The 56,014-nt window shown below is 63.0% G+C and carries 55 protein-coding genes, 1 tRNA gene and 1 pseudogene (1 of these 57 running past the window's edge); 33 read left to right on the top strand and 24 right to left on the bottom strand.

The genetic code is table 11. From position 1 onward, the window contains the following. A protein-coding gene (ligM, locus tag M0654_RS01095) for a vanillate/3-O-methylgallate O-demethylase (RefSeq protein ID WP_248681457.1) crosses the window boundary here: on the bottom strand, window positions 1-271 show its start. It extends 1,136 nt beyond the left edge of the window; 271 of the gene's 1,407 nt are visible here — the first part of the coding sequence; its start codon is at window positions 269-271; the stop codon falls past the left edge of the window. 311 nt (window positions 272-582) lie between these two features. Between ligM and M0654_RS01090 the strand changes: the two genes are divergently transcribed. Genes M0654_RS01090 through M0654_RS01065 form a run of 6 tightly spaced genes read left to right on the top strand, consistent with a single transcriptional unit; the run spans window position 583 to window position 6,708 of the window. Beyond that, entirely contained in the window at window positions 583-2,193 is a 1,611-nt protein-coding gene (locus M0654_RS01090; RefSeq protein ID WP_248681456.1) for an ABC transporter substrate-binding protein, read from the top strand. Window positions 2,194-2,237: 44 nt separating this feature from the next. Further along, window positions 2,238-3,227: an ABC transporter permease gene (locus tag M0654_RS01085; protein WP_248681455.1), complete on the top strand. Its 990-nt coding sequence runs from the start codon at window positions 2,238-2,240 to the stop codon at window positions 3,225-3,227. Beyond that, window positions 3,224-4,054, top strand: coding sequence for an ABC transporter permease (locus tag M0654_RS01080; RefSeq protein WP_248681454.1), 831 nt, complete (start codon window positions 3,224-3,226; stop codon window positions 4,052-4,054). Before M0654_RS01085 ends, M0654_RS01080 begins: the two co-directional genes overlap by 4 nt. Continuing rightward, window positions 4,051-4,833 carry an ABC transporter ATP-binding protein gene (locus M0654_RS01075; RefSeq protein ID WP_248681453.1) on the top strand — a complete coding sequence of 261 codons (783 nt, stop codon included), beginning with the start codon at window positions 4,051-4,053 and terminating at the stop codon, window positions 4,831-4,833. The genes M0654_RS01080 and M0654_RS01075 overlap by 4 nt, the downstream gene beginning before the upstream one ends. After that, complete coding sequence (locus M0654_RS01070) at window positions 4,830-5,627, top strand: ABC transporter ATP-binding protein (protein ID WP_248681452.1); 798 nt, start codon at window positions 4,830-4,832, stop codon at window positions 5,625-5,627. The genes M0654_RS01075 and M0654_RS01070 overlap by 4 nt, the downstream gene beginning before the upstream one ends. Then, window positions 5,617-6,708 (top strand): pyridoxal-phosphate-dependent aminotransferase family protein, encoded by a 1,092-nt coding sequence (locus M0654_RS01065; RefSeq protein ID WP_248681451.1) that lies wholly within the window; start codon window positions 5,617-5,619, stop codon window positions 6,706-6,708. Before M0654_RS01070 ends, M0654_RS01065 begins: the two co-directional genes overlap by 11 nt. Here M0654_RS01065 and M0654_RS01060 read toward each other — a convergent pair. The 7 genes from M0654_RS01060 to araD1 form a co-directional block, all read right to left on the bottom strand. Then, complete coding sequence (locus M0654_RS01060) at window positions 6,691-8,268, bottom strand: VOC family protein (protein WP_248681450.1); 1,578 nt, start codon at window positions 8,266-8,268, stop codon at window positions 6,691-6,693. The genes M0654_RS01065 and M0654_RS01060 overlap by 18 nt on opposite strands. Window positions 8,269-8,480: 212 nt before the next feature. After that, a complete protein-coding gene (gene mmsB / locus M0654_RS01055; protein ID WP_248681449.1) occupies window positions 8,481-9,671 on the bottom strand; it encodes a multiple monosaccharide ABC transporter permease in 1,191 nt (396 codons plus the stop codon). Then, window positions 9,668-11,242, bottom strand: a complete 1,575-nt coding sequence (gene mmsA / locus M0654_RS01050) for a multiple monosaccharide ABC transporter ATP-binding protein (protein WP_248681448.1) — start codon at window positions 11,240-11,242, stop codon at window positions 9,668-9,670. The genes mmsB and mmsA overlap by 4 nt, the downstream gene beginning before the upstream one ends. A gap of 58 nt (window positions 11,243-11,300) precedes the next feature. Further along, the gene (gene chvE / locus M0654_RS01045) at window positions 11,301-12,359 is read right to left on the bottom strand and encodes a multiple monosaccharide ABC transporter substrate-binding protein (protein WP_390919432.1); all 1,059 of its coding nucleotides are present in this window, start codon (window positions 12,357-12,359) and stop codon (window positions 11,301-11,303) included. A gap of 92 nt (window positions 12,360-12,451) precedes the next feature. Further along, on the bottom strand, window positions 12,452-14,296 hold the full coding sequence (locus M0654_RS01040; protein WP_118850022.1) for an IlvD/Edd family dehydratase: 1,845 nt from the start codon (window positions 14,294-14,296) through the stop codon (window positions 12,452-12,454). Window positions 14,297-14,298: 2 nt separating this feature from the next. Next, window positions 14,299-15,225, bottom strand: a complete 927-nt coding sequence (locus M0654_RS01035) for a Gfo/Idh/MocA family protein (RefSeq protein WP_248681447.1) — start codon at window positions 15,223-15,225, stop codon at window positions 14,299-14,301. A 9-nt stretch (window positions 15,226-15,234) separates the two neighbouring features. Continuing rightward, entirely contained in the window at window positions 15,235-16,227 is a 993-nt protein-coding gene (gene araD1, locus M0654_RS01030; RefSeq protein ID WP_248681446.1) for an AraD1 family protein, read from the bottom strand. Window positions 16,228-16,560: 333 nt separating this feature from the next. On the opposite strand from araD1, the gene ytfQ reads away from it, so the two are divergent. The 5 genes from ytfQ to M0654_RS01005 all read left to right on the top strand — a co-directional run bounded on the left by ytfQ (window position 16,561) and on the right by M0654_RS01005 (window position 22,004). Further along, window positions 16,561-17,520, top strand: a complete 960-nt coding sequence (ytfQ, locus tag M0654_RS01025; RefSeq protein WP_118850025.1) for a galactofuranose ABC transporter, galactofuranose-binding protein YtfQ — start codon at window positions 16,561-16,563, stop codon at window positions 17,518-17,520. Between the two features lie 185 nt (window positions 17,521-17,705). Continuing rightward, a complete protein-coding gene (locus M0654_RS01020) occupies window positions 17,706-19,232 on the top strand; it encodes a sugar ABC transporter ATP-binding protein (protein WP_248681445.1) in 1,527 nt (508 codons plus the stop codon). Then, entirely contained in the window at window positions 19,232-20,278 is a 1,047-nt protein-coding gene (locus M0654_RS01015; RefSeq protein WP_199925110.1) for an ABC transporter permease, read from the top strand. The genes M0654_RS01020 and M0654_RS01015 overlap by 1 nt, the downstream gene beginning before the upstream one ends. Continuing rightward, entirely contained in the window at window positions 20,275-21,261 is a 987-nt protein-coding gene (gene yjfF / locus M0654_RS01010; protein ID WP_248681444.1) for a galactofuranose ABC transporter, permease protein YjfF, read from the top strand. The genes M0654_RS01015 and yjfF overlap by 4 nt, the downstream gene beginning before the upstream one ends. Next, a complete protein-coding gene (locus M0654_RS01005) occupies window positions 21,261-22,004 on the top strand; it encodes a FadR/GntR family transcriptional regulator (protein ID WP_248681443.1) in 744 nt (247 codons plus the stop codon). Before yjfF ends, M0654_RS01005 begins: the two co-directional genes overlap by 1 nt. Before the next feature lie 3 nt (window positions 22,005-22,007). Here the strand turns inward: M0654_RS01005 and M0654_RS22850 are convergent, their stop codons facing one another. From M0654_RS22850 to M0654_RS00990, 4 genes and pseudogenes are all read right to left on the bottom strand, one after another. Further along, window positions 22,008-22,241, bottom strand: a complete 234-nt coding sequence (locus tag M0654_RS22850; RefSeq protein WP_313791065.1) for a M20/M25/M40 family metallo-hydrolase — start codon at window positions 22,239-22,241, stop codon at window positions 22,008-22,010. A gap of 146 nt (window positions 22,242-22,387) precedes the next feature. Beyond that, window positions 22,388-23,155, bottom strand: a pseudogene (locus M0654_RS01000) (M20/M25/M40 family metallo-hydrolase); the annotation flags it as partial. A gap of 47 nt (window positions 23,156-23,202) precedes the next feature. Next, complete coding sequence (locus M0654_RS00995) at window positions 23,203-23,799, bottom strand: DUF922 domain-containing Zn-dependent protease (protein ID WP_248681442.1); 597 nt, start codon at window positions 23,797-23,799, stop codon at window positions 23,203-23,205. 102 nt (window positions 23,800-23,901) lie between these two features. Then, window positions 23,902-24,699, bottom strand: a complete 798-nt coding sequence (locus M0654_RS00990; RefSeq protein WP_248681619.1) for an NAD-dependent epimerase/dehydratase family protein — start codon at window positions 24,697-24,699, stop codon at window positions 23,902-23,904. Between the two features lie 192 nt (window positions 24,700-24,891). On the opposite strand from M0654_RS00990, the gene M0654_RS00985 reads away from it, so the two are divergent. The 8 genes from M0654_RS00985 (at window position 24,892) to M0654_RS00950 (ending at window position 33,071) form a co-directional block, all read left to right on the top strand. Continuing rightward, window positions 24,892-25,644: a FadR/GntR family transcriptional regulator gene (locus M0654_RS00985; RefSeq protein WP_248681441.1), complete on the top strand. Its 753-nt coding sequence runs from the start codon at window positions 24,892-24,894 to the stop codon at window positions 25,642-25,644. A gap of 74 nt (window positions 25,645-25,718) precedes the next feature. Continuing rightward, window positions 25,719-26,624: a 5-dehydro-4-deoxyglucarate dehydratase gene (gene kdgD, locus M0654_RS00980; protein ID WP_248681618.1), complete on the top strand. Its 906-nt coding sequence runs from the start codon at window positions 25,719-25,721 to the stop codon at window positions 26,622-26,624. Between the two features lie 6 nt (window positions 26,625-26,630). Further along, on the top strand, window positions 26,631-27,767 hold the full coding sequence (locus tag M0654_RS00975; RefSeq protein ID WP_248681440.1) for a mandelate racemase/muconate lactonizing enzyme family protein: 1,137 nt from the start codon (window positions 26,631-26,633) through the stop codon (window positions 27,765-27,767). After that, on the top strand, window positions 27,767-28,648 hold the full coding sequence (locus M0654_RS00970; RefSeq protein WP_248681439.1) for an amidohydrolase family protein: 882 nt from the start codon (window positions 27,767-27,769) through the stop codon (window positions 28,646-28,648). Before M0654_RS00975 ends, M0654_RS00970 begins: the two co-directional genes overlap by 1 nt. A gap of 55 nt (window positions 28,649-28,703) precedes the next feature. Then, on the top strand, window positions 28,704-29,675 hold the full coding sequence (locus M0654_RS00965) for a TRAP transporter substrate-binding protein (protein WP_282571483.1): 972 nt from the start codon (window positions 28,704-28,706) through the stop codon (window positions 29,673-29,675). An 88-nt stretch (window positions 29,676-29,763) separates the two neighbouring features. Further along, window positions 29,764-30,285 carry a TRAP transporter small permease gene (locus M0654_RS00960; RefSeq protein WP_118850036.1) on the top strand — a complete coding sequence of 174 codons (522 nt, stop codon included), beginning with the start codon at window positions 29,764-29,766 and terminating at the stop codon, window positions 30,283-30,285. After that, complete coding sequence (locus M0654_RS00955) at window positions 30,285-31,565, top strand: TRAP transporter large permease (protein WP_248681438.1); 1,281 nt, start codon at window positions 30,285-30,287, stop codon at window positions 31,563-31,565. Before M0654_RS00960 ends, M0654_RS00955 begins: the two co-directional genes overlap by 1 nt. 72 nt (window positions 31,566-31,637) lie before the next feature. After that, on the top strand, window positions 31,638-33,071 hold the full coding sequence (locus M0654_RS00950) for an aldehyde dehydrogenase family protein (protein WP_248681437.1): 1,434 nt from the start codon (window positions 31,638-31,640) through the stop codon (window positions 33,069-33,071). A 68-nt stretch (window positions 33,072-33,139) separates the two neighbouring features. On the opposite strand, the gene msrA is transcribed toward M0654_RS00950, so the two are convergent. Further along, complete coding sequence (gene msrA, locus M0654_RS00945) at window positions 33,140-33,664, bottom strand: peptide-methionine (S)-S-oxide reductase MsrA (protein ID WP_248681436.1); 525 nt, start codon at window positions 33,662-33,664, stop codon at window positions 33,140-33,142. A 158-nt stretch (window positions 33,665-33,822) separates the two neighbouring features. On the opposite strand from msrA, the gene M0654_RS00940 reads away from it, so the two are divergent. From M0654_RS00940 to M0654_RS00930, 3 genes are all read left to right on the top strand, one after another. Beyond that, window positions 33,823-34,755: a 2-dehydro-3-deoxygalactonokinase gene (locus M0654_RS00940; protein ID WP_248681435.1), complete on the top strand. Its 933-nt coding sequence runs from the start codon at window positions 33,823-33,825 to the stop codon at window positions 34,753-34,755. A gap of 18 nt (window positions 34,756-34,773) precedes the next feature. Further along, window positions 34,774-35,400: a 2-dehydro-3-deoxy-6-phosphogalactonate aldolase gene (locus M0654_RS00935; protein ID WP_248681434.1), complete on the top strand. Its 627-nt coding sequence runs from the start codon at window positions 34,774-34,776 to the stop codon at window positions 35,398-35,400. 74 nt (window positions 35,401-35,474) lie between these two features. Continuing rightward, window positions 35,475-36,125, top strand: coding sequence for a class I SAM-dependent methyltransferase (locus M0654_RS00930; RefSeq protein ID WP_248681433.1), 651 nt, complete (start codon window positions 35,475-35,477; stop codon window positions 36,123-36,125). Between the two features lie 9 nt (window positions 36,126-36,134). Here the strand turns inward: M0654_RS00930 and M0654_RS00925 are convergent, their stop codons facing one another. Further along, window positions 36,135-36,986, bottom strand: coding sequence for a MurR/RpiR family transcriptional regulator (locus tag M0654_RS00925; protein WP_248681432.1), 852 nt, complete (start codon window positions 36,984-36,986; stop codon window positions 36,135-36,137). A 194-nt stretch (window positions 36,987-37,180) separates the two neighbouring features. On the opposite strand from M0654_RS00925, the gene murA reads away from it, so the two are divergent. From murA to M0654_RS00875, 10 genes are all read left to right on the top strand, one after another. Further along, window positions 37,181-38,437 carry a UDP-N-acetylglucosamine 1-carboxyvinyltransferase gene (gene murA / locus M0654_RS00920; RefSeq protein WP_248681431.1) on the top strand — a complete coding sequence of 419 codons (1,257 nt, stop codon included), beginning with the start codon at window positions 37,181-37,183 and terminating at the stop codon, window positions 38,435-38,437. Further along, window positions 38,434-39,351: an N-acetylglucosamine kinase gene (locus M0654_RS00915; RefSeq protein WP_248681430.1), complete on the top strand. Its 918-nt coding sequence runs from the start codon at window positions 38,434-38,436 to the stop codon at window positions 39,349-39,351. Before murA ends, M0654_RS00915 begins: the two co-directional genes overlap by 4 nt. A 111-nt stretch (window positions 39,352-39,462) precedes the next feature. Next, complete coding sequence (murQ, locus tag M0654_RS00910) at window positions 39,463-40,386, top strand: N-acetylmuramic acid 6-phosphate etherase (RefSeq protein ID WP_248681429.1); 924 nt, start codon at window positions 39,463-39,465, stop codon at window positions 40,384-40,386. Window positions 40,387-40,434: 48 nt separating this feature from the next. After that, window positions 40,435-41,955, top strand: coding sequence for an ABC transporter substrate-binding protein (locus tag M0654_RS00905; protein WP_248681428.1), 1,521 nt, complete (start codon window positions 40,435-40,437; stop codon window positions 41,953-41,955). Window positions 41,956-41,992: 37 nt separating this feature from the next. Then, the gene (locus tag M0654_RS00900; protein ID WP_248681427.1) at window positions 41,993-42,955 is read left to right on the top strand and encodes an ABC transporter permease; all 963 of its coding nucleotides are present in this window, start codon (window positions 41,993-41,995) and stop codon (window positions 42,953-42,955) included. Beyond that, window positions 42,955-43,788 (top strand): ABC transporter permease, encoded by an 834-nt coding sequence (locus tag M0654_RS00895; RefSeq protein WP_118850048.1) that lies wholly within the window; start codon window positions 42,955-42,957, stop codon window positions 43,786-43,788. Before M0654_RS00900 ends, M0654_RS00895 begins: the two co-directional genes overlap by 1 nt. Then, window positions 43,785-45,521, top strand: coding sequence for an ABC transporter ATP-binding protein (locus M0654_RS00890; RefSeq protein ID WP_248681426.1), 1,737 nt, complete (start codon window positions 43,785-43,787; stop codon window positions 45,519-45,521). The genes M0654_RS00895 and M0654_RS00890 overlap by 4 nt, the downstream gene beginning before the upstream one ends. A gap of 3 nt (window positions 45,522-45,524) precedes the next feature. After that, window positions 45,525-46,556, top strand: a complete 1,032-nt coding sequence (locus M0654_RS00885; protein ID WP_248681425.1) for a serine hydrolase domain-containing protein — start codon at window positions 45,525-45,527, stop codon at window positions 46,554-46,556. 10 nt (window positions 46,557-46,566) lie between these two features. Next, window positions 46,567-47,682, top strand: coding sequence for an anhydro-N-acetylmuramic acid kinase (locus M0654_RS00880; RefSeq protein WP_248681424.1), 1,116 nt, complete (start codon window positions 46,567-46,569; stop codon window positions 47,680-47,682). Between the two features lie 41 nt (window positions 47,683-47,723). Further along, window positions 47,724-48,644 carry a DMT family transporter gene (locus M0654_RS00875; RefSeq protein ID WP_248681423.1) on the top strand — a complete coding sequence of 307 codons (921 nt, stop codon included), beginning with the start codon at window positions 47,724-47,726 and terminating at the stop codon, window positions 48,642-48,644. 5 nt (window positions 48,645-48,649) lie between these two features. On the opposite strand, the gene M0654_RS00870 is transcribed toward M0654_RS00875, so the two are convergent. From M0654_RS00870 to M0654_RS00840, 7 genes are all read right to left on the bottom strand, one after another. Continuing rightward, entirely contained in the window at window positions 48,650-49,390 is a 741-nt protein-coding gene (locus M0654_RS00870; RefSeq protein ID WP_248681422.1) for an ABC transporter permease, read from the bottom strand. Next, window positions 49,387-50,325 carry an ABC transporter ATP-binding protein gene (locus tag M0654_RS00865; protein ID WP_248681421.1) on the bottom strand — a complete coding sequence of 313 codons (939 nt, stop codon included), beginning with the start codon at window positions 50,323-50,325 and terminating at the stop codon, window positions 49,387-49,389. The genes M0654_RS00870 and M0654_RS00865 overlap by 4 nt, the downstream gene beginning before the upstream one ends. Then, window positions 50,322-51,488 (bottom strand): ABC transporter permease, encoded by a 1,167-nt coding sequence (locus M0654_RS00860; RefSeq protein WP_248681420.1) that lies wholly within the window; start codon window positions 51,486-51,488, stop codon window positions 50,322-50,324. Before M0654_RS00860 ends, M0654_RS00865 begins: the two co-directional genes overlap by 4 nt. 90 nt (window positions 51,489-51,578) lie before the next feature. Further along, window positions 51,579-52,493, bottom strand: coding sequence for a glycine betaine ABC transporter substrate-binding protein OsmF (osmF, locus tag M0654_RS00855; protein ID WP_248681419.1), 915 nt, complete (start codon window positions 52,491-52,493; stop codon window positions 51,579-51,581). Between the two features lie 262 nt (window positions 52,494-52,755). Continuing rightward, window positions 52,756-53,034: a hypothetical protein gene (locus tag M0654_RS00850; RefSeq protein ID WP_248681418.1), complete on the bottom strand. Its 279-nt coding sequence runs from the start codon at window positions 53,032-53,034 to the stop codon at window positions 52,756-52,758. Window positions 53,035-53,114: 80 nt separating this feature from the next. Further along, window positions 53,115-53,267, bottom strand: coding sequence for a hypothetical protein (locus M0654_RS00845; protein WP_199925111.1), 153 nt, complete (start codon window positions 53,265-53,267; stop codon window positions 53,115-53,117). Window positions 53,268-53,577: 310 nt separating this feature from the next. Further along, window positions 53,578-53,653 (bottom strand) — tRNA-Ile (locus M0654_RS00840). A gap of 224 nt (window positions 53,654-53,877) precedes the next feature. Between M0654_RS00840 and M0654_RS00835 the strand changes: the two genes are divergently transcribed. Continuing rightward, on the top strand, window positions 53,878-54,624 hold the full coding sequence (locus M0654_RS00835; protein WP_248681417.1) for an SIMPL domain-containing protein: 747 nt from the start codon (window positions 53,878-53,880) through the stop codon (window positions 54,622-54,624). A gap of 115 nt (window positions 54,625-54,739) precedes the next feature. On the opposite strand, the gene M0654_RS00830 is transcribed toward M0654_RS00835, so the two are convergent. The 3 genes from M0654_RS00830 to M0654_RS00820 form a co-directional block, all read right to left on the bottom strand. After that, window positions 54,740-55,069 carry a hypothetical protein gene (locus M0654_RS00830; protein WP_248681416.1) on the bottom strand — a complete coding sequence of 110 codons (330 nt, stop codon included), beginning with the start codon at window positions 55,067-55,069 and terminating at the stop codon, window positions 54,740-54,742. A gap of 127 nt (window positions 55,070-55,196) precedes the next feature. Beyond that, window positions 55,197-55,619 (bottom strand): secondary thiamine-phosphate synthase enzyme YjbQ, encoded by a 423-nt coding sequence (locus M0654_RS00825; RefSeq protein WP_248681415.1) that lies wholly within the window; start codon window positions 55,617-55,619, stop codon window positions 55,197-55,199. Between the two features lie 32 nt (window positions 55,620-55,651). Then, on the bottom strand, window positions 55,652-56,005 hold the full coding sequence (locus tag M0654_RS00820; protein ID WP_248681414.1) for a DUF1428 domain-containing protein: 354 nt from the start codon (window positions 56,003-56,005) through the stop codon (window positions 55,652-55,654). Between the last annotated feature and the right edge of the window lie 9 nt (window positions 56,006-56,014).

Genomic DNA, 56,014 nt, shown 5'->3' with positions numbered 1-56,014 from the left:
GCTTGGCGCGGTTGGTGTCGAAATTGGCGAAGCTGTTGATCGCCAGGCCTTCCAGGAATTTTTCGGCGTCCGGACCCTCGACGATCAGTTCGTCCATGTGGTGCGACTGGTCGAAGAGTACGGCCGAATGGCGCCATGCCTGCTGCTCGGAGCGCCAGTTGGAAAATTCCGGCGCCACCACCGGGTAGATATACATGCCGATGCGCGAGTTGCGCAGCATCTCGACGGTGTTGCCCCTCTCCTTCAGGATCTGGGTCAGATTCTTAGCCATTGGTGGTTCCTCCCAAGCCGACGATGAGCCTGGCGCTTCCTCCAGCCAGGCATTAACCGGCAGCATCCATGCATACATGACGAACGTCAAGAGCGAAGAATACTGCTGCAAACGCCGCTGGAGCATGTTTATGTGTACACATTGCAATCGATCGCGGTGCCGGAGTGCAGTTCAGCGATTTCAACCGGAAGGCCGGCTGAGGTGAAAAATGTTCCCAAAGCTGCTGTTGTGAAATTTCCTGCCTGTGCGACACCGTGTTTCGCTGTCAGTATCGCGTCACGAACGAGATCAGACAGGATCAGGAGAGACCCATGACGATCGCCACCCTTTCCCGACGCACGCTTTTGCAGGCGGGCTCTGCCCTGCTGGCTTCGACCGCGCTGCCGACCTTCGCCTTCGCCCAGGATGCAGCGAGCGGTGGCCGGCTGGTGGTCGCGGCCGATTCGGAGCCGAAGAACCTCAATCCCGCGATCGTAGCCTCGAACGGCGTGTTCTTCGTGGCGAGCAAGGTGATCGAACCGCTCGCCGAAGCCTCGTTCGAGGGCAAGGATGGTCTTGCGCCTCGGCTGGCCACCTCCTGGGAAGGATCGGAGGACGGCAAGTCGGTGACCTTCAAGCTGCGCGAGGGCGTGACGTGGCATGACGGCAAGCCGTTTACCTCCGCCGATGTCGCCTTCTCGGCGCTCAACATCTGGAAGCCGTTGCAGAACCTCGGCCGCCTGGTTTTCGCCAGCCTCGAAGCCGTCGATACGCCGGATGACGCGACGGCGATCTTCCGCTTCTCCAAGCCGACCCCGCTGCAGCTGATCCGCAACGCATTGCCGGTCGTCTCCAGCGTCGTACCGAAGCACCTTTACGAAGGCACGGACATTGCCACCAACCCGGCGAATGTGAAGCTGGTCGGCACCGGGCCGTTCAAGTTTGCCGAGTACAAGCCCGGCGAATATTACCGCCTGACGAAGAACGAGAACTACTGGAACAAGGGCGAGCCGAAGCTCGACGAGGTGATCTTCCGCGTGCTGCCGGACCGCGCCGGTGCGGGCGCCGCGCTGGAGGCAGAAGAGATCCAACTCGCGGCCTTTTCCGCCGTGCCGCTGACCGACCTCGACCGTATTTCCAAGGTGCCGGGCATCAAGGTGATCTCCAAGGGCTACGAGGCGCTGACGTACCAGCTTGTGGTGGAGATCAACCACCGACGCAAGGAACTGGCCGACCTGAAGGTTCGCCAGGCGATCGCCCACGCAATCGACAGGAAGTTCGTTGTCGACACGATCTTCCTCGGCTACGCCGCGGCATCCACAGGGCCGGTGCCGAAGAATGCGCCGGAGTTTTATGACGCAAGCGTGCCGACCTACGACTTCGATGTCGACAAGGCCAACGCGCTGCTCGACGAGGCGGGCTACAAGAAGGACGCGAACGGCACGCGCTTCCCGCTGAAGCTGCGGCCGGCCCCCTACTTCAACGAAACGAAGCAATTCGGCGCCTATCTGCGCCAGGCGCTGGCGGCGGTCGGCATTGATGCGCAACTGGTGAATGCGGATTCGGCCGCGCACCAGAAGGCAGTCTATACCGACCATGACTTCGACCTCGCGGTTGCGCCGCCGGTGTTCCGTGGCGATCCGGCGATTTCGACGACCATCCTCGTGAAATCCGGAACGCCGGCCGGCGTGCCCTTCTCCAACCAGGGCGGTTATGCCAATCCGCAGCTGGACGAGATCATCGCCAAGGCGGCGGAAACCGTCGATACCGCCGCGCGCACCGAGCTTTACAAGGAGTTCCAGAAGCTCGTCGCGACGGACCTGCCACTGATCAATGTCACCGAATGGGGCTTCATCACGGTGGCGCGTGACACGGTTGAGAACGTCTCCAACAATCCACGCTGGGCGGTGTCGAACTGGGCGGATACGGCGCTGCAATCGTGATAGCCTGCGGGACCGAGACCTGAGTCCTTGAGGCTTTCCGCAGCGTGAACCGTGCCATTCGATTGATCAGACGACGTGCGATCAGCAGCATTCCGGTGCTGCTGATCGTCGTGATCCTGACGTTCGGGCTGCTGGAAAGTGCTTCGGGCGATGCCGTTGATGCCTATCTGCTGTCGATCGGCGGCGGGGATGCGACGGTGGCGCAGGCGCTGCGGCAGGCTTTTGGCCTCGACCAGTCGATGATGGCGCGGCTCTGGGTCTATGTCTCGTCGCTCGCGACATTCGATCTCGGCTGGTCGATCGCCTTCGACCGGCCGGTGCTCGACCTGATTTTGGAGCGGCTGCCGAACACGCTACTTTTGATGGGCAGCGCCACGGCGCTTTCCTTTGGGCTTGGATCCGCGCTTGGGATCGTCGCGGGCGCAAAGCCGGAAAGTGCAGTGGATCGAACACTTTCCACCGTTTCCCTAATTCTTTACGCGATCCCGAGCTTCTGGCTGGGGCTCGTGCTTTCGATCGTCTTTGCCGTGCAGCTTCGCTGGCTCCCGACGTCAGGCATCGAGACCATCGCCTCCGGCAAGGAGGGACTTGCCCGCGCGCTCGACATCGCCCGCCATCTCGTCCTGCCGGTCGGCGCGCTGGCGCTCATCTACATGGCGCTGTTCCTGCGCGTCATGCGCTCCGGCATGGCGGAAGCCTGGCAGCTGGATTTCGTGCTTTTTGCCAGATCCAAGGGCCTGTCGCGCTCGCGCATCGTGCTGCGCCATGTGGCGCGAAACGCGCTGCTGCCACTCGTCACCATGCTCGGCCTGCAGTCCGCCGCGATGCTCGGCGGCAGCGTGGTGATCGAGAGCATCTTTGCGATCCCGGGCTTCGGGCGCCTCGCACAGGAGGCGGTCGGCGGTCGCGACGCGCCGCTGCTGATGGGTATCATCGTCGTCAGCGCCGTGCTGGTGATCTGCGTCAACCTCATCGTTGATCTCGTTTATGCCGCGCTCGACCCGCGCGTTGGCGCTTCGGAGAGCGCCGGATGAGGCTTGTCCGTAACCTCATCGGCACGCCCGAAGGCGCGATCGGGCTCGGCATCCTGGTTCTGCTGGCGCTGGTCGCAATCTTCGCGCCGGTGCTGTCGCCGGGGGATCCGTTGCGGATTGCCGCGCGGCCGCTGCTGGCCCCATTCACCGATCCATCCTTTCCGCTCGGCACCGATCGCCTCGGTCGCGATGTGCTGGCCGGTATCATCCATGGCACGCGCACCTCGCTTGCGGTCGGGATTGCGGCTGCGCTGGCGGCGATTGCAATTGGCCTCTGCGTGGGCTTAACGGCCGGTTTTGCCGGCGGGCTGGTGGATGAAGCGCTGATGCGGGTGGTCGATGCCTTCCAGATCGTGCCGAGTTTCCTGTTGGCGCTCGCCTTCGTCAGCGTCATCGGCGCCTCCGTACCGGTGGTGGTGATTGCGATTGCGCTCGGCGCCTGGGCCGATCCGGCGCGACTGACGCGGGCGCAAGTGCTGTCGATCCGCGAGCGGGACTATGTGGCCTCGGCGCGCGTCATCGGCATGCACCCGGTCGAGATCGCGCTGCGGGAAATCCTGCCCAATGCCCTGCCGCCGGTGCTGGCGCTTTCGGCGATCATTGTCGCGGCAGCGATCCTCACCGAAGCTGCCCTCTCCTTCCTCGGGCTCGGCGACCCGAACGTGGTGACCTGGGGCTCGATGATCGCCGAAGGGCGCAATGTGCTGCGCTCCTCGCCGTCGCTCTCCGTCTTCCCCGGCATTGCGCTGGTGGTGACGGTCGTCGCCGTCTATCTCTTCAGCGAAGGGCTGACGAAGACGATTGGCCGCGGGAGGCTTGTTGCATGAGCACGCTTTGCGAAATCCGCGACCTCAGCGTCACCTATGACGACCAGCCGAACCCTGCGCTGGGACATGTCACCCTCGATATCGCGGCCGGTCGGCGGCTGGCGATCATCGGTGAAAGCGGCTCCGGCAAAAGCACACTGGCCCGGACACTGGCCGGGCTTCTCCCGCCCCGCACCCGCGTGACCGGCGAGATACAATGGACAGGCGGAACGCCGCCCTGTCCCGGTCGCGATCTGGGCTTGGTTTTCCAGGACCCGTCCTCCAGCCTCAATCCGGTGCTGACGATCGGCGAACAGGTAGCGGAGGGTGCGAGGCAGCACGTCGGACTTGGCTGGAAGCAGGCCTTGGCGCGGGCGCAGGAGATGCTGGAGCGGGTCCGCATTGCGCAGGCGGACCAGGTGTTGCGGGCATATCCGCACCAACTGTCCGGCGGGCAGCGCCAGCGGGTGGTGATCGCGGCCGCGCTTGCCGCCAAACCGACAATCCTGCTTGCCGACGAAGCCACGAGCGCGCTCGATGTGGTGGTGCAGGCGGAGATCGTCGCCCTGCTCGACGACCTGGTGCGCGACGCGCAAATGACGCTCATCTTCATCACCCATGACATCGCGCTGGCCTCAGGTTTTGCGGACCGGCTGGCGATCTTCAAGGATGGACGGCTGATGGAGGCCGGACCAACGGCAAGCGTGCTTGCCGCGCCTGCGCAGGGCTACACAAGAACGCTTCTTCAGAGCCATCTCGATCTCACCTCGCCACCGCTGGTCGAAGAGGCCGCGACGTGACGCTGCTGGAGATCAACAACCTGTCGAAGCATTTCCGGTCCGGCGGCCGCGATGTCACGGCACTGGATGGTGTCTCGCTCACCCTGGATTCGGGACAGACGCTAGGGCTCGCCGGCGCGTCTGGCAGCGGCAAGTCGACGCTTGCCCGCATCGTGATGCGGCTGTTGCCGCCGGATGGCGGCTCTATCCGGTTTGCGGGTGAGGATTGGCTGGCGTTATCCGGCAAAGACCTTCGCCGCCGCCGTGCCAAAATCCAGATGGTGTTCCAGGACGTGCTCGGCGCCTTCAATCCGCGCGCGACGGTCGCATCGGTGCTCGATGATCCCCTCCGGATCCACGAGATCGTTCCAAAGAGCGACCGCCCGCGAAAGATCGCCGAACTGCTCGATCGGGTCGGCTTGCAGGGGAGCCTGGCGGATCGCTCAATCCGGGATGTATCGGGTGGTCAGCGGCAGCGGATCGCGATCGCACGCGCCATCGCCACCGATCCGGCGCTGATTGTGCTCGATGAGGCAGTCTCGGCGCTCGATGTCTCGATCCGTGGCAAGGTGCTCGAACTTCTGGTGGAGTTGCAGCGCGAACGCGATATCGCATATCTCTTCGTGTCGCACGACCTTGCCGTGCTTCGTGCCGTTTCCCACCGGATCACCGTGATGGACGGTGGGCGGCTGGTTGAGACGGGTCCGGCGCGGCAGGTGATCGACAACCCGCAATCGACCGCGGCAAGGGCGCTGGTTTCCGCCGTACCTCGACTGAGAATACAAACACCCCAAGGACATTCGCATGAGCCCTGAGCTTTGGCACCCCCTGCACGACACGCCCGCCTTTCCGCCTGCACGGTTCGGGGCCGTCGCGGATAGGATCGCGAGGATCCTCAACACCCGCAACGACGTGTTGCTGATCCAGGCTGAAGCCGTGGTGGCGCTGGAGGCGGTCGCCGCGAGCCTCAGCCGGCCGGGGATGAAGGTGATCAATGTCGTGACGAGCCTCTATGGCGGCTGGTTCGGCAACTGGATGCGACGTACCGGCGCCGAGGTGGTCGACGTGACCGCCGAGCCTGCCAGGCCGATCACCGTGGAAGCCGTCGAGGCGGCGCTGAATGCCAATCCGGATACCAAGGTGCTGGCGCTGGTGCATGCGGAATCGGCGAGCGGTATCCGCAACCCGCTGGAGGAGATCGTCACGCTGGCTCGCGCCCGCGGCGTCGTGACGGTGGTGGACGCCGTTGCCTCCGTTGGAGGTCACTCGCTCGACGTGGACCAGCTCGGCATCGACATTGCCGTGATCGGCCCGCAGAAGGCGCTCGCCGGGCCAGCCGGCCTTTCCGCCCTCTCGGTCAGCTCGGCCGCATGGAAACTGATTTCTGAAGAAGGCGCCCTAAGGGATTCCATTCTCTCGCTTATCGACCAGAAGGCCTGGCTCGACACTGGTCGTGGCGCGCTCGCCGGCACCACGGCACCACTGGAGTTCTTCGCACTCGAAGCAGCGCTCGATCGCGTCGAAGCTGAAGGCGTGTCGCAGATGATTTCCCGGCATGTGCGCGCGGCGCGGGCAACCCGAGCAGCGCTTGCCGCCATGGGTGCCGAGCTCTGGGTGGAACTGACGAAATGCTCCAACCTCGTGACCGCGGTAAAGCTGCCAGAAGGCGTGCGGGCGGAAGCCCTGCTTGGCGTGGCGCCGCGGGTGATGGAGTTGTCTGCCGGTGTCGGGCCCGGTGCCGAACAACTGATCCGGCTGAACCATACAGGTCGGCGTGCCCGCTTTGACAGCGTGCTCGGCAATGTCACGGCCTTCGGAATGGGGCTGCGACGCTCCGGCGTGAAGGCCGATATTGCCGCAGCCGTGGATGCCGTGGCGCTACACTTCGGCGACTGATGCGAGGCCTTTCTCGACCAGCCAGGCGCGGGTGATGTCTTCGTCCTCCGGCCCGATGCCATGGTTGGCGTCGAGCTTGCGGGTGGTGAGATCCGCACCGGCGTCCCGCAGCCGTTCCTCCAGTTCCGGCGCCAGCGCCGCGTAGAAATCATCGGTGGCGGTGAGCGAAAGGACGGCGACGCCGGAGAGATCGACCGAAGGCCTGTCTTCCAGCACGTTCATGGACCGGAGCAGCACGGCCTTGCGGATGAGCTTTGGGTAAAGCTGCATCACGGCGCCGATCATGTTGCCGCCATTGGAATAACCGACGAAGGCAAGACGCTCCGGATCGACTCCATAGGCCGGACCGAGCTCCTCCACGAAGGCGACAAAGGCTTCCGCTTCGGACATGATCTCCTTCTGGTCGAAGGTGGTCTGGGTGAAGCGACGGAAGAAGCGCGGATAACCTTCATCCGTAGCGCGCCCGCGGATGCCGATCAGCATGGCATTCGGTGCGGCCTTGCGGCCGAAGGGCAGCATCGCCGTTTCGTTGGCACCCGTCCCGTGCAGCAGGACAAGCGTCGAGCCATCCCAGTTTTCCGGCATGTGGATGCGATGCACGAAAGGCAGGTCGCGGTAGGTCACCCGCTCCTCGCCCGGCAGGCCGAACTGCGGCAGCATCACGCGCAGCGCGTCGTGGTCGGCCTTGAAGTGTTTCGGGATGAACAACTGCGTGCCAAGCGTCTCGATCGTCTCGTCGGTCGCAAAACCCGGTCCGTCGCTGGCAAGCTCGATGAGCGTGCCGCCCGGCTCGCGCACATAGAGTGAATAGAAATACTGCCGGTCGTGCATGTTCATCTCGCCGGCATTGTCTGCAACAAGCGCTCGATGTACCGCCTCGACCTGCGCCCGGTCAGGTGCGCGAAGGGCGACATGGTCGATGGTGCCGGTGCCCGGTGCAGCGGTCCAGAAGCCGCTCGCATTGCGGACGTCGATGATGTCGCCGGCATCGGAGACGAGCCGCTGGATCGACCCTTCGGCGGCGCTTGCCTTCAGGCCCATGTGCCGCGTGAGGAAATCAGCGGTCTCTTCCGGCTTCTCCGACAGGATGGTCGCGCCCCGCAGGCGGCGGATGGCATCTGCTTCCGCAATACCGCCGTCCGGCCACCAGACCCACGGGCTGTCGTCGTCCTCGACGCCGACAAGCTTGACGATGATACCGTCCGGATCCGTCAGCCGCAGCACCGGTTCGCCAAACTCCTGTGCCGGCCCGGTGAGCTTGATGTTGAACTGCAGCGCCCGCGTCAGCCAGAATCCGACGGCGTCAGGCGCGATCGCAAAGCTGATCTCGCTCGGCGCGCCATGTCCGACGCGCCCGAGCGACCCATCTTCCCAGGCGAGGAAGGTGACAAGCGATCCGGGCGAGGCAGCGCCGTCGCCGTAGAAGAGATGAAGCTGCTGCGCATCTTCGAACCCGGCGGTGCGCTTGACGAGCCGCAGGCCGAGAAAGCCAACGTAGAAATCCACGTTGGCCTGGATCTTCCGGGTGATGGCGGTGATGTGATGGATGCCGCTGGTCATGGGGCCCTGCCTCAACGTGGAACTCAGCCATCCATGTGAAAGAAAAGCCGGCGGCGCGCAACCGCGACACAGCGTCAACAAAATCGGCATTGCGCTCGGATGGCTGCCCGGACGCCCCAAGACAGCCGACAGCCCTCCTTATCACGTGGCCAAAGAAAAAGCCCGGAGGTGAACACATCCGGGCTTTCTCTGTTCGAGAGGCTGGCGGCGTATCAGCGGCGCTGGTTGTAGACGTCCACGCAGACGGCACCCAGAAGCACGAGCCCCTTGATGACCTGCTGGTAATCGATGCCGATGCCGAGGATCGACATGCCGTTGTTCATCACGCCCATGAGGAAGGCGCCGATGACGGCACCGGTGACCTTGCCAACGCCGCCGTAAGCGGAGGCGCCGCCGATGAAGCAGGCCGCGATGACATCAAGCTCAAAGCCGGCGCCGGCTTTGGGCGTGGCGCTGTTGAGGCGTGCCGCAACCACCAGGCCGCCGAGTGCGGCCAGGAAGCCCATGTTGACGAAGGTGAAGAACACCAGCCGGTTCGCCTTGATGCCGGAGAGTTCGGCAGCGCGGATATTGCCGCCGACGGCATAGATCTGGCGACCGACGACGGTGCGGGTCGTGAGGAAGCCATAGGCCGCGATCAGGGCTGCCATGATGATCAGCACGTTCGGCAGGCCGCGATGCGAGGAGATCAGGTAGGCGATGTAACCGACGGCGGCGAGAACGACGAGGTTCTTGGCAACGAAAAAACCGAAGGGTTCGGTCTCGACGCCGTGCGACACCCGGCGCTTGCGGCTTGCGAAGTTCTGGATGATCAGGATCACCGCCAGGACGAGGCCGATCAGGAAGGACGTGATGTAGAGCCCGCCCGACGACGAGATCAGCTCAAGCACATAACCGGACGACAGCTTCTGGAAGATCGGCGGGAATGGCCCGATTGCCTGGCTGCCGAGGATCGCGATCATCAAGCCGCGGAAGACGAGCATGCCCGCGAGCGTGACGATGAAGGACGGTATCTTGAAATAGGCGACAAAATAGCCCTGGATGCCGCCGATCACCGCGCCAACGGCAAGGCAGATGACGATGGCGACCGCGAGGTTGATGCCATAGCTGACCATCAGCAGGCCGGCGAGGCCGCCGATGAAGCCGGCCACCGATCCGACCGACAGGTCGATATGGCCGGTGACGATCACCATCAGCATGCCGAGCGCCATGATGACGATGTAGGAGTTCTGCAGCACGATATTCGTGACGTTCAGCGGCTTCAGAAGAACGCCGTCCGTGGCGATCTGGAAGAACACCACGATCACGGCCAACGAGATCAGCATGCCGAAATCGCGCAGGTTGTCCTTCAGAAAACCAGTCGCCTTGGGCGGCGCTGTGATTGCTTCCTGGGGCGTGCTCATTGGTCTCTCCCTTTGCGCCGCATGATGGCGCGCATGATATTTTCTTGCGTGGCTTCCTCGCCGGCGACTTCACCGACGAATGCACCTTCGTGCATCACCACGATACGGTCGCAGATGCCGATCAGCTCCGGCATTTCCGACGAGATGACGATCACCGCCTTGCCGGCATTGGCCAGTTCGTTGATGATCGAGTAAATTTCGTACTTTGCGCCGACGTCGATACCGCGCGTCGGCTCATCGAGGATCAGCACCTCCGGGTTGGTGAACAACCACTTCGACAATACCACCTTCTGCTGGTTGCCGCCCGAGAGCTTGCCGGTTTCCTGATAGACATTGTGGCTGCGGATGCGCATGCGCCCGCGGAACTCCTGCGCCACCTTCATCTCGGCGATGTCGTCGATGACGCCGCGCGAGGAGACGCCGCCAAGATGCGCGAGCGACACGTTCTTGCGGATATCTTCCGGCAGGATCAGCCCGAGTTGCTTGCGGTCTTCGGTGACATAGGCAAGGCCGGCCTTGATCGCCTTGTGGACGTCCGAGAGGTCGAGCTCCTTGCCATGCAACTTGGCGACACCGGTAACATGGCGGCCCCAGGACTTGCCGAACAGGCTCATGGCGAATTCGGTGCGCCCTGCGCCCATCAGGCCGGATATGCCGACGATCTCGCCCGCCCTCACCTTCATCGAGACATTCTTGACGACCTGGCGGTCCGAATGCTGCGGGTGGTAGGCCGACCAGTTCTCCACTTCGAAGATGACGTCGCCGATCTTCGGCTCGCGCTTCGGGTAACGGCTTTCAAGATCGCGGTCGACCATGCGCCGGACAATCTCGTCCTCGTCCACCGGGCCTGCATGGCAGTCCATCGTGCCGACGGTGCGCCCGTCGCGCAGCACGGTGATCTGGTCGGCGACCTCGGTGATCTCGTTCAGCTTGTGGCTGATCATGATCGAGGTGATGCCGTTGCGGCGGAACTCCTTGAGAAGCTCGAGCAACGCTGCGCTATCCGTTTCGTTAAGCGATGCGGTCGGCTCGTCGAGGATTAGCAGGCGCACGTCCTTTGACAGCGCCTTGGCGATCTCGACCAACTGCTGCTTGCCGACGCCGATATTGGTGATCAGCGTGTCGGGCTGCTCGGTCAAGCCGACCTTGGCGAGCAGTTCCTGCGTGCGCTTGTGCCGTTCGCTGCGGTCGATGATGCCGCGTCGCGCCGGGGGATTGGTCAGGAAGATGTTTTCCGCGATCGACATCAGCGGAATGAGGGCAAGTTCCTGGTGGATGATGATGACGCCGAGCTTTTCGGAATCATTGATGTCGCGGAAATGGCGCTCCTGCCCGTCGAACAGGATGGAGCCCTCGTAGGTGCCGTGCGGGTAAACGCCCGAAAGAACCTTCATCAACGTCGACTTGCCAGCGCCGTTTTCGCCGACGAGCGCGTGGATCTCGCCTTCCTTGACGGTAAAGCTGACATCAGAAAGCGCCTTAACGGCGCCGAAACTCTTGGATATGCCCCGCATTTCGAGGATGGGCGGCTTTTCCGCCAGTGGCTGCGGGTGCGGGACTGGATCGGCCATGATCACTCCGAATGATAAAGATCCGCGCGGCGCATGAGGCCGCGCGGATTCAGATGACTTACTTGAGCTGGTCTTCCTTGTAGTAACCGCTGCCGACCAGAACTTCGTTCACGTTGTCCTTTTCGACCACAACCGGCTTCAGCAGGTAGGACGGGACGACCTTCTTGCCGTTGTCATAGGTCTTGGTGTCGTTGACGGTCGGCTCCTTGCCGCTCATCACGGCGTCAACCATGTCGACAGTGACCTTGGCAAGTTCGCGGGTGTCCTTGAAGATCGTCGAATACTGCTCGCCGGCAATGATCGACTTGACCGACGGGATTTCCGCGTCCTGGCCGGTCACGACAGGCATCGGCATGTCGCCGCTGCCGTAGCCAACGCCCTTGAGCGACGACAGGATACCGATCGAGATGCCGTCGTAAGGCGAAAGCACGCCGTGCAGCTTCTTGTCGGAATAGGTCGAAGACAGAATGGCGTCCATACGGGACTGGGCGGTTGCCGGATCCCAGCGAAGGGTCGCGACCTTGTCCATGCCAACCTGGCCGGAGCCAACCTTCAGCGTGCCCTTGTCGATCAGCGGCTGGAGAACGCTCATCGCGCCATTGTAGAAGAAGAAGGCGTTGTTGTCGTCCGGCGAACCACCGAAGAGTTCGATGTTGAACGGACCGGCTTCGGTGTCGGCCTTGAGGCCCTTCACGAGCGAGGTCGCCTGCTGCACGCCAACCTGGAAGTTGTCGAAGGTGGCGTAGTAGTCGACGTTCGGCGTGTCGCGGATCAGGCGGTCGTAAGCGATGACCTTGATCTGCTGGTCAGCAGCCTGCTGCAGGACGTCCGACAGGGTCGTGCCGTCGATCGAGGCGATCACGAGCACCTTGGCGCCCTTGGTGATCATGTTTTCGATCTGCGCGAGCTGGTTCGGGATATCGTCTTCAGCGTACTGAAGATCGGTCCTGTAGCCACGCTCCTTCAGGACGTTGACCATGTTGTCGCCGTCGGCGATCCAGCGGGCAGACGACTTGGTCGGCATGGCAACGCCGACGAGGCCCTTGTCCTGGGCGCCGGCGGGTGCCGCAATCGACAGCCCGGCCATGATGGCGGCGGTTGCAAGATATTTGAACATGCGCATGGAATGCTCCTCCTTAGAGGCGGCTCCCTTCGAGCCGCCATAGTTCACGTGCTGCAACCGACCCCCTGTCGGCTGCAGGATCCGTATTAGTGGTTGTCGCGCGGAAGGCCGGCAGTCTGGGCGATCCGCTGATACTTCACCGCCGGTTCCAGCACCGCGCCGGTTTCCATCTGGCCGACGATGCCGCGCTGGATTTCCTGCCACGGTGTCTGGTGCTTCGGATACTGGTAGCCGCCGTTGGCCTCGAGCGCCTTGCGGCGTTCGGCAATTTCCTCATCCGAGATCAGGATATTGGCTTCGCCGCGACCGAGGTCGATGCGGACGCGGTCGCCGGTCCTCAGGATGGCAAGACCACCGCCGGCAGCCGCTTCCGGCGAAGCGTTGAGGATCGACGGGCTTCCCGACGTGCCGGACTGGCGGCCGTCGCCGATGCAGGCAAGCGAGGAAATGCCGCGCTTCAGGAGGTAGTCCGGTGCGCGCATGTTCACCACTTCGGCAGCACCCGGATAACCGATCGGTCCGGCACCGCGCATGAAGAGAATGGTGTGCTCGTCGATTTCCAGCGACGGGTCATCGATGCGGTGGTGGTAATCCTCCGGACCATCGAACACCACGGCCTTGCCTTCGAAGGCTTCCGGATCGTTCGGGTTCGACAGGTAACGCTCGCGAAATTCCGGCGAGATGACGCTGGTCTTCATGATCGCCGACGAGAAGAGGTTGCCGCGCAGGACGCGGAAGCCGGCGGCAGGCTTCAGTGGCTCCTCGTAACGACGGATGACCTTCTCGTCCTCAATGATGGCGCCGCGGCAGTTTTCGCCGATCGTCTTGCCGTTCACCGTCATGGCGTCTTCGTTGATGAGGCCATGGTTCATCAGCTGGTTGACGACGGCCGGAACACCACCAGCGTGGTAATAGTCCTCGCCGAGATATTCGCCGGCCGGCTGCAGGTTGACGAGCAGCGGCACGTCTTCGCCATAGGTCTGCCAGTCATCGACGCTGAGTTCGACTCCGATGTGGCGGGCAAGCGCGTTGAGGTGGATCGGAGCGTTGGTCGAACCGCCGATCGCCGAGTTGACGCGGATGGCGTTGATGAAGGCTTCCTTGGTCAGGATGTCGGAAGGCTTCAGGTCTTCCTTGACCATCTCGACGATGCGAAGGCCCGTAAGGTAGGCAACTTCCTGGCGGTCGCGGTACGGCGCCGGGATGGCGGCCGAACCCGGAAGCTGCATGCCGAGGGCTTCGGCAAGCGAGTTCATCGTGGTTGCTGTGCCCATGGTGTTGCAGTAGCCGGTCGAAGGCGCGGACGATGCAACGAGCTTGACGAAGCCGGCGTAGTCGATTTCGCCCTTTGCCAGCAGTTCGCGGGCCTTCCAGACGATCGTGCCCGAACCGGTGCGCTCGCCGCGGAACCAGCCGTTCAGCATCGGGCCGACCGACAGGGCAATCGACGGGATGTTGACGGTCGCGGCCGCCATCAGACAAGCGGGCGTGGTCTTGTCGCAACCGATCGTCAGCACCACGCCATCGAGCGGGTAACCGTAAAGAACTTCCACGAGGCCGAGATAGGCGAGGTTGCGGTCAAGGCCCGCCGTCGGGCGCTTGCCGGTTTCCTGGATCGGGTGCACCGGGAATTCGATCGCGATGCCGCCCGCTTCGCGGATACCTTCGCGCAGGCGGTTGGCCAGCTCGAGGTGGTGGCGGTTGCACGGCGAAAGATCCGAGCCGGTCTGGGCGATACCGATGATCGGACGGTCGGACTGAAGCTCTGCCTGGCTGAGGCCGAAGTTCATGTAGCGCTCAAGGTAAAGCGCCGTCATGTCCACGTTGTCGGGGTTGTCGAACCAGGCCCGCGAGCGGAGCTTGCGCATTTCCTGACGCCGGTGGTCGGTTTCTGCGATTTCGTTGGAGGGTGCGTTTTCAGAATTGCTCATGATCAGTCCTCGAATTCTTCCGTCTGGATGCGCCGGCCCAGCATAAAGGCGTCTGCCACATGCACCAGTGGCGAAAAATCAGTGTCGCTGGTGCCGGAGCGGACAAGGCTGACGAAGTCGCGATAAAGGTTGCGGTATTCGCGATCCTCTTCGACGATCTGCGGCTCGCCATCAACGATCAACCGGCTGCCGCCATGGGTGAGGACGACAGGGCCCTCTTCCGTCTCGACCCGGATGTCCCAGGTCTGCGGGCCCGTCTGGCGCCAGTCGAACTCTGCCGATACCGGCGTGCCGCTCACCATCTCGAATGCGAGCGATGCGGCGATCGGGGCCGCGCGGTTTGCCGGGAAGGTCAGGTCCGAGCGAACAAGATGGAATGGCTCGGGAAGGATGCGGGTGACGATGGACAGCGCGTTGATGCCGGGATCGAAGACGCCGAGCCCGCCCGGCTCCCAGATCCAGGCCTGGCCCGGATGCCAGTGGCGGACATCTTCCTTCCACTCGACGGAAACGCTTTTGATCTTCCGCCTGACAAGCAGTGCGCGTGCCGGCTCGACGGCGGCGGCAGCGCGCGAATGCCAGGTGGAAAACAGGGTGAGGCCCTTCGCCTTGGCCAGAGCTTCGAGTGCATAGACCTCGGAGAGGCTGGCGCCCGGCGGCTTTTCCAGCATCACATGCTTGCCGGCATCGAGCGCCGCGTTCGCCTGGGCAAAACGACCCTGCGGCGGGGTGCACAGCGACACCGCATCGATCCCGACGTCCGACGCGAGAAGGTCGGCGATGTCGTGGAAACAGTGCACGCCCTCAAGCTGCGCGTTGCGGCTTGCGACGGCAACGAGGTTCACGCCATCGGTTGCTTCGATGGCGCCGAGATGCTGATCCCGGGCGATCTTTCCAAGACCGACGATGGCAAGACGGATAGGAGCCATATCAGTCTCTCAGAGCGGCTTGACCGTGACCGGCACGTCGGCCGCGACCGCAAGCCGGTTGACCAGCGGAAGCTTGAACGGAGCCGCCGAGATCTCGAACACGTCGCCCGGCTCGGTCTTGATGCCTTCCGAGAAGGACAAGGTTGCCGTGCCGAAGAAATGCACATGCAGGTCGCCCGGCTGGCGGAAGATGTCATATTTGAAGTTGTGATGTTCCAGGTTGGCGATGGTGTGCGACATGTTCGCCTCGCCAGACAGGAACGGCTTTTCGAAGATGGCCTTGTCGCCGCGCAGCACGCGCGACCTACCTTCGACATGATCCGGCAGGTCGCCGACAAGGAGTTCCGGACCAAGGGCAGCCTGGCGCAGCTTGGAATGCGCGAGCCAGAGATAATTGCCCTTCTCGGTCACATGGTCGGAAAACTCGTTGGCAAGGCAGAAGCCGAGGCGGAACGGCGTGCCGTCCGGTCCGATCATATAGATGCCGGCAAGTTCCGGCTCCTCGCCACCATCCAGCGCGAATGCCGGGGAAACCAGATCCTCGCCCGTGGCGCGCAGCTGCGAGCCGTTGCCCTTGTAGAACCATTCCGGCTGCACGCCCGCCTGGCCCGGCTGCGGCTTGCCGCCCTCGACACCCATCAGGAACATGCGCATGGAATCAGTCGGCTTTTCTTCCGCCTGGGCTGCCTTGTGCATCTTGTCGCGGCCATCGGCAGAACCAAGATGCGTCAGGCCGGTGCCGGCGACGATGAAATGTGCAGGATCTGGATGCGTGATCGGCAGGGCAATCTTGTTGCTTGCAGCCGCCTGATCGAGGTCGACCACCGCACCGAGGCCCAGGCTGTCGATCTGCTGCGAAAGCGTGCGCGAGGCAGCAATTGCCTGCGTGGCGAGATCATACGTGGAAGACGCGCCATTGACGACACGCGCCTGCCCTTCCCCATCCCAAGCCACAACCTTGATGGCTCCGGCATCGTCCCGAACCTGAAGAATACGCAACATCGATCAACCACCTAACGCTTGTCCGATAATGCGATGCCGCATCGCGAGGGCATTCGCATCTCCCCCACCGGAACGTGGGTGTCCCGATGCATTCGAAAAATACGACTATTGGAAGCGTGCGAGGCTTGTCAAGCGCGCTTCCCCGCCGGTTAACCAACGCGCTAAATTATCCAGCGCAGATTTTAGCGCGATAAATCAGCATCTTGTGAAGGATAAAATTGCACTCCTGAAAATCAGGTTGTGCAGATTCTTCATTTTCCCGCTTGAAAAAGTAATATTATATGTGAATGCTCTATTCGTCAGTTCGCTTTCTCATCACTGGGAGGATTTCAGATGAAAAGAGCACTCGCGACGGCTGCGGCCGTCCTTACGCTATCACTAGCGTCCACCGTTTCCGCCGCATCGTTGACCGTCGGCTTCTCGCAGATCGGCTCCGAATCCGGCTGGCGCGCGGCAGAAACCACCGTCACCAAGCAGGAAGCTGAAAAGCGCGGCGTGAACCTCAAGTTCGCCGATGCACAGCAGAAGCAGGAAAACCAGATCAAGGCGATCCGCGGGTTCATTGCCCAGGGCGTTGACGCGATCTTCATCGCACCGGTCGTTGCTACCGGCTGGGACGCCGTTCTTAAGGAAGCCAAGGAAGAAAACATCCCGGTTATCCTGCTCGACCGCGAAATCGACGCGCCGAAGGACCTCTACCTGACGGCGGTCACCTCCGACACGGTCTACGAAGGCAAGGTTGCCGGCGAATGGCTGGTGAACGAAGTGGCCGGCAAGGACTGCAAGGTGGTCGAACTTCAGGGCACCACCGGTTCGTCACCGGCGATCAACCGCAAGAAGGGCTTTGAAGAAGCGATTGCCGGCAAGGACAACATCAAGATCGTTCGTTCGCAAACCGGTGACTTCACCCGCACCAAGGGCAAGGAAGTCATGGAAAGCTTCATCAAGGCCGAAGGCGGCGGCAAGGACATCTGCGCTGTCTACGCTCATAACGACGACATGGCTGTCGGCGCCATCCAGGCCATCAAGGAAGCCGGCCTGAAGCCGGGCTCCGACATCAAGGTGCTGTCGATCGACGCTGTTCCGGATATCTTCCAGGCCATGGCGAAGGGCGAGGCCAACGCAACTGTCGAGCTGACCCCGAACATGGCAGGCCCGGCCTTTGACGCTCTTGAAGCCTACCTGAAGGACAAGAAGGAGCCGCCGAAGTGGATCCAGACCGAGTCGAAGCTCTACACAGCTGCCGACGACCCGATGAAGGTCTACGAAGCCAAGAAGAACCTCGGCTACTGACCGTCAGGCACTCTGGCCGACGTCTCGTCGGTGCAGTTGCTCTCAAGGACCGGAGCGGCGCCCGCCGCTGCTCCGGCCCAGCGTATCGATGACCCGCAAGCCTGGGACCGGTACGTCACACGAACAGCAAGAGCGCATCATTTCGCGTAGCAATGCGCGGCGCCATGGTCTGCGGGTCACATATAATGACGGATACCAATACGCTTCTGGAAGCACGCGGAATCGGCAAATCCTTCCTTGGGATTACCGCGCTGGATGGAGTGGACTTCACGCTGGAAGCCGGCGAGATCCATGCCCTGCTTGGCGAAAACGGCGCCGGGAAATCAACGCTGATCAAGATCCTGACGGGCGTCTACACGCGTGACCGCGGAACCATGCGCATGCATGGCCAGGAGGTGACGCCGGCGAATGTGGGCGAAGCGCAGGCGCTCGGCATCGGGACCGTCTACCAGGAAGTAAACCTGCTCGAAAACCTGACGGTTGCCGAAAACCTGTTCCTCGGCCGCCAGCCGCGGCGCTTCGGCCTGATCGATCGGCGCGAGATGCGCCGCCGCTCCAAGGCGCTGCTCGAGCGCTACGGTCTCGACATCGACGTCGACGCGCTGCTTTCTTCTTATTCCGTCGCGGTCCGACAGATCGTGGCGATCGCCCGTGCCGTTGATCTTTCCGGCAAGGTGCTGGTTCTCGATGAACCGACGGCCAGCCTCGATGCGCATGAAGTCGAGATGTTGTTCTCGGTACTGCGCAAGCTGCGCGAGGATGGGCTCGGCATCATCATCATCACCCACTTCCTCAACCAGGTTTATGCCGTGGCCGACCGCGTGACGGTGCTGCGCAACGGCCGCCTCGTCGGCACCAAGAAGCTTTCCGACCTGCCGCGCCTTGAACTCATCTCCATGATGCTCGGCCGCGAACTGCAGCACATTACCCGCGACCACCAGGCCGAAGATGCAACCGTCGCTTCGACGGCGGAAGCGCCGATCCAGTTCCTGGGTTACGGCAAGCGCGGCAGCGTCGCGCCATTCGATCTCCAGGTGAGGCCGGGTGAAGTGGTTGGCGTTGCCGGGCTTCTCGGCTCGGGGCGTTCGGAAACGGCCTTCCTGTTGTTCGGGATCGATCGCGCCGACAGCGGGACGGCAATGGTCGACGGCAAGGAGGTCACGCTCTCCTCCCCGGAAGCAGCGATCGCAAACGGCTTCGGCTTCTGCCCGGAGGAACGCAAGACCGACGGCATCATCGGTGACTTCTCGGTGGCAGACAACATCGCGCTCGCGCTCCAGGCGCGGCAGGGCTGGGCAAAACCCATCACATCCGCCGAGAAGACGGCGCTTGCCGACAGCTTCATCAAGTCCCTGGACATCCGCCCGGCGGACCCGGAGCGGCCGATCAAGTTCCTGTCCGGCGGCAACCAGCAGAAGGCGATCCTCGCCCGTTGGCTGGCGACAGACCCGCGCCTGCTGATCCTCGATGAGCCGACCCGCGGCATCGATATCGGGGCGCATGCCGAAATCCTGAAGATGATCGAGAAACTTTGTGCCGAGGGCATGTCGCTGGTGGTCATTTCATCGGAACTCGAGGAACTCACTGCCGTCGCGCATCGCGTCATTGTCCTGTCCGACCGCAAGCATGTTGCGGAACTGGCCGGCAGTGAAATGACGGCCGACAACATCATGCAGGCAATTGCCTCCTCGGCCAGAACGGAGGCCGCGTGATGAACCGCGTTTCCCGTCGTCTGAAGCGGCTTGCACCGCAGATCATCGCGCTGGCGATCATCCTCGCGCTGATCACGGTCATCACCCCGGGCTTCCTCACGGTGTCGGTCCAGAACGGCCGGCTTTACGGCAGCCTCATTGACATCCTTGTGCGTGCAGCGCCCGTCGCACTCCTGACGATCGGCATGACGCTGGTGATCGCCACGCGCGGCATCGACTTGTCGATCGGCGCGGTGATTGCCATCTGCGGCGCGGTCGCGGCAACGCTGATTACCCAGGATTATCCGCTGCCGGTGGTGATCGTCGTCTCGCTTGCGGTCGGCCTCGCCTGCGGACTGTGGAACGGCGTGCTGGTCGCGCTCCTCGACATCCAGCCGATCATCGCGACTCTGATTCTCATGGTGGCAGGGCGTGGCATCGCCCAGCTCGTGACCGAGGGGGCGATCCTCACCTTCAACAATGATTCCTTTTCGGCACTCGGGTCCGGCTCGCTTGGCGGCATTCCCATCCCGGTGCTGATCTGGATTGCAGCCGCGATCCTGATCGGGCTTCTGGTGCGCCGCTCGGCACTCGGTTTCCTGATCGAGGCGACCGGCATCAACCGCCGCGCGGCCACGCTTGCCGGGGTGAAGGCACGTTTCCTCCTTTTCTTCGTCTATGCCGTCTCCGGCCTCTGTGCGGCAATCGCTGGCCTGATCGTCACCGCCGACATCCGCGGCGCGGACGCCAACAATGCCGGCCTCTGGCTGGAACTGGACGCCATTCTCGCCGTCGTCATCGGCGGCACCTCGCTCAACGGCGGGCGCTTCTCGATCGCGGCATCGCTGATCGGCGCGCTGATCATCCAGTCGATCAACACCGGCATCCTCGTTTCGGGCTTCCCGCCGGAATTCAACCTGATCATCAAGGCCGTCATCATCGTGATCGTTCTGACGCTGCAGTCTTCGGCCGTCATATCGCTGCTGAACTTCGTGAAGCCCGCCAAACGCGGCCCGGAAACCCGCAATGTGAAGCCCCTTGATGAGGCAGAAGGGACCGCACGATGATCCACGCGCGCAACCTCCCGTTCGTGACGACGCTCGGCATCTTCGTGATCGCCTATGCGCTCTGCGTCGCGCAGTTCCCGAACATGCTGTCGACCCGGGTGATCGGCAACCTGTTGACCGACAACGCATTCCTTGGCATCGCGGCGGTCGGCATGACCTTCGTCATCCTGTCCGGCGGCATCGACCTATCGATCGGCTCGGTGATTGCCTTCACCAGCGTCTTCGTCGCCGTCATGGTCGGGTCGCTCGGCGTCCACCCGCTGGTTGCCTTCGCGGCGGTGCTCGTCATTTCCACGATCTTCGGCAGCCTGATGGGCGCGATGATCCGCTACCTGGACATTCCGCCCTTCGTGGTGACGCTCGCGGGCATGTTCCTGGCGCGCGGCGCGGCCTATCTTATTTCAACCGAGTCCGTGCCGATCTCGCATGAGATCATCGACACGATCCAGGGCTTCTATTTCCGCTTCCCCGGCGGCGGGCGGTTGACGGCGCTTGCCATGCTGATGCTGGCGGTGTTCATCGCCGGTTCGTTCATCGCGGGGCGCACGCGCTTCGGCGCCAATGTCTATGCCATCGGCGGAAACCAGCAGTCCGCGGAACTGATGGGCGTGCCGGTCGGCTCGACCACGATCGGCATCTATGCGCTCTCCGGCTTCCTCTCCGGTCTCGCAGGCATCGCCTATACGCTCTACACCTCCTCCGGTTATTCGCTGGCGACGGTCGGCGTGGAGCTTGATGCGATTGCCGCCGTGGTGATCGGCGGGACCCTGCTGACCGGCGGTGTCGGCCTTGTCGCCGGCACCTTTGTCGGGATCCTGATCCAGGGCCTGATCCAGACCTACATCGTCTTCGATGGCTCGCTTTCTTCCTGGTGGACCAAAATTGTCATCGGCATCCTGCTTTTTGTGTTCATCGTGTTGCAGCGCGGAATCATCTGGTATTCAAACAGGAAATTGGCGGAGAGCCGGCTTAAGGAAGTGTGATGGGTCTTCTGGAAACGACGATCAGCGGGCGAACGCGCCGCAGCAACCACGCGCATGTGGTGGCGGAGCTCGGTCGCGGCATCGTTTCCGGCAAGATCGCGGAAGGATCGCTGCTGCCTGGCGATTCGGAGCTTTCCGCCCGCTTCGGGGTCTCACGCACGGTGCTCCGCGAAGCCATGAAGACACTCGCGGCCAAGCGGCTGGTGGAAGCGAAGGCCAAGGTCGGCACCCGGGTGCTCGACAAGGCGAGCTGGAATTTCTTTGATTCGGACGTGCTCGGCTGGCGGTTCGAGTCCGGCCTCGACTACGAGTTCATCGAACATCTGGCGGAAATGCGCATGGCGCTGGAGCCGGCAGCGGCGGCAGCAGCGGCGGTGCGCGCATCGAGCGATGATATCGTTGCGCTTTACGCCATTGCCGCGAAGTTCGACGACCTGTCGCATACGCCAGAAACGATCGCGCAGGTGGACCTCGACTTCCACCTCGCCATTGCCCGCATGTCCGGCAACCCGTTCATGCGCTCGGCAAGCGCGTTGATCGAGGCAGCGCTTGCCATCTCCTTCCAGCTGTCGTCGCCGGCGGCCTCGCCGGAAAAGATCGACGAGGTGGCCGCCAACCACCTGCGGATCACGCATGCGATTGCCTCGCGGGACCCGCAAAAGGCGATCGCCGCGATGCGCCACGTCATCGAGGTCGGCAAGGGCCGCATCCTCAGCACCTTCGACGTGACGCTGCCGGCCTGAGCCTTACCGCGGCTCGAGCGTCATCATCAGGTTGGCGAGCAAGGCCGTGCGTGGCGCAACGCTGCTGACAAAAATATGCTCGTGGAAGGTATGCGGCCCTGCCCCGTCGGCACCAAGACCATCCAGCGTCGGCACGCCCATGGCCGCCGTGAAGTTACCGTCGGAGCCGCCACCGGTCGCCATGCCTTCGAGCGTGATGCCGAGGCCGCTCGCGATCTCGGCCGCCTGGTCGAACAGGCGCTTCCCTCGACCGTCTGTGCAAACGGAGGGCGGTTCATCTTTCCGGCAATCTCGAAACTGATGTCAGGATCGACCGGCTTCATCGATTCGATCTTCGCCGTCACCTCGCGGGCGCTCTCGTCGTCGGGAACACGAACATCCACCTGCATGCGGCACTCCGCCGGCACGGTGTTGCGACCGGTGCCGCCATGGATCGTGCCGACGGTCACGGTAATGCCGCGCCCGGTGTCGTTCAGCGCTTCAAGTTCCAGCACCAGCCGGGCCGCCGCACGAACCGCACTGCGACCATCCTGCGGCCGTGCGCCCGCGTGGGCGGCGCGACCTTGTACCGTGATGTCGTACATGGCCACACCCTTGCGCGCGACGACGACCTTGCCGCCATCGCGGGCGGGCTCCACGACCAGGGCGTAACCTGCGGTCTTGGCTGCCTCTTCCATGAAGGCGCGCGATGAAAGGCTGCCCATCTCCTCGTCCGGCACGAACAGAAGGTCGATCGGCATCCTGGATCCGCGTTGCACGGCAAGCGTCATCGCCTCGAGCGCCATCAGCGCTCCGGATTTCATGTCATAGATGCCCGGGCCATAGAGGCTGTCACCTTCCTGGCGCAGCGGAAGTTCGTTATCGATGACGCCGACGGCATGCACCGTGTCGAGATGCGCAAGCACCAGCACCGTTTTTTCGTTGCTGCCGGCCGGACGCGGCGAACGCACCGCCAGGATATCACCATAGCCAAGTGTGCCGGGCAAACGCTCAACCTCCAGACCGGATGCCCTGGCGCGTACTTCGACGTGATCAGCCAACCGGTTGACGGCTGCCGCATCCCGCGTCGGGGTCTCGATCTCCACCCAGGCCTTCAACTCCTCGATCAGGGCTTCGGCATCGATGTCTTCTGCGGAAACGGCAAGCGTCATGAAAAGTCCTCGGTTTCAAAATTTGTAATGGGTGGGCACGGTCGATGTCACCGGCCGTTGACAAGCGCCAGGATGAGTTGGTGGACATTGCCGCCGTCGCTCATCTCGACGCGGTCGAAATCTGAACTCTTCTGGCGTTGCGCGCGCGAAATCTCCCCGAGCTTCGCCTGCAGTGCCGCCCGCACCTTGGTGCATTTCGGGTCATTCGGCGCGCTCAGGCCAATGCTGACACGCTCGATCTCCTTGACCATGTCCTTGATCATCACGCCATGCACGGCCTCGTGGCGGCGCACGCCGGTGATGAACGCATCCCACTTGCGCTTCAGGTCCTGGGAGAGTGGCGAGGACGGTTTGGGCAGGGTGTAGGTGATGATGAGCCTGGGGCGCGCGGTTGTCAGCGTGCAGGAGCCGTCCGGCTGCGGCACGTATTTCCGTGTCCAGGTGAGCTTGAAGTTGGTGAGCGCAATCGTGCGCACTTCCTGCCCGATCTTCGGGCCGCGCTCGCCGATCGAGGCATAGAGCTCGACGCCGGAGGTGCCGGAGATGGCGTAGGTCTTCCATTCCTCGACCGGCTGCCATGGCTCCTGCGCCATCGCCGCCTCGGCAAGGAGAAAAGCCACAGCCGTCAGCCAGAAAGACCTCATCCAGTCACGCGGCTCCCTCGATATCCTTTGGATGAGAACTAGAGGCAGTCACCGATCGATGCAATAGGATGAAGCTGCGGGCAAATCTTTCGGGCTGCGGCCTCAGTCCTCGGGAAAGATCGGATCTTTCACGAACTTGCCGCCCTGGTAGACGGCCATCGCCGAGGTGGGCGCTGGCCGCTCCTGCGTTGCATCAAGCTCGGCCCGAAACCGCTCAGCGTTGTCCTTCGGGCGCCATCCGAGATAGGAGGCGTGAGAGTTATCCCACCACTTGCTGTCATTGTCGGAAATGCCCCAGATGATCGGGCAGCCAAGCATCGGCGCGCGGAAGACGCAGCCGACCAGCGACACGAAGTCGTCATAGGACATCCAGCCTGACAGCATCCGGTGGTTCAGCGGCTTTTCGAAGCAACTGCCGATACGAACGATCGCGGTTTCCTGCCCGAACTTGTCGAAATACATGCTCGCCAGCGCTTCACCGAAGCATTTTGAGACGCCGTAAAGGCCGTCGGGCTTCATCGGCGCCTTGACGTCGATATGCTGGTCCTGCCGGTAGAAGCCGACAACGTGGTTGGAGCTTGCAAAGATTATGCGCGGATGCCCGTGGGCGCGCGCTGCCTCATAGAGGTTGAAGAGCCCCAGAAGGTTTGCGTTGAGGATCTTGGAGAACTTGTCCTCCACCGAGACGCCGCCAAGATGGAGGATGCCGTCGCAGCCTTCGACGAGCTTCATGACCGCCTCGGCGTCACCGAGATCGCAGGTGACGACTTCCTCGTTCGGCCCGGCAGCACCGAGGTCCGCGATGTCGGACAGCCGAAGGATCTCCGCCTGCCCCGACAAGCGGGCGCGCATCGCGCTTCCCAGGCCGCCGGCCGCACCTGTGATCAGAAGTCTCTTCAACACGTCATCCTCCCAAAGCGGCCAAGCGACCGCTCGCTGCCATTCACGCCAACTTGTTCGAGACAAGCACTACCACTTATCATACATCTTGACTTGCACTGGTCAACAAGCCACCGCACCGTTAAACAAGCTGGAATACCTGGCATACGAGTTGCCGCCCCAAGAGCAACCCCTGTCGGCAAGGAGGGCACTGTGAGCGTAGATGTGAAGGTCGATACCGGCAGGGGATCGAGGACACTGGTGTCTCGGCTGGCCGATTCGCTGCGCGAGGCCATCAAGGCGGGAGAGTTTGCTCCAGGCTCGCGGCTGCCAAGCGAAGCGCAACTGACCGAGGCGCACGGGGTGAGCCGCACCGTGGTTCGCGAAGCAATCGCAGCCCTGCGCGCCGACCGCCTTGTCGAGGCGCGGCAAGGCGCTGGCGTCTTCGTGCTGGATATGCCTGCAGAGCCGCAGCCGGCGCCATTGTCCTTGCAGGACATAGACCTGGCGCGGGTTTCATCGATGATCGAGTTGCTCGAACTGCGCACGGCCGTGGAGGTCGAGGCGGCAGGGCTCGCCGCGGTGCGCCGGTCGCCGGCCCAGGAAGAAGTCATCCTCGAAAAGCATTACGCGGTGCGCGCCTGCCTTGAGGCCTCCAAGCCCACCAGCGAGGCTGACTTTGCGCTGCACCTGGCGATTGCCGAGGCCACCAACAACCCGCGCTTTCGCGAGTTTCTGACGATGATCGGCCGCAGCGTGATCCCGCGTGCCGCCCTTCGTCCAGACGAGTCCGAAAAGGACCAGGCGGCCTATATCAAGCTTCTGGACGAAGAGCATAACGCCATCGTGGTTGCCATCTCGGATGGCAATGAGGAAGCCGCCCGCGAGGCAATGCGCAGCCACCTGCGCGGAAGCCAGCTTCGCTACCGCACGCTGCTGCGGACGGTCCGTGAATCTGTAAGATGAGCTGTTGACACAGATCGGCCACACCTGTACGACAACTCAAGTCTGGAGGAGACGCTTACAGAGGAATTCATATGATGACGCCAGAAGAGATCAAGGCGGCACTTGGTGCCGGCCTTCTGTCCTTTCCCGTGACGCATTTTGATGCGGAAGGTCAGTTCCAGCCGGAAAGCTACCAGCGCCACATCGAATGGCTGTCAGGCTTTGAAGCGCCCGTTCTGTTTGCCGCGGGCGGCACCGGCGAGTTCTTCTCGCTCTCCCCTGACGAAATTCCCGGCATCGTCAAATCTGCCAAGGAAGCATCCGGCAAGACCGCGATCGTCTCTGGCTGCGGTTTCGGCTCGCATGTCGGCGTCCAGCTTGCCAAGGATGTCGAGAAGGCCGGTGCCGACGGCATCCTGCTTCTGCCCCACTACCTGATCGATGCGCCGCAGGAAGGCCTTTACCAGCACGTCAAGCGCATCTGCCAGTCGGTCGGCATCGGGGTCATGGTTTATAACCGCGACAACTCCGTGCTGCAGGTCGATACCCTGAAGCGCCTTTGCGACGAATGCCCGAACCTCATCGGCTTCAAGGACGGCACCGGCGATATCGGCCTCGTGCGCCAGATCACCGCGACGATGGGCGATCGCCTGATGTATCTCGGCGGCATGCCGACCGCGGAGCTTTTCGCCGAAGCGTATCTCGGCGCCGGCTTCACCACCTACTCATCAGCCGTCTTCAACTTCGTGCCGGGGCTTGCGGTCGAGTTCTACAAGGCGCTGCGCGCCGGCAACCGCACCCGCTGCGAAGAAATCCTGCGCGACTTCTTCTATCCGTTCATGGCGATCCGCAACCGCCGCAAGGGTTATGCCGTCGCCGCCATCAAGGCCGGCGTTCGCCTGCAGGGCTTTGATGCCGGCAAGGTTCGCCCGCCGCTGGACGATCTGACGGCAGAAGAAGAGCAGATGCTTTCCAAGCTCATTGGCAGCCACAAGCGGTAACACCCGATGAAGATCGTCGCCGTTCGCACCCACCTTCTCGAGCACAAGCTCGACGTTGCCTTCGAAAGCGCCTCGATGCGCTTCGATCGCCGGGCGCATGTCCTCGTCGAGATCGAATGTGATGACGGCACGACCGGCTGGGGTGAGTGCCTTGGCCCGGCAAGGCCGAACGCGGCAGTCGTCGCGACCTATGCGAACTGGCTGATCGGTGCCGATCCGCTGGAAAACGAAAAGCTCTGGGCGGTGCTCTACAACGCACTGCGCGACCAGGGCCAGCGCGGGCTTGCCGTGACGGCCCTGTCCGGCATCGACATCGCGCTCTGGGACATCAAGGGCAAGCACTTCGGCGTTCCCGTCTCCACCCTACTCGGTGGCCGGTTCCGCGAGAGCGTGCGGGCCTACGCGACGGGCAGCTTCAAGCGCGATGGCGTCGACCGCGTCGAAGACAATGCAGCCGATGTTGCCCGCTACCGCGCGGAGGGCTTCCACGCCACCAAGATCAAGATCGGCTTCGGCGTTGATGAGGACCTGCGGGTGATCCGCGCTGTGCGCGATGCGGCCGGCCCTGACATGCGTCTGATGATTGACGCCAACCACGGATATGATGTCGTGGAAGCGATCCGGCTGGGCAATGCCGCCGCTGAATACGGCATCGACTGGTTCGAAGAGCCGGTGGTGCCGGAGCAACTGGCTGCTTATCGGGAAGTACGCGCAAAACAGCCGATCCCGGTTGCCGGTGGCGAAACCTGGCACAGCCGCTGGGGCATGCGCGAGCCGATCGAAACCCGTGCGGTCGATATCCTGCAGCCTGACCTCGCCGGCGTTGGCGGCTTTACTGAAGCCAAGCGTGTCGCCGACCTTACCGCGCTCCATGGCATTCGGGTTGTACCGCATGTCTGGGGTACGGCCGTTCATATCGCCGCAGCGCTACAGTTCATGGCTGCGATGATCCCGAGCCCGGTCCGCGTCAATCCGATCGAGCCGATCCTGGAATTCGACCGCACCAACAATCCGTTCCGTCAGGCGGTGATCAAAACGCCGATCGAACACGAGCGCGGCGTGGTTCAGATCCCGAACGGCCCCGGCCTTGGGATCGAGATCAACCGCGATGCGCTCGCCGAATATCGCATGGGAGACATCTGATGCTCGTCCGCCCCCTTTCCGGCAATCCTCCCAAGACAAAGCTGCCCAAGGGCGCGGTCGACACTCAGATGCATGCTTACCTGCCGGGATATCCTTCCCTGCCCGGCGGCCCCGGCCTTCCCGCGGGCGACCTGCCTACCCCGGCTCAATATCGCGAACTGATGCGCTGGCTCGGCATCGACCGCGTGATCGTCACGCAGGGCAATGCGCAACAGCGCGACAATTCCAACCTCAACGCCTGCCTTGCCGAATTCGGCCCGATTGCCCGCGGCGTATGCGTCATCGACTCCGCCACCTCGGACGAGGAACTGGATAGGCTTGCGGCAGCCGGCAATGTCGGCGCCCGCATCATGGACTTGCCCGGTGGCGCGGTGGACCTGTCCGAGCTTGAGGCGGTCGACGCCAAGGCCGCGTCTCGCAACTGGGTGGTGGCGGTCCAGTTCGACGGCAGCAACATCCTGGACCACGAACCCCGCTTGAAGGCCATGAAATCGCGGTGGGTCTTCGACCATCACGGCAAGTTCTTCGCAGGCGTCACGCCAGACAGCCCGCAGGTCGATGCCGTGAAGCGCCTGATCGATGGCGGCAAGTGCTGGTTCAAGTTTGCCGGGGTCTATGAATCATCCAAGGCCGGCGGACCGGATTATGCCGACGTCGCAGCTATCGCCCGCGAAATCGCCCGCTATGCCCCCGAACGCATCGTCTGGGGCACGAACTGGCCCCACAACCTAGCTCGCGAACAGAGAGATTATCCGGATGACGTGGCGCTGACGGACACGGTGCTTGGATGGTTCCCGGACGAGGCGGGCCGCGATCTGGCGCTCGTGAAAAACCCCGAAGAGCTTTACGGCCTGCCCGCCTGGGCAGACGGCAGAGACTGAATTTCCAGACGACCGGGGCGTGGAGGCCCTGACGTTAATCCAAGAGGAGGACATCATGAAACTGACCAAAATGCTCGGCCTGGCATTCGGCATCGCGCTTGGCGCGACGGCTGCCCATGCCCAGGTGACACTACGCTCCGCCGACATCCACCCGGATGGCTATCCGACCGTCGATGCCGTCAAATATATGGGCGAGTTGCTCGAAAAGAGCACCGACGGCCGCATCAAGATCCAGGTCATGAACAACGCTGTTCTTGGCCAGGAAAAGGACACGATCGAACAAACCCGCTTCGGCGTCATCGACATGAACCGCGTCAACGCCGCGCCGTTCAACAACCTCGTGCCGGAAACGACCGTTCTCGGCCTGCCCTTCCTGTTCCGCTCGACGGAGCACATGCACAAGGTCGTCGACGGTCCGATCGGCGAGAATATCCTCAAGGCCTTCGAGCCGCACGGCCTGATCGGCCTTGCCTATTATGACTCGGGCGCGCGCTCCTTCTACACCACGAAGAAGCCGATCGAGAAGCTCGCCGACCTCAAGGGCATGAAGATCCGCGTCCAGCAGTCCGACCTGTGGATCGCCATGATGCAGGCCTTTGGCGCCAACCCGACGCCGATGCCGATGGGCGAAGTCTATTCCTCGCTCGAGACCGGCGTGGTCGACGGCGCCGAAAACAACTGGCCGTCCTACGAGTCTGCCCGTCACTACGAAGTGGCCAAGAACTACACCCTGACGCAGCACTCGCTGAACCCGGAAATCCTGGTCATGTCCAAGATCTCCTGGGACAAGCTGACGCCGGAGGACCAGAAGGCCGTGCGCGAAGCCGCCAAGGAATCCGTCAAGAAGATGCGTGAACTCTGGACGGCTCGCGAAAAGAGCTCGGAAGAGAAGGTTCGCGCCGGCGGCGCCAAGGTCATCGAAGTGGACAAGGAAGAATTCTCGGCCGCGATGAAGCCTGTCTACGACAAGTTCGTGACCGACCCGAAGCAGAAGGCCCTGCTCGAGCAGATCCAGGCCGTCAAGTAATCCGCAAGCAATGTCCGGCCCTCTCCGCGAGGGCCGGTTTTACTTCCGGCGCAGGACACGCGCGCGCCGGATCGTGGAGGACAGGTTCGTGAGAAACTTCATGTTGGCCATCAGGCCGATCTTGGGCGGGCTCAGCCGCCTGATGCTTTATATTGCCGGGATCGGCATGATCGGGATGACGCTCATCGTCGGTTGGCAGGTGTTCGGCCGTTACGTGCTGAACGACTCGCCCAGCTGGTCCGAGCCGCTGTCGCTTTACCTCATGTCCTGGTTCATCATGCTCGGCGCCGCCGTCGGCGTGCGCGAAAGCGTGCACCTGGGGCTCGACATCGTCCGCCACGTGGTGCCGCCCGTCATCCAGAAGGCGATGGACATCACCAGCCTCGTCCTGATCGTGCTCTTCGGGCTCGCCATGACCTATTACTCGACGCTGCTCGCCCAGGGCACCTGGTCCGCGACCATTCCGGTTCTCGGCTGGCCGGGCGGCACCGACTTCTTCCCGATGATCTTCGGCGGCACGATGATCGCCGTCTTCGCCCTGGAGCGCCTAGCCGACATCATCATCGGTGTCGACGTGGCGGCCGACGTCCTCGTGCAGGAGGCTGCATAATGGCTTATGCCATCCTTTTTGGTTCATTCACGGCGCTGATGATCATCGGCATGCCGATTGCCTTCTGCCTCGGCATCGCGTCCTTCGCGACCGTGCTTTACATCGGCCTGCCGCCGATCGTGATCTTCCAGCAGCTGAACTCCGGCATGAACGTCTTCGCCATGATGGCGATCCCGTTCTTCATCTTCGCGGGCGACCTGATGGTGCGCGGTGGCATTGCCACGCGGCTGATCCGCTTTGCGGCCGGCCTTGTTGGACACCTGCGCGGTGGCCTCGGTCAGGTCAACGTCGTTGCCTCCACCCTGTTCGGTGGCATCTCGGGCTCCGCCGTTGCGGATGCCTCCGCTGTCGGCGGCCTGATGATCCCGCAGATGGCGGCGCGTGGGTATGACCGGGACTACGCAGTCAACGTGACCGCCAATGCCGCGATCATCGCGCTGATGATCCCGCCGTCGCACAACATGATCCTTTATTCGATCGCAGCGGGCGGCAATGTTTCGGTGGCCGACCTCTTCACCGCCGGCATCCTGCCCGGGATCCTGCTTGCCGGCGCCCTGATGCTCACCGCCTGGTGGGTTGCGGTAAAGCGCGGTTATCCGGCCGATGCCTTCCCGGGCATTGCGCGCGTCGGCTACTATTTCCTGGCCTCGCTGCCCGGCATCCTCCTCATCGCCATCATCTTCGGTGGCGTTCGTTCGGGCGTGTTCACGGCAACGGAAAGCTCCTGCATTGCCGTGCTCTACGCCTTCCTCGTCGCGATGCTGGTCTATCGCGAATTGAACTGGGAAGGTTTTGTCGAAGCCGTGATGGGTGCGGTGCGCACCACCGCGATGGTGCTGCTGGTCATCGGCACCGCCGCCTCCTTCGGCTGGCTCATGGCCTTCCTCCAGGTTCAGACCCTGATCATTTCGGCGATCAGTGCGATCTCCGACAACCCGATCATCGTGCTCTTGATGATCAACGTCATCCTGCTGGTGCTCGGCACCTTCATGGACATGGCGCCGATGGTCATCATCGCAACGCCGATCCTGCTGCCGGTCGTCAAGGCCTTCGGCATCGACCCGGTCCACTTCGGCGTGGTGATGATCCTGAACGCCGGCATCGGGTTGAATACGCCGCCGGTCGGCACCGTTCTTTTCGTCAGTTGCGCGGTGGGCGGCATCTCGATCCGCGAGGCGATGCGAACGATCTGGCCGTTCTTTGGCGCCAGCGTCGCCGTGCTGCTGCTCGTGACATACATTCCCGCGCTATCTCTGTGGCTGCCAAGCCTTTTCAAATAGCCAGCAGACGCTTAACAGTTTTCCTCCGGTCCCGCTCTCCAAGGCGGGACCTTCCACATAAGGGAGAGGCCCATGACCATCTATCAGAACCTCATTGCCGGCGAATGGGTCGGCACGGACGCGTCCAAGAACATCAGCCCCTCGGACACGAATGATGTCGTGGGCATGTATGCGCAGGGCAGCGCCGAAGACGCAAAGCAGGCGATTGCCGCGGCCAAGGCCGCCTTCCCGGCATGGTCGCGTTCCGGCATTCTCGAGCGCCACGCGATCCTGAAGAAGACCTCCGACGAGATCCTTGCCCGCAAGGACGAGCTTGGCGCGCTTCTCGCGCGTGAGGAAGGAAAGATCCTTCCCGAAGCCACCGGCGAAGTTATTCGTGCCGCGCAGATTTTCGATTTCTTTGCAGGCGAGACACTGCGCCTTACCGGCGAAGTCGTTCCCTCGGCCCGCCCGAACATCGGCGTCGAGATCACCCGCGAACCGCTCGGCGTCATCGGCATCATCACGCCGTGGAACTTCCCGATCGCCATCCCGGCCTGGAAGATCGCGCCGGCGCTGGCCTACGGCAACACCGTTGTCTTCAAGCCCGCGGACCTCGTTCCGGGTTGCGCCTGGGCGATCGTTGACATCATGCACCGCGCCGGTCTGCCGAAGGGCGTTCTGAACCTCGTGATGGGCCGCGGCTCGGTCGTCGGCCAGGCCATGCTCGACAGCCCGGATCTCGCCGGCATCACCTTCACCGGCTCCACCGGTACGGGCAAGCGCGTGGCGCTCGCTTCCATCGAGCACAATCGCAAGTTCCAGCTTGAAATGGGCGGCAAGAACCCGATGGTCGTCCTGGATGACGCCGACCTCAACGTCGCCGTCGAAGCGGCCGCCAATTCCGGCTTCTTCTCCACCGGCCAGCGCTGCACGGCCTCCTCGCGCATCATCGTGACGGAAGGCATCCACGACAAATTCGTCGCGGCTCTGACCGAGAAGCTGAAGACCCTCAACGTCGACAACGCCATGAAGGCCGGTACCCATATCGGCCCGGTGGTGGACGAAAAGCAGCTGAAGACGGATACGGACTATATCGAGATCGGCAAGCAGGAAGGCGCGAAGCTCGCCTTCGGCGGCGACCTCGTGAAGCGCGAGACGCCCGGCTTCTACTTGGCACCGACGCTGTTTACGGAAGCCACCAACCAGATGCGGATCTCTCGCGAGGAAATCTTCGGGCCGGTCGCATCGGTCATCCGCGTGAAGGATTACGAGGAGGCGCTCGCTGTTGCCAATGACACGCCGTTCGGCCTTTCGGCCGGCATCGCCACGACGAGCCTGAAATACGCCACCCACTTCAAGCGCAATTCGGAAGCGGGCATGGTGATGGTCAACCTGCCGACCGCCGGCGTCGACTTCCACGTGCCGTTCGGTGGCCGCAAGGCTTCGTCGTTCGGTCCGCGCGAGCAGGGCAAGTACGCCGCCGAATTCTTCACGGTCGTAAAGACGGCTTATACGCTGGCCTAATTGGAAAAGCACGCATGAAAAAGGCCCTGCCGTTTGCCGCGGCAGGGCCTTTTTTGTCCAATGATTGATTACTCGGCAGCTGCCACACTTGAGCGCTTGGGCAACTTCCAGTTCGGCCGTGGGAAATGGCAGGTATAGCCGTTCGGGTAACGAACCAGGTAATCCTGGTGCTCCGGCTCCGCCTCCCAGAAATCACCGACCGGCTCGACTTCCGTCACCACCTTGCCGGGAAACAGGCCGGACGCATCGACATCGGCGATGGTTTCTTCGGCGATGCGCTTTTGCTCCTCGTTCTCGTAGTAGATCGCGGAGCGGTAGCTCATGCCGATATCATTGCCCTGGCGGTTCTTGGTGCTCGGGTCGTGGATCTGGAAAAAGAACTCCAGGATATCGCGGTAGCTGGTCTTGGTGCTATCGAAGATGATCTCGATCGCTTCCGCATGCGTTCCGTGGTTGCGATAGGTCGCATTTGGCACGTCACCGCCGCTATAGCCCACGCGGGTGGAGATGACGCCGGGCAGGCGTCGGATCAGGTCTTGCATGCCCCAGAAGCAGCCGCCGGCCAGAACGGCCCGTTCGGTAGACGTCGTCATGCTTTCCTCCTTGGAATTGGTTTCCCGCCTAAAATGGCGATCCGGGCGCCGATATTCAATGTCGAATACCTGGAGGCGACGGCGCCGCGCGTTCGGCCCCTCGACAGAGGAATGCCGCACAGGTTATCGAGGGGCGCAGACGCTGCGGAGGATTCCTTATGACGCCGAAACCGACCTCGATCATTCTCGATTGGGGCACAAGCTCGCTGCGTGCCATGCTCGTTTCCGGGAGCGGCGAGACGATCGACACCAAGGAGACGAGCAGCGGCGGCATCCAGTTCGTCAAGGACGGTGCGTTCGAAGCAGCACTGATGGAGGCGGTGGGCGCCTGGTTCACCGCTCATGGCCCCCTGCCCGTCATCGCCAGCGGCATGATCACCAGCCGCAACGGCTGGCTTGAAGTTCCTTATGTCGATACGCCCGGCGGCGTGGAAGAACTGGCGCGCGGCACTCGAACGCAGACGCTCGCGAACGGCGCGGTCGTCACTTTCCTGCCGGGCATGCGCAACCCGGCCGCCAAACCGTTCCCGGATGTGATGCGCGGCGAGGAAACCCAGATCGTCGGCTTTGGCCTGGAGACGGATCGGACGCTCGTTCTGCCCGGGACGCACAGCAAATGGGCGCGCATCAAGAATGGCCGCATTGAGGGCTTCCAGACTTATGCGACCGGCGAAGTTTTTGCGCTGCTGACAAAACATTCATTCATCGCCAAGGCGGAGGAGCCTGCCCCTGGCTCGGAGCCGAACTGGGCGGCCTTCGATCGTGGCGCCGAGTTTGCCGCCAGCAATGAGGCTGCCGCAGATGCCTTCCTGTCGGCGATCTTCAGCGCCCGCACCGGCGTGCTCGACGGCAAGCTGAAGCCGCAGGACATCATGGATTATGTTTCCGGGCTCGTCATCGGCTCCGAGTTCCGCCAGGCTCGTGCCGCGGGCTGTTTCACGGATGGGGATGCCATCGGCATTGTCGGAAACAACATCCTGAACAGCCGCTACAGCCGCATCGCCCCGCTCTTCCGCCTGAGCGTCGACATCGGCCCCGTAGATGCGGCAAAACGCGGCATCATGCTGATCGCGGCCGAAGCCGCACGATAGTTGATCAAGGAGTTCGACATGAACCTGGAACAGGCCCTAGCCTCCTGCAATCTCGTCGCCATATTGCGCGGCATCCGCCCGGATGAGGTGGAAGCGGTGGGTGAGGTTCTCATTGAAGCCGGCTGGCGCATCATCGAGGTGCCGCTCAACTCGCCGGAACCGCTCAAAAGCATCGAGACACTGGTGAAGCGGTTCGGCGATCAGGCACTGATCGGAGCCGGTACCGTGCTCTCGCCAGCGCAGGTTGCCGATGTTGCGGCGACCGGCGCCAAGGTGATCATTTCGCCGAACGCCAATCCGGACGTCATCATGGCCTCACGACAGGCGGACATGGTGAGCCTGCCGGGGGTCGCAACACCGACGGAGGCCTTTGCGGCCATCGAGGCCGGTGCAACCGGCATCAAGGCATTCCCCGCCGAGGCGATCCCGCCACACGTGATCAAGGCGTGGAAGGCGGTCCTGCCGAAGGACATTCCGGTTCTCGCCGTCGGTGGCGTGACGCCGGACAACATGGCAGACTTCGTGAAGGCGGGCGCGGCCGGATTCGGCATCGGTTCGTCGCTCTACAAGCCGGGCGCTGACGTCGCATCCGTAAGAGCGCAGGCCATCCGGTTCATCGAGGCAATGAAGGCGGCGCGGGGTTAATCGCCGCTATCGCGGCGAACGGGAACCAAATCCGGCGTCCGTGGGTTGCCGCAGCACCATCACAAGGGGCAGTCATGGCAAAGATCAACCACAGCATCGAACATCAGCAGAAGGTCTACCAGAAGTGGGCGCCGATCTACGACCGCGTCTACCGGGGTTTCCTCGGCGATGCGCATCGCACGGTTGCCAAGCTCGCCGCGGACGCCGGTGACGATATCCTGGAAGTGGGCGTCGGAACAGGTCTCATCCTGCCGCACTATCCCGCCCGCTGCCGCGTGACCGGCGTGGATCTCTCCGAACACATGATCTCCAAGGCCCGCGAAAAGGTGGAGCGACAGGGGCTGGATCACGTCAAGGCGCTGCATGTGATGAACGCGCACCACCTCGACTTCGCGGACCGTTCGTTCACCGCCGTATGCCTGCCGTTCGTCATCACGCTGATCCCGGATCCGGAACGGGCGCTCGACGAATGTGCCCGCGTGCTCAAGCCCGGCGGCGAGATCATCATCGCCAGCAAGCTCGGGCATGGCCGCGGTCTGCAGGGTGCAATCGAGGAAGTCGTGGCGCCGCTTGCGCACCGCGTCGGCTGGAGCTCCGCCTTCCGTATTTCGCGAATTGCCGACTGGGCCGCCCGTCGTGGTGATTTCGAGGTGGCCGAAATCCGCCCGGTGTTTCCGAACGGATTCTTCAAGGTGATGCGGCTCAAGCACCGGCTGTCGGCCTGAGGCGGCTAGCTACCTTGTCTTGAGCACCGAGACCGCCTGCTCGCTTTTTTGAACATATTCGTTCGCATCGCTTTGCCGCTGCACAAGCAGGATGAACAGCAGGTCGGTCAGCATCAATTGCGCATCACGGGCGGTGATCGCGGAGGACCGAACGCGTTCCTCATCGGCGACCGTATGAAGCCGGATATCCGCGACCTGCGCCAGCGGGCCACCGCTCAAGCCGCTCACCGCAATCACGGTCGCGCCACGATCGCGCGCCAGTTCGGCGATCCGCAAGGTCTCGATGCTGCTGCCTGAATAGGAAAGCGCAAACAACACGTCGCCGCTGCGCAGGGTCGAAACATTGGCCATCTGCACGTGGCTGTCGCTGTCATGCAGGACGTTGCGGCCGAGTTTCATCAGCTTATAGGAAAAGTCGCGAGCCACGAGCGACGAGGCGCCGACGCCGGCCATGTGGATCCGGCGCGCTTCATCGAGCGCCGTCAGCGCTCGGCCGATGTCCTGCTCGCTATTGACGGAGAGCGTCTGCTGCATGGCAAGCATCTTGCTGCCGATCAGCTTCTGCAAGATGGTCAGATAGCTGTCACCCACCTCGATGCTGCCGTGGATCATGCCCGGCGCAGTATGGCGTTCCTGCGCCTTGGCTTCGCTGACCGCGAGCTTCAGCTCCTGATAACCGGCAAAACCGAGCTTCTGGCTGAACTTCACGACGCTGGACTGGCTGCGCCCGGTCTCCGCGGCAAGCCCGCCCGACGAGAGCCGCAGCATCTGGTCCGGGTTGTCGAGGATGAACTGGCCGATCTCGCGATCAGCCGGGGCCATTATCTCAAGCTGTGCGTTGATCTTCTTCAGGACTGACATGCGTTCATCCGCAACTGGCGCTGGTCGATCGACTTACGGACCTGCACCCTAGCACCCAGCCAGCGTGAGGTCATGGGATATTATACCGGAGACCGCGCCTTGGAATAAAATATTCCGCGTGATTGACAGCCGCACCATTCGGTTTAGGGTTCGCCAGAACAGCGACGGCGCGCTCTTCTGGGACGGATTTCTTCATGGATAGACTTCGAATTGTAGGCGGGCAGCGGCTTCAGGGCGCCGTCACCATTTCGGGAGCCAAGAACGCTGCCCTGCCCCAGATCGCGGCCGCGCTCTTAAGCCCCTACCCGCTCGAACTGACCAACCTGCCGCAGGTGAGCGACGTCGAGAACATGCTGAATGTTGTGGCGCTGCATGGAGCCGAAGTCTCCCGCGCCGCGCACTCCACGACGATCGACGCCAGGGCGATCCTTTCCAAGGAAACCTCGTACGACACCGTGCGCCGGATGCGCGCGACCGTGCTTGTGCTTGCGCCACTGCTTGCGCGCTTTGGAGAAGCACGCGTGTCGCTTCCCGGCGGCTGCGCGATCGGCGCACGCCCGGTCGACATGCATATCAAGGCGCTTGCTGCGCTCGGCGCGGAGATCGACATCGAGAATGGCCTGATCGTCGCCTCGACCAAGGGTGGTTTGACGGGTGCGCGTGTCGTCCTGCCCTCCCCCTCCGTTGGTGCAACGGAAACCGCCATGATGGCCGCGACCACGGCCAAGGGTGAGACCGAAATCCTGAATGCCGCCCGCGAACCGGAAGTCGCGGATCTGGCCGCCTGTCTGACCGCCATGGGCGCAAGGATCGAGGGCGCCGGCACGCACCGCATCCTGGTGGAAGGTTCCACCACATGGCAGCCGGCCAAGCATCACGGCATCCCCGACCGCATCGAAGCCGGAACCTATGCGGTGGCGGCGGCGATCACCGGCGGCATGCTAGAACTCACCAATGCGCGGCTTGAGAACATGGCGTCTGTCGTGCAGGCGCTGGAAGCGATGGGCGTCAGCGTCTGGCCGAGCGACCGCGGTCTTGTTGTTTCCCGCGACGGGCCACTCAAAGGCGCCGACCTAACCACCGAGCCCTATCCCGGCTTCCCGACGGATCTGCAGGCGCAATTCATGGCGCTTGCTGCCTGCGCCGAAGGCGCGTCGCTGATCCGCGAAACTGTCTTCGAAAGCCGGTTCATGCATGTGCCGGAACTGATGCGGCTTGGTGTGAACATCTCGCTTCAAGGTACGACGGCTTTGGTTCGCGGCGGGGCAAAGCTCAAGGGCGCGCAGGTCATGGCAACCGACCTTCGGGCCTCGGTGTCGCTCGTGCTGGCGGGGCTGGTGTCGGAGGGCGAGACGATCGTCAACCGCCTCTACCATCTCGATCGCGGTTATGAGCAGCTCGACCGCAAGCTGAAGCTTTGCGGCGCAGACATCGAGCGGCTGAGCGCATGAGCAAGGGCAGCCAGCGCTACTTTCTCGGCGTCGACGGCGGGGGCACCGGTTGCCGAGCGCGCATCGAAGATGAAACAGGAAACGTCCTCGGCCAAGGCCTCTCCGGCCCTGCCACCACCCGGCTTGGCATCGAGGAAGCCTGGGCGTCCATCGCCCGCGCCTTCAATGCAGCGATCGAGGAGGCCGAGCTTTCAGATGAAGATCTTGGTCGCGTCCATGTCGGGATCGGACTTGCCGGCATCGGCCGGATCGGCGCGCTGGAGGCGCTTTCCACCATCCCGACACCATTTGCCAGCGTCGACTTCGTCAGCGATGGAATGGGGGCGTGCCTCGGCGCACATTCCGGCCGCGATGGCGCAATCGTCATTGCCGGGACCGGCTCGATCGGACTTGGATTTGCCGAAGGCCGTAACCTCCGCATCGGCGGTTACGGATTTCCGATATCGGATGAAGGAAGCGGCGCCGATCTGGGCCTGAAAGCGATCCAGATGGCGCTACGCGCCAATGACGGGCGGATCGAAAAGACCGCGCTGTTGTCAGAGGTGATGCAGCGTTTCCACGGCGACCCGATGGAGGCTGTCGCCTGGATGGACCGCTCTTCCGCGACGGACTACGCCGCCCTTGCCCCGATGGTGATGCGCCACGCGGACCAGGGCGATGCCGCGGGCCGCCGCATTGTCCAGTCGGCTGCCGAGCACATCGATACGCTGGTGCGCACGCTGTTCGACCAGGGCGCGCCGCGGGTGACGCTTCTTGGCGGCTTGGCGAGCCCCCTGCAGGCCTGGCTTTCGCCGGATGTGCGACGCCGCCTGAAGCCAGCCGACGGCGATGCCGTATCCGGCGCCATCATCCTCGCCCGCCGGTCCGCAGGCGAAGACGCAAGCCGAGCGCCACCGCCTGTTGACGCGGAATAATCTATTCCTTTCTTCGTTGACAGAAGGAATGGATGAACCTAATCCTTGCCTCAAGGTGGAGGGAGCAGTGCTGGCTGGTCGTTGTCCACGTGACGGAGCGAAGGTGGACCCATGAGCGATGCAAGGCTGATTTCCGAGCTGGAAAACCTGGTCTCCGAGAATCGCAACCCACGCTCGATGGATATCGACCTTCTGCCGACGATCGACGTCCTGCGCCGCATCAACGACGAGGACCAGACGGTCGCCACCGCCGTACAGCGTGTCATCCCAGATATTGCCGAAGCGGTTGATGAAACGGTCAAGGCCTTCAACAAGGGCGCGCGGCTGATCTATATCGGCGCCGGCACGAGCGGCCGGCTCGGCGTCCTCGATGCGTCCGAATGCCCGCCCACCTTCAGCGTCCCGGAAGACATGGTGATCGGCCTGATTGCCGGTGGCGACCATGCGCTGCGCCATGCCGTCGAGGGCGCCGAAGACGATCTCGAGCAAGGCAAACTGGACCTGCAGTCGATCAATGTGACGGCAGACGATGTGGTGGTCGGCATCGCCGTCAGCGGTCGCACGCCTTATGTCATCGGCGCACTGACCTACGCAAAGTCACTTGGCGCCAAGACCGTCGCCCTGTCCTGCAATCCGGACTCTGTCATCGCCGCGATTGCCGATATCGCCATCTCGCCGGTGGTCGGGCCGGAGATCCTGACCGGCTCCACGCGCCTGAAGTCCGGCACCGCACAGAAGCTCGTCTTGAACATGCTGACCACCGCGAGCATGATCCGGATCGGCAAAAGCTACCAGAACCTGATGGTCGACCTGAACGCCAGCAACCAGAAGCTGGTGGCGCGCGCCGCGCGCATCGTCATGCAGGCGACCGGCTGCGATCTGGAGGAGGCCAAGCGTGTCCTCGACCAGACAGGGAACGACGTGAAGCTGGCGATCCTGATCGTGCTCACGGGGATGGATGTCGAAACGGCGCGCACCGCACTTGCTAAAGCTGGCGGCTTCCTTCGCGCTGCAATCAATGACAAGACAGGATAAAGCCGCGCCGGAAGCGCGGTGAAACAACACAAACACTGGGAGAAGAACATGGGACAACATTTCACGACCAAAGCCCTTACAGGCCTTGCGCTTGGCGTAGCGCTTGGTGCAGCGGCCATCGCCGCGCCGGCATCGGCAGCAACGCTGAAGATGGCCTGGAAGCAGGACGCAACAGGGCTTGATCCGCACAAGCAGACGGCTTTCTCGTCCATCCGTCTTCTTGAACTGATCTACGAACCGCTGGTGCGTTTCGACAAGGACCTGCAGATCGTCCCGGCGCTTGCGACCTCCTGGGAGTTCGCAGCCGACGCAAAGCAGTTGACCTTCAAGCTCGACCCGAACGCCAAGTTCCAGGACGGCAAGCCGGTCACCGCAGCGGACGTGAAGGCATCCTTCGAGCGCCTGCTTGACGAAAAGACCGCCGCGGCCGCCCGCGCCAACTTCCTGTCGATCGAGACGATCGAGACGCCGGACGACAAGACGGTTGTCTTCAAGCTGTCGCAGCCGGATGTTCCGCTGCTGACGGCGATGGCGAGCATCAATGCCGCAATCGTTCCGGCCGCCGAGATTGCTGCCGGCACGGTCGGCACGAAGGCACTTGGCTCCGGTCCGTTCAAGCTGGACAACTGGGTGCCGAACTCCAAGGAAACGCTGTCGGCCAACAAGGACTGGGCCGGCGGCAAGGTCGCGATCGATGGCATCGACATCAGCGTCCTGCCGGATGAAACGGCAATCCTCGCGGCCCTGCGCACGAAGCAGGTCGATTTCGCCCTCATCAACGACCCGCTGGTCGCGACGCTTGTTCCGGACGAGCCGAACCTGGTGCTCAACCGCACTCCGGTGCTCGCCTACCATGTCCTGCAGCTGAACGCCTCGCGCAAGCCGATGGACAACCTCGCTGTCCGCCAGGCGATTTCCTGCGCAGTTGATCGCCAGGACGTGCTGGACACGGCCTCTGTCGGCGAAGGCAAGGTGACCGGCCCGTTGACGATGCCGGGCTACACCAGCGATCCGAGCAGCCTGTTCTGCTACAAGAAGGACATCGACAAGGCGAAGAAGCTGATGGCCGACGCCGGCTTTGCCGATGGCTTCACCGCCACTGTCATTGCCGCCAATGGCGAACCGGCAACCGCTGCCGCCGAAGCCCAGGTCATCCAGTCGCAGCTCGCCGAAATCGGCGTCAAGCTCGACATCAAGATGATGGAGCTCAACGTTTACGTCGACGCCTGGCTGAAGGGTGACTTCGACATGGCGGTGGCGCTGAACGGTGGCCGCGCCGACCCTTACTCCATGTACAACCGCTACTGGACGAAGAACGGCAACCTCCAGAAGGTCGCGAACTACATCGACGACACGCTCGACAGCCTGATGCAGAAGGGCCGCGAAGAAACCGATCCGGCCAAGCGCAAGGAAATCTTCGCCGAGTTCGAGAAGCACATCGCCGAAATGGCGCCGTGGGTCTGGCTCTACACCTCCTTCAGCTACACCGCGCAGCAGAAGAACGTGTCCGGCTTCGAAACGACGCCTGAAGGTTCGCTCTTCGGCCTCACCAAGGTGACGCTCCAGTAAGGAGCGTCCTGCCAACAATTCGGGGCTTGGAGATCTCATGAACTACCTGACGCGACGGCTCTTGACCTTTCCGCTCGTCATGCTCGGGGTCTCCATCCTCGTCTTCTTTGCGATCCGCATGATCCCGGGCGACGCCATTACCGCGATGCTCGGGACAGAAGCCGGCCTGCTGACGCCTGCGCAACGGGCCGCGCTCTCCGAATATTTCGGCATCGACCAGCCGATCCTCATCCAGTACTGGAAGTGGCTGCTAGGCGTTTTCCAGGGCGACCTCGGTATTTCGGTGACGCACGGCAAGCCGGTGCTCTCCATCATCCTGGAGCGCTTTCCACTCACCCTCCAGCTCGCCATCATGGCGATGGTCGTGGCGCTTGCGGTCGGTTTGCCTGCCGGCGTGTTTGCAGCCACGCGCAAAGAGCGCCCGTCCGACCTTGGCGTGCGCATCTTCGCGATGATCGGCCAGTCGACGCCGAACTTCGTGGTGGGCCTGCTTCTCATCTACGCGTTGTCGGCGGGCTTCGGCATCCTGCCGACCATGGGCGAGTTCACGCCGTTCTCGGTGGACCCGCTGCGCAACCTCAGCCAGATGATCCTGCCGGCGGTGACGCTCGGTTTCGCCTTTGCCGCCTCCGTCACCCGCATCTCCCGCTCGGCCATGCTGGACGTCCTCTCCGACGACTATGTCCGCACGGCCCGCTCCAAGGGCGTTCCGAAGCGGCGGGTAATCTGGCGCCATGCGCTTCCCAATGCGCTGATCCCGGTCGTGACGCTTTCGGGCGTCGAGTTCGGCTACCTTCTCGGCGGCGCGGTGCTTGTCGAGCAGATCTACGCCCTGCCCGGCCTTGGTCGCCTTGTTCTCGAAGCCATCCTCCAGCGCGATTACGCGCTCGTCCAGGGCTGCGTCCTGTTCATTGCCTTCAACTTCCTGGTGGTCAATCTGCTCGTCGATCTTCTTTATGTGGCGCTCGATCCGCGCATCCGTCTTGGCGAGGGCGGCTGATGCTGCGTGCGATTTTTTCCCATCCCAGCGGCCGTATCGGCGGCGCGATCGTCCTTCTCTACGTGGTGATCGCCCTGCTCGGCCTGTTTGACCTGACACCGCACGACCCGCTGCAGCAATACCGCATCGATCGGCTGAAGGCGCCGAGTGCGGTCTACTGGATGGGCACCGACCTCTTCGGGCGTGACGTCGCAAGCCGCCTGATGAAGGGCGTCGGACAGTCCTTCCTTGTCGGCATCTCCGCCGTCGCCATCGCAAGCGTCGCAGGCACCGTGCTCGGCCTGACCGCCGCATGGTTCGGCAAGCTGTGGGACGGCCTTGTCATGCGCGTGATGGATGTGCTGCTCGCGTTTCCCGCAATCCTGCTTGCGCTCCTCATCATCGCGATTGCAGGCCCCGGTACCTGGACGAGCGTTGCGGCGATTGCCATCGTCTACACGCCGATCTTCACACGCGTGGTGCGCGGCCCGGCGCTATCAATCAAGTCGCGCGAGTTCGTGGATGCGGCACGCACTTTCGGGTCGAGCAAGACCTACATCCTGACCCGCCATCTGCTGCTCAACCTTGTAGCACCCCTCACCGTGCAGGTGACGCTGGCGCTTGCCTGGTCGTTGCTGACCGAAGCCGGGCTTTCTTTCCTCGGGCTCGGCACCCAGCCGCCGGCCTCCTCGCTAGGCCTGATGCTGGCCGACAGCCGCAACCTGATGGAAAAGGCGCCCTGGCTGCTGATCTTCCCGGCAATTGCCATCATGATCAGCATTTTGGGCTTCAACCTGCTTGGTGACGCTCTGCGCGATATCCTCGACCCCAAGACGAGGAGCCGCACCGCATGACGCTTCTTTCCGTCAAAGACCTGCGCGTCGGATTTGGCCAGGATCCCGCGAAGAACGAGATCGTCAAGGGCGTCAGCTTCGATCTCGAGGCTGGCGAAACGCTCGCGATTGTCGGCGAAAGCGGCTCCGGCAAGTCGGTCACCGCGCTATCGATCAACCGCCTCGTCGATTTCGGCGGCGGCCGCATCATCGGCGGCTCGATCCACCTGACCCGCGCCGATGGCAGTGTCTTGGACCTTACACAGGCCTCCGAACCGGTGCTGGAAAAGATCCGCGGCGCGGAGATCGGCATGATCTTCCAGGAGCCGATGACCTCCCTCAATCCCGTGCTGTCGATCGGCACCCAGATCGAGGAGAGTTTTCGTCTGCACCGCGGCCTGACCGGCAGGCAGGCGACCGCCGCCGCCAAGGATGCGCTTGACCGCGTGCGCATTCCCGATGCGGCGCGGCGGCTTAGATATGCGCCGAACCAGCTTTCCGGCGGCATGCTCCAGCGCGTGATGATCGCGACAGCGCTTGCCTGCAACCCGCGCCTGCTGATTGCCGACGAACCGACAACGGCGCTCGACGTGACGGTGCAGGCGCAGATCATGGCGCTGCTTGCCGAACTGAAGCGCGAGACCGGCATGGGGATGATCTTCATCACCCATGACATCGGGCTGGTTGCCGGCATTGCCGACAAGGTGATGGTGATGCAGGCGGGCCAGGCGGTGGAGCAAGGCGCGCTCGACGCGGTTCTCGACCGGCCGCAGCATTCCTATACAAAACATCTTCTGAGCGCCGTGCCGCATTTCGAATCCGGCCGCGCCGCCCGCACCGACTTCCAGCGCAAGCAGGGGGAACCGGCTGCCCTGAGCGTCGATGGCCTGACGGTTCGGTTCAAGGTGAAGAACGGCCTGTTCAGCCGGGCTCAAGGCGCGGTTCATGCGGTGGAGAATGTCGCTTTTGACCTGATGCCCGGCGAAACCCTGGCGATCGTCGGCGAAAGTGGCTCGGGCAAATCCACCACTGCGCGCGCCATCCTGGGGCTGGTGAAGCCCACCCGGGGGCGTTTTGTTACCCACAAGGGCAGCATTTCGGACGCCACCGACCCGGCGACGCAGATGGTGTTCCAGAACCCCTACGCCTCGCTTAATCCGCGGCTGCGCATCGACAGCATCCTGGCCGAGCCGGTGATCGCCGCCGGAGGCAAGGTGACGAGCGAGACGCGCGAGAAGATGAGGGCGCTGCTGCAGCGCGTCGGACTGCCGGAAGACAGCCTGGAGCGTTACCCGCACCAGTTTTCCGGCGGCCAGCGGCAGCGGCTCTGCATCGCCCGCGCGCTGATGCTCAACCCGTCGATCGTGGTGCTCGACGAGGCCGTTTCGGCGCTCGATGTTTCGGTTCAGGCGAAGGTGCTGGAACTGCTCGTTGACCTGCAGAAGGAATTTGGCCTCGCCTACCTTTTCGTCAGCCATGACATGGCGGTGGTGGAGCGCATCGCGCACCGCATTGCCGTGGTGTATGCGGGCGAAATTGTGGAGATCGGTGAAGCGGCATCCGTGCTGGCCAACCCGCAGCATTCCTATACCAAGCGGCTGATCTCCGCGGTGCCGAGCATCGACCGCCGCAACCAGCGCTTCGAGATCGACACGCGCCAGGTGCCGTCGCTTGTTCGTCCGCCGGGTTATGAACCACCGGAAGCACGGTGGCGGGACTATGGTGCCGATCACCGTGCAAGGGCAGAGGCTTGAGCCATGGCTGAACATCTTGGCACAGCAGATGCGGGTTTGGCGGCAGTCTTCGAACGCGCGTTCGCGCCTCTTGAACAAGCTGTCGAAGAAAAACGCATTCCGGGGGGCGTACTCGGTATCATCGACCTGAAGCACGGGCGCGTGACGCGGGCGGTTGGCTCGGCGCAAATCATGCCTCACCAGCGGCCGATGACGCTCGACACCTGGTTCGACCTTGCCTCGCTGACAAAGGTCATCTTCACCACGACGCGCATCCTGAAGCTCGTTGATGACGGCGTGGTCGACCTCGACGCACCGGTGGCGACGCTCCTGCCGGATTTCCGGCAGTATCATGCCGACGCCTGGGAGCGGAAGGTCACATTCCGCCAGTGCCTTGGCCACCAGACGCCCTTCCCCGGCGTCGAACCGATCTACACCTATGACCGCGACCCGGACCTGTTGCGCGCCTTCATCCTGCAGCGGGAGTGGCGTGCTGGTCCGCCCGTCTATTCCGACATCAATTTCATTCTGCTCGGCTTTGTACTGGAGCGACTGGCCAAGGTTCGAACGGTGCGGGAGCTTGATCCAGGCGCGGGTTTTGCCTGGTCCTCCGACCCACAGGTTACCGCCGCGACCGAGGACTGTGCCTTCCGCCACCGGGTGATCTGCGGCGAGGTGCATGACGAGAACTGTTATGCATTGCAGGGCTCCGGCCATGCCGGCCTGTTCGGGACCGTTGCCTCGGTCCTGGACTTCGCCCAGGGCCTGCTCGACGGCACCGGAGCTTCCGAGCAGGCGATCCGGCTGATGCGGACGCCGCTCTCCAACAAGCGCACGCACGGCTGGGAACATCCCTTCGACGGATGGTGGGGCGGAAGCCTCTGCAGCCGTGACACGATTGGCCATACCGGCTTCACCGGCACCAGCCTGCTAATCGACTTCGAACGCGGTCGCGCGGTGACATTGCTCACCAACCGCGTCCATCCGACCCGCCATTTCGACAGCTGCATTCTTGCGCTTCGGCAGACCGTCTGCGACCTGTTCAACCAGCATTGAGGACTTCGACATGCAGCCAATCTGGGCCGTCGGCCTGATGACCGGAACCGTGCTTGACGGCAATATCGACGTGGCGCTGCTGAAGACGGATGGCGAAACGGTCGAGACCTTCGGCGCCTACACGCTCCACCCCTATCCGCCGGAAATCCGCTCGCTGCTGGAAGAAACGCTGAGCCAGGCCCGCGCCTGGAACTTCGAAGGCCCGGATCCCGCCATCTTTGCGCAAGCCGAGGAAGCACTGACGCTCGCCCAATCCCAGGCGGTGAAGGAACTGGTGGCGAGCGCCGGCCTTTCCATGGGCGATATTGGCATTGTCGGTTTCCATGGCCAGAGCGTGCTGCACCGCGCCCCGACGAGGGAGCGTATCGGTGCCACCCGCCAACTTGGCAATGGCGAATTGATGGCTTCCATCCTCGGCTGCAAGGTGGCCTATGATTTCCGCTCGGCTGACGTTCGTGCCGGCGGCCAGGGCGCGCCGCTTGCCCCCACTTATCATGCTGCACTCTTGCGCAGCCTCGATACTACGGGCGACAGCGCCGTTTTGAACCTTGGTGGCGTCGCCAATGTCAGCTGGTGGGACGGCAAGGACCTGATCATCGGCTTCGACACCGGACCGGCCAATGCGCCGCTTAATGATTTCATGAAGGCCCGTGGCCTTGGCGACATGGATCGCGGCGGCAAGCTGGGTGCCTCCGGCAAGGTCGATGATGAGCGTCTCGCAAAGCTTCTCGAACATCCTTACCTCAACGCGCCTTATCCGAAATCGCTCGACCGCTTCGACTTCACCGCCGCAATGGCGGACGGGCTGGATGATGCAACGGGCGCCGCCACCCTTTCCGCTTTCACCGCTGCGGCTGTCGGCAAGGGGCTCGATCTCCTGCCGCGCCGCCCGAAGCGGCTGATCGTCTCCGGCGGCGGCCGGCATAACCCAACGATCATGTCGATGCTGGAAAGCCGTGCCGGCGTCACCGCCGTGTCCGCTGACGAATTCGGCTGGCGCGGCGATGCGGTGGAGGCGGAATGTTTCGCTTATCTGGCGGTGCGCGTGCTGCGCGGCCTACCGATCAGCTTTCCCACCACAACTGGTGCACCAAAGCCCTTGCAAGGTGGGCGACTCGCAGGCTAAGTCGCGGCGTATCACAGCAGCGTCAGGAGCGCTTGAACATCATGAACAAGCGTACGGCTTACGCGATTGGCGGCAACGCCGTCGTGATTGGCGTGCTGTTGATGCTTCTCGGCGACTTCATGTTCGCGCTGAACGACGCGATGGGCAAATGGCTTGTGGCGAGCTTCTCGGTTGGCCAAGTCCTGCTGATCCGCTCCGTTGGCGCCTTCGCCGTTCTCGGGCCCATGCTGTCGCGCCAGCCGCTGTCGGCCCTCTACCGGGTCGAGCAGCCTTCGCTCCACCTGCTGCGCATCGTGCTTGCTACCGCAGATACCGGCCTGTTCTACGCGGCCGTCGCCTATCTGCCGCTCGCGGACGTGATGACCTTCTACATGGCGGGCCCGATCTATGTGGCGGCGCTGTCGCACTTCCTGCTTGGCGAGCGGATCGGCTGGCGCCGCTGGCTTGCGGTTCTCATCGGCTTCATCGGTGTCGTAATCGCGCTGCGGCCCTCTGAGGAAATGCTGGCATGGCCATCGATCTTCGGCCTTGTCGGCAGCGTGTCATTCGCGCTGACGATTGTGCTCAGCCGCATGTTGCGCTCCACATCAGACGCAACGCTCGTGACATGGCAGACGCTGGCCTGCCTCGTGGCCGGCGCCTTCCTGACGGTCGGCAACTGGAGCCCGTTCACCTTTGGTGAACTTCTGGCGCTGCTGCTTCTCGGCATTGTCGCCTGCACCGCCCACCTGCTGATCACCCGCTCGCTGAAACTCGCGCCTGCCTCCCTCCTGGCGCCGCTGCAATATACGCTCCTGCTGTGGGCGGTGGTGTTTGGCTGGGCCTTCTTTGGTGACTTCCCGGATGCGCAGACGCTGTTTGGCGCGGCGATCATCGTGCTCGCCGGTCTCTTCATCTTCCACCGCGGAAACCTGAAGCAGGATGTGGAGCCGATCGTGCCGACAGAGTCGAGCCACGGCTGACCGCTCTAGCGCAGGCCAAGCCTGCGGCTCAGCATGGCTTCCAGCGCCGACAGGGCATCATAGATCAGCACGGCAAGCGCGCCGACCACCAGCCCTCCCTGCAGTACGAAGGCCAGGTTGTTGGACTGCAAGCCGGCGATGATGACCTCGCCGAGCGTCTTCGCCGCCACCGTCGAGCCGATGGTGGCCGTGGCAAGGTTGATCGTGACCGACAGCCGTATGCCCGCGATGATGACCGGCAGGGACAGCGGCAGTTCGACCTTCAGCAAACGCTGCATCGCCGTCATGCCGGATCCGCGCGCCGCCTCCGTGACCGAACGGGGCAGGTTTTGAAGCGCCGTCAGCGTGTTTTCAAAGATCGGCAGCAGCCCGTAGAGAAAGAGCGCAATCAACGTCGGTTTCGCCCCGAAGCCGACCGCCGGCACGGCAAGCGCCAGCACGGCAACGGGCGGAAAGGTCTGGCCGATATTGACGAGGCTGCGCGACAACGGCAGGAACTCCGCTCCGAACGATCGCGTGACGAGGATCGCCAGCAGGATCGCCAGGATTGCTGCTGCGAGCGTCGCCGCAAAAACGATCTCCAGATGCTGCAGCGTCAGTGAAAGCAGGCTTCCCTGGTTATAGATCGCCGGAGTACCGCCATCCACCAGCGGCCTGAGCAACCACTCGAACGTGTCGGGAGACACGAGGAAGCCGACCAGCACGGCAAAAAGAAGCAGGCGCAACAGGAGCGGAACAAACCTCATTGAGGCCTTGCCGCATGCTTCACGAGGTTGTCGAGCGTGACCCGGCCCATCGGCAGACCCGAGGCGGAGATGACAGGCAGCGCCCTGCGTCCGGTCCACAACATGGCCGATAACGCGTCCTGCTGCGAGCTCGTCTCCGAGATCGGCTCGCCATCAGCCTCGCCCGGCTCCACGATCGCGCCCGTCGCGCCGATCGCCAGAAGCCGGAAAGGCCGGTCCCCATCGCCCACCAGCGCACCGACAAATGGCTCCGCCGGCGCACTGATGAGTTCAGCAGGCGGGCCGTATTGAAGTACCCTGCCCTTGTCCATCACCGCGATCTTGTCAGCCAGATGGAACGCTTCATTCATGTCGTGAGTCACAAGGACAATGGTCGTTTCCAGGTGCTTCTGGATGGCTTTCAGATCCTCCTGCGCCTTGGCCCGGATGATCGGGTCGAGCGCCCCGAACGGCTCGTCCATGAGGAGCACGTTGGGTTCGGCCGCGAGCGCCCGCGCGACACCCACCCGCTGCTGCTGGCCACCCGACAGTTCATGGGGGTAACGCGCGGCGAAGACGGCGGGATCGAGCTGGAACAGGGTCAGCAACTCCTCCACCTTGGCGTCGATCCGCCGTTTCTCCCAGCCAAGCAGGCCCGGCACCGTGGCAATGTTCTGCGCCACCGTGCGATGCGGAAAGAGCCCATGCCCCTGGATCGCATAACCGATGCGGCGGCGCAGGTCGTAACCGGGGATCGAGCGATTATCCTCGCCATCAAGCCGGATCACGCCTTCGGTGGGCTCCACCAGCCGGTTGATCATGCGCAGAAGCGTGGTCTTGCCCGAACCGGAGGTGCCGACGATCACGGTGATCGTGCGCGGCTCGATCACCATCGAGACGTTGTCCACGACGGCAAGGCCACCATACCGCTTGGTTATCGCGTCGATCTCGATCATGCGGCGCGCCCTCCCTTGGCGACACGGGAATTCATCTCGATCAGCGCATCGAGCACGACGGCCGCAGCAAAGGCGAGCGCGACCGTCGGCACGGCGCCGAGAAGCACGAGGTCCATGGCAGTCTGCCCGATCCCCTGGAACACGAAGACGCCGAAACCGCCGCCGCCAATCAGCGCGGCGATCGTTGCCATGCCGATGTTCTGGACGAGCACGATGCGGATCGCGGTGAGGATGACCGGTAGCGCCAGCGGAATTTCGACCTGAAACAGGCGCTGCCGGTTCGTCATGCCGATGCCGCGCGCCGCTTCGTTCGTTTCGCGCGGCACGCCGGAAAGACCGACGACGGTGTTGGCGACGATCGGCAGCAGCGAATACAAGAACAGCGCCACGAAGGCCGGCGCCGTGCCGATGCCACGGATGCCGGCTTCGGACGCTCCCGGAACATTGGCAGCAATCCATGCTAGCGGCGCGATCAGGATGCCGAACAGCGCGATCGACGGAATGGTCTGGATGAGGTTGAGCAGGTTCAGCACGCTTGCCCGCAGCCAGCGGACCCGGTGACACAGGACGCCGAGCGGCAGCCCGACGATTGAGGCCGCGACAAGTGAGCCGAGCGCCAGCTTCACATGATTGCCCGCCTCGCTCCAGAAGACATCCGCCCGGCCAGCATATTCCTTCATGATCGACAGCCCGTTCCAGCTGCCGGAGACGAACAGCAGGCCGATCGCCACCGCCGCGGCGCCGAGTAACAGCACGCGCAACCAAGGTGGCGGCTGAAGCCGGGTAATGGCATCCGCCGTCAGCAATGCGAAGGCAAACAACAGGATCCAGAAACCGGAGGCGGGCGAGACGCGGGCGTAGGTATTGCCGTCCGGCGTGAGGAAGCCAGCCGCCTGCCCCATGGCAAGCACGAGACCGGTAAGTGCGCTCACCGCCGCAATCAGTCTCAAGGTCGCAGGCGCGCGCACCAGCGCAATGACGATCGCGAGCGCCAGTCCGGCGACAAGCACCCCACCCGCCAGCGGCGGCAGAGCCTCGAGCACGGTCTTGGCCTGCCCCTGCAGGATGCGGTTCGGCTTCAGCACGGCGAACGGGCTCGCCAGCAGCCCGTAAATGGCAAGCACGGCGATCACGATCCCGAGTTTGTCGAACCTGAACCTCAATCCGCCTCCTGCGCGCTAAGCACTTCGCGGGTTGGCATTGGCGTCCGTCTTCATGTCGCCAGTGCGAAGAGACGGGACGCCGGCCGGACCTTATTTCAGGAAGCCGTTCTTCTTCAGGAAGTCTTCGGCAACCGCCTTGGCCGGCTCGCCGCCCACCTGCACACGGCCGTTCAGTTCCTGCAGCGTCACGAGATCAAGCTTCTCGAAGACGGGCTTCAAGATCTCCTCGATCTTCGGGTTCTTCTTCAGCACCTCTTCGCGGATGATCGGCGCGGGCTGGTAGACCGGCTGCACGCCCTTGTCATCCTCGAGCACCACGAGCCCCGACGGCGCAATGCCGCCATCGGTACCGTAAACCATCGCCGCATTGGCGCCGTTGGTCTGGTTGGCGGCAGCCGCGATCGTCGCGGCCGTGTCACCGCCCGAGAGCGTGATCAACTGGTCCGGCTTCAGTGTGAAACCATAGGTGGTCTGGAAGGCGGGCAGCGCCGCAGCCGAGTTGACGAATTCGGACGAAGCCGCCAGCACCACCTTGCCGCCTTCCGACACGAACTTGCCGAAATCGCTCAGCGTCTTCAGCTTGTTTTCATCGGCAACATCCTGGCGCAACGCGATCGCCCAGGTGTTGTTGGCGGACGACGGCGACAACCAGACGATCTTGTTTGCCTCGTAGTCCAGCTTCTTCACCGTCTCGTAAGCGTTGGCCGCATCCTTCCACGTCGCCTCGTCGGCCTTGTTTTCAAAGAAGAAGGCACCATTGCCGGTATATTCAGGATAGATATCGATCTCGCCGGCGGTGATCGCCTTGCGCATCACCGGGGTGGCGCCAAGCTGGATGCGGTCGGTCGTTTGGATATCATTGGCGTTGAGCATGGCGAGGATCACATTGCCGAGCACGCCGCCTTCCGTATCAATCTTGGAGGAAACGACGACCTGGGCCTGCGCCACCGTGGCGGCGAGGCTGGCTGCAAGTGCAATTCCGACGAACTTCGCTTTGAACGACATGGCCAAGATTCCTTCGCATCGCGCGCCGATCACGCGCCTTGGTTTTGAACAAGAGCAACAACAGGACGTTTATCTAGGGCACTCGTGCGAGCCTACGAGTTCTCCGGCCAAACCGCGACAAGAAATTTTCAACGGCACCCCCCTCACCGCCATTCGGACGGCTCCGCCGTCCCCGAGAATGGGTGATCCAAACAACAGAAATGCCCCGCACGCGTGAAACGCACGCGGGCGAGGCATAGCGATCTCTTTGATCTTGAAGGGCTTAGTCGTCCTTGCGCAGGCTACCGGCAAGGAAGAAGCCAAGAAGCGTGCCGGCGGCGAGCGCCCCGAGGGCGACGCCTGTCGCAGTGCTGTTGCGCTGTGCCTGGCGCGTCAGGTCAAGCCCATGCTGGCGCAGGTGGCTTGCCGCGTGGCGGGCAAGCGGGCCAAGCGTCGCCGAGGCGTCACTGGCACTCGACGATGCCTGCCGGGTCAAGCTCCGGCTCAGGTCGGCGAGTTGGTCCTGAAGGATGGATATCTGGTGAGCGATGTCGCGAGCCATTTGAGAAGGTCCCCATTGTTGGATTCGATCTTCAACGTCGGGTTCCCGGCAATGTTCCCGCGCCATCACCGGATGATGGGTCAAGCCGCGATGCGGCGAGCGGCCTTGTGGACGGCCTTGGCGTCATCGCCGTATTGTTCCAGGATCGCAGCGGCGTCCTCGACGGCAATGCGATATTTCTTCGCGACGACAACGGGTGTGAGAGGCGCAGCAGCGCCTTTTTCGTGGCTCATGATTTTTCTCCGGAAGTTTCTGGCCGCAAATCGCGACCGGGGCCATTGCCCCGTGATGCTCATATGGGGAGGATGGAGGCGTTTTGCGAGTGTTGTCGGAGCGGATGATCAAAAAGATCAGACGGCAATCCTCCAGCGACGTTAGATGACCCGCATCGAACTGGTCAGCGGAGAGAGCCGTGCAAACTGTACCGGAATAGTGACAGAGGCCATCGCGGCGAGCTCCACGGCGGATCGTCGGCCAGGCAATTGCATGGGTTGCTGAACACGATGAGCAACATCAGCATTCTTTTGGAATTTTCAATGAAAATGGTGGGCCCGGAGGGACTCGAACCCCCAACCAAGCGGTTATGAGCCGCCGGCTCTAACCATTGAGCTACAGGCCCGCCGATCGAGACGAGGATGAGCGCAATGGTCCGCCCAGCCTTGAGGCTCGCTCTAGCGCAATTCCCTTTCCTGGACAAGCCGTCGCCGCAATAGGTTCACAATCGCCCGCCACCAATGTTCCCAGGCAGTGAGTCTGGCAGCTATAAGTCCTGCTCGTTGCCGTTATTCAACATCCGGCGCGGTGGGAGAATCCCACGATGCGCCTTCAGACCGGGAGAACACCATGCGCCTTGCGCCAACACAGTCACGTCTTGCGCTTGCCGCGATCCTGAGCCTTGCTGCGGCAAGCTCATGGACATCAGGCGCTGCGGCCCAGGAGCCGCGCCCGCGCGAGCCGCTGATCCGGGTGTCCGGCGAAGGCGAAGCCTCGGTCGTTCCGGACATGGCGGTTGTCAGCCTGTCGGTGGTGCGCAATGGAGAGACGGCCGATGCCGCGCTTTCGGCCAACAGTGCGGCGATGAAAGAGGTGCTGGCGGCGCTGAAGGCCGAAGGCATCGCTGATCGCGACATCCAGACCAGCAACTTCTCGATCTATCCGCAATACCGCCATACCGAGCCGAAGGATGGCGTGGTCGAGCCGCCGAAGATCATCGGCTACGAGGTCTCGAACGGCGTGTCGCTGAAGATCCGTGACCTCGACAAGCTCGGCGGCATTATCGACAAGTCGGTGAAGCTCGGCGTCAACCAGGGCGGCCAGATCGAGTTCACCAATGACAATCCGAAAGACGCCATGAAGGATGCCCGCAAGGCGGCCGTTGCCGAAGCGTTGGACAAGGCCAAGACCTTGACGGAGGCGGCCGGCGTCAAGCTTGGCCGGGTGATCGAGATCAGCGAGAACACCGCCCGCCCGCCGCAGCCGATGATGCGCATGGCGATGGCCAAGGACATGGCGGCGGAATCCGTTCCGGTCGCCGCCGGTGAGAACACCTATCGTGTGACGGTCAACGTCACCTTCCAGCTCGACCAGTAACAACCGTCGTTCCTCTCGCCACATCGGCGGCGGGAGGTTTTCACCTTGAACCATATAAAAAGCCCGCCGATCGGGAGATGATCGGCGGGCTTTTTCTGTTGTTGGCGGCCGCGCGTTAGCGGCGGATCAGCGGGCAGCCGCGGACGTTGGCGAAAACCACCCGGTCGCGACCACGGCGGTCGAACCCGACCACGGTCACGGTGCGACGCGACACGTCCACGACACGGACGCGGCGCAGGCCCATGCGGGCGGCCTTTTCTTCGGCAAGCCACGGTGCACAGCCGGGGCGACGGTCCGGGCGGCGGTCAGGTCGCCAGTGGCGGTCGCGGTGCTGAACCGAGATGACCAGGTCGCCATTGGCGGCAGATGCCGTCGGCGCAACGGCGGATAGTCCGGCGAGCGTGACGAGAGCAGCGATTCCAGCTTTGGTGAAGATGTTCCTCATGGCGTGTCTCCAGAATTGGGGCGTTGTGCCCGAAACCTCTCTCGCCTTGCTGGCGATTGTGTGGAAGCTAGCGCGCCGGGGCTGAACAAAATCGCAATCCGCCGTTCAGTTGCAGTTCATCGAGCGCTCACGCCGAAAGATGCAGCACCACCTCGCGCCTATGCGGATGGTCGCGGTGTTCGAAGAGGTACAACCCTTGCCAGGTGCCGAGCATCAACCGCCCGGAACTGACCGGGATGCCGAGCGAAACAGCAGTCAGCGCCGCCTTGATATGCGCCGGCATGTCGTCCGGACCTTCGGTCGTATGGGTCACCCAGCGCATCTGCGGGTCCCTGGCCGGCGGCACGAGGCGCGAGAAGAAGGTCTTCAGGTCGCGCCGCACATCCGGATCGGCATTCTCCTGGATGAGGAGCGAGCAGGACGTGTGGCGCACGAAGACCGTCAGCAGGCCTTCGCCGCTTGCCTGTCCACCCACGAATTTCTGGGCCGCCTCGGTGAATTCATAAAGCCCCTGCCCGCGCGTTTGGATCGAGATGACGGTCTGGGGCATGAGGCGGCGCTCCTTGTTTCAGATCGCCGGATTTATAGGGTCATGAAGCTCTGGAAGCCACCGTAAATCATGCGCTTGGCATCAAACACGCCCTTCCACTGCTCGCCTGCGAGCCGCGGATCCTTCATCACCTTATCATTGATCGCGTCGCGCTGCTCGCGGCTTTCATAGGTGATCCAGGAGAACACGACCGTCTCGTCCTCCTTCGCCTGCACCGCTCGCGGGAATGATGTCAGCTCGCCATAAGGCACGTCGTCGCCGATGCACTCGACATAGCTGACGGCGCCATATTCCTTCCAGATATCGCCGGCGAGCCGGGCAATCTCCTTGTAGCGCTCCAGGTTGGCCGTTGGTACGGCAAGAACAAAACCATCAACATAAGGCATAGGTCTTCC

The organism is Neorhizobium turbinariae (genome assembly GCF_023223505.1).
GTDB classification, from domain to species: domain Bacteria; phylum Pseudomonadota; class Alphaproteobacteria; order Rhizobiales; family Rhizobiaceae; genus Neorhizobium; species Neorhizobium turbinariae.
This window is presented reverse-complemented; position numbering and strand designations above follow the sequence as displayed.

Bases quoted from the DNA above. Each gene is read 5' to 3' on its own strand.
- M0654_RS01090 (WP_248681456.1), top strand. From the start codon at position 583: ATGACGATCGCCACCCTTTCCCGACGCACGCTTTTGCAGGCGGGCTCT.
- M0654_RS01080 (WP_248681454.1), top strand. From the start codon at position 3,224: ATGAGGCTTGTCCGTAACCTCATCGGCACGCCCGAAGGCGCGATCGGG.
- M0654_RS01075 (WP_248681453.1), top strand. From the start codon at position 4,051: ATGAGCACGCTTTGCGAAATCCGCGACCTCAGCGTCACCTATGACGAC.
- M0654_RS01065 (WP_248681451.1), top strand. From the start codon at position 5,617: ATGAGCCCTGAGCTTTGGCACCCCCTGCACGACACGCCCGCCTTTCCG.
- M0654_RS01060 (WP_248681450.1), bottom strand. From the start codon at position 8,268: ATGACCAGCGGCATCCATCACATCACCGCCATCACCCGGAAGATCCAG.
- mmsB (WP_248681449.1), bottom strand. From the start codon at position 9,671: ATGAGCACGCCCCAGGAAGCAATCACAGCGCCGCCCAAGGCGACTGGT.
- mmsA (WP_248681448.1), bottom strand. From the start codon at position 11,242: ATGGCCGATCCAGTCCCGCACCCGCAGCCACTGGCGGAAAAGCCGCCC.
- chvE (WP_390919432.1), bottom strand. From the start codon at position 12,359: ATGTTCAAATATCTTGCAACCGCCGCCATCATGGCCGGGCTGTCGATT.
- M0654_RS01040 (WP_118850022.1), bottom strand. From the start codon at position 14,296: ATGAGCAATTCTGAAAACGCACCCTCCAACGAAATCGCAGAAACCGAC.
- M0654_RS01035 (WP_248681447.1), bottom strand. From the start codon at position 15,225: ATGGCTCCTATCCGTCTTGCCATCGTCGGTCTTGGAAAGATCGCCCGG.
- araD1 (WP_248681446.1), bottom strand. From the start codon at position 16,227: ATGTTGCGTATTCTTCAGGTTCGGGACGATGCCGGAGCCATCAAGGTT.
- ytfQ (WP_118850025.1), top strand. From the start codon at position 16,561: ATGAAAAGAGCACTCGCGACGGCTGCGGCCGTCCTTACGCTATCACTA.
- M0654_RS01020 (WP_248681445.1), top strand. From the start codon at position 17,706: ATGACGGATACCAATACGCTTCTGGAAGCACGCGGAATCGGCAAATCC.
- M0654_RS01015 (WP_199925110.1), top strand. From the start codon at position 19,232: ATGAACCGCGTTTCCCGTCGTCTGAAGCGGCTTGCACCGCAGATCATC.
- yjfF (WP_248681444.1), top strand. From the start codon at position 20,275: ATGATCCACGCGCGCAACCTCCCGTTCGTGACGACGCTCGGCATCTTC.
- M0654_RS01005 (WP_248681443.1), top strand. From the start codon at position 21,261: ATGGGTCTTCTGGAAACGACGATCAGCGGGCGAACGCGCCGCAGCAAC.
- M0654_RS00995 (WP_248681442.1), bottom strand. From the start codon at position 23,799: ATGAGGTCTTTCTGGCTGACGGCTGTGGCTTTTCTCCTTGCCGAGGCG.
- kdgD (WP_248681618.1), top strand. From the start codon at position 25,719: ATGACGCCAGAAGAGATCAAGGCGGCACTTGGTGCCGGCCTTCTGTCC.
- M0654_RS00975 (WP_248681440.1), top strand. From the start codon at position 26,631: ATGAAGATCGTCGCCGTTCGCACCCACCTTCTCGAGCACAAGCTCGAC.
- M0654_RS00970 (WP_248681439.1), top strand. From the start codon at position 27,767: ATGCTCGTCCGCCCCCTTTCCGGCAATCCTCCCAAGACAAAGCTGCCC.
- M0654_RS00965 (WP_282571483.1), top strand. From the start codon at position 28,704: ATGAAACTGACCAAAATGCTCGGCCTGGCATTCGGCATCGCGCTTGGC.
- M0654_RS00955 (WP_248681438.1), top strand. From the start codon at position 30,285: ATGGCTTATGCCATCCTTTTTGGTTCATTCACGGCGCTGATGATCATC.
- M0654_RS00950 (WP_248681437.1), top strand. From the start codon at position 31,638: ATGACCATCTATCAGAACCTCATTGCCGGCGAATGGGTCGGCACGGAC.
- msrA (WP_248681436.1), bottom strand. From the start codon at position 33,664: ATGACGACGTCTACCGAACGGGCCGTTCTGGCCGGCGGCTGCTTCTGG.
- M0654_RS00940 (WP_248681435.1), top strand. From the start codon at position 33,823: ATGACGCCGAAACCGACCTCGATCATTCTCGATTGGGGCACAAGCTCG.
- M0654_RS00935 (WP_248681434.1), top strand. From the start codon at position 34,774: ATGAACCTGGAACAGGCCCTAGCCTCCTGCAATCTCGTCGCCATATTG.
- M0654_RS00930 (WP_248681433.1), top strand. From the start codon at position 35,475: ATGGCAAAGATCAACCACAGCATCGAACATCAGCAGAAGGTCTACCAG.
- M0654_RS00925 (WP_248681432.1), bottom strand. From the start codon at position 36,986: ATGTCAGTCCTGAAGAAGATCAACGCACAGCTTGAGATAATGGCCCCG.
- murA (WP_248681431.1), top strand. From the start codon at position 37,181: ATGGATAGACTTCGAATTGTAGGCGGGCAGCGGCTTCAGGGCGCCGTC.
- M0654_RS00915 (WP_248681430.1), top strand. From the start codon at position 38,434: ATGAGCAAGGGCAGCCAGCGCTACTTTCTCGGCGTCGACGGCGGGGGC.
- murQ (WP_248681429.1), top strand. From the start codon at position 39,463: ATGAGCGATGCAAGGCTGATTTCCGAGCTGGAAAACCTGGTCTCCGAG.
- M0654_RS00905 (WP_248681428.1), top strand. From the start codon at position 40,435: ATGGGACAACATTTCACGACCAAAGCCCTTACAGGCCTTGCGCTTGGC.
- M0654_RS00900 (WP_248681427.1), top strand. From the start codon at position 41,993: ATGAACTACCTGACGCGACGGCTCTTGACCTTTCCGCTCGTCATGCTC.
- M0654_RS00895 (WP_118850048.1), top strand. From the start codon at position 42,955: ATGCTGCGTGCGATTTTTTCCCATCCCAGCGGCCGTATCGGCGGCGCG.
- M0654_RS00890 (WP_248681426.1), top strand. From the start codon at position 43,785: ATGACGCTTCTTTCCGTCAAAGACCTGCGCGTCGGATTTGGCCAGGAT.
- M0654_RS00885 (WP_248681425.1), top strand. From the start codon at position 45,525: ATGGCTGAACATCTTGGCACAGCAGATGCGGGTTTGGCGGCAGTCTTC.
- M0654_RS00880 (WP_248681424.1), top strand. From the start codon at position 46,567: ATGCAGCCAATCTGGGCCGTCGGCCTGATGACCGGAACCGTGCTTGAC.
- M0654_RS00875 (WP_248681423.1), top strand. From the start codon at position 47,724: ATGAACAAGCGTACGGCTTACGCGATTGGCGGCAACGCCGTCGTGATT.
- M0654_RS00870 (WP_248681422.1), bottom strand. From the start codon at position 49,390: ATGAGGTTTGTTCCGCTCCTGTTGCGCCTGCTTCTTTTTGCCGTGCTG.
- M0654_RS00865 (WP_248681421.1), bottom strand. From the start codon at position 50,325: ATGATCGAGATCGACGCGATAACCAAGCGGTATGGTGGCCTTGCCGTC.
- osmF (WP_248681419.1), bottom strand. From the start codon at position 52,493: ATGTCGTTCAAAGCGAAGTTCGTCGGAATTGCACTTGCAGCCAGCCTC.
- M0654_RS00850 (WP_248681418.1), bottom strand. From the start codon at position 53,034: ATGGCTCGCGACATCGCTCACCAGATATCCATCCTTCAGGACCAACTC.
- M0654_RS00845 (WP_199925111.1), bottom strand. From the start codon at position 53,267: ATGAGCCACGAAAAAGGCGCTGCTGCGCCTCTCACACCCGTTGTCGTC.
- M0654_RS00835 (WP_248681417.1), top strand. From the start codon at position 53,878: ATGCGCCTTGCGCCAACACAGTCACGTCTTGCGCTTGCCGCGATCCTG.
- M0654_RS00830 (WP_248681416.1), bottom strand. From the start codon at position 55,069: ATGAGGAACATCTTCACCAAAGCTGGAATCGCTGCTCTCGTCACGCTC.
- M0654_RS00825 (WP_248681415.1), bottom strand. From the start codon at position 55,619: ATGCCCCAGACCGTCATCTCGATCCAAACGCGCGGGCAGGGGCTTTAT.
- M0654_RS00820 (WP_248681414.1), bottom strand. From the start codon at position 56,005: ATGCCTTATGTTGATGGTTTTGTTCTTGCCGTACCAACGGCCAACCTG.